Raw genomic sequence first — 57,671 nt, 5'->3', positions numbered from 1 at the left:
AAATCGATGATCGCCGTACAGTTGTTAAAAAAGTAGATATTATTCCATTGGAAGTAATTATCCGTAATAAAGCCGCTGGCAGCTTTTCAAAACGTCTAGGAATCGCTGAAGGAACAGAATTAAAATGCTCCACATTGGAATTCAGCTATAAAGACGATGATTTAGGAGATCCTCTAATCAACTCTTATATGGCTAAAGCGATTGGAGCGGCCACTCAAGAGGAAATCGATGCGATTACAAAATACGCATTCACGGTGAATGAAGTATTGAAAGAATTCTTTGCCGGTATCGGAATCGAATTGATTGATTTTAAACTTGAATTCGGGAAAACTTCAGATGGTACAATCGTTTTGGCTGACGAAATCAGTCCTGATACATGTCGTTACTGGGATATCAAAACAGGAAAACATCTGGATAAAGATACCTTCCGTCGTGATCTCGGCGATCCAGAAGGAGCTTATCAAGAAGTGTTTAAACGAATGGGATTTGGTGAATAGTGATGAACGAATACTATCAATCTCCCCTCTCTCAACGTTATGCTTCTAAAGAAATGCAAGCCTTGTTTTCCAATGAAAAAAAATTCAAAACTTGGAGAAGGCTATGGATTGCCTTAGCGCAGAGCGAACAAGAATTGGGATTAGATATTACAGATGAACAAATTGAAGAATTGATTGCACATAAAGACGATATCAATTATGAAGTTGCGAAAGAGCGCGAAAAAATTGTTCGTCACGACGTAATGTCACATGTCTATGCTTACGGACAGCAATGCCCAAAAGCCAAAGGAATTATTCATCTGGGTGCTACTTCGTGCTATGTTGGTGATAACACAGATCTGATCATCATGCATGAAGCATTGGAACTGATTCAAAAGAAAATCGTCAACGTTTTGTCTAAACTGAAAGATTTCGCATTATCCTATAAAGATCTGCCTTGTTTGGCTTTTACACATTTTCAACCCGCTCAGCCTACTACTGTAGGCAAAAGGGCCAGTCTATGGGCGCAAGATCTTTACATGGATTATTTAGAAATAGAACATTTGTTAGAAAACAAAAAACTTCTAGGATGCAAAGGCACAACCGGAACGCAAGCAAGTTTTATGGAACTGTTTGAAGGCGATACTGACAAAGTTAAAGCACTCGATCAAAAGATTTGTGAAAGAATGGGATATCACTCATACTTCCCTGTTTCTGGTCAAACATATACAAGAAAATACGATACGATGGTATTACAAACCTTAGTAGGTGTTGCGCAAAGTGCTCATAAATTCTCAAATGATATCCGCTTGCTTCAACATATGAAAGAAATTGAGGAGCCGTTCGAAAAAGGACAAATCGGTTCAAGTGCCATGGCCTATAAACGCAATCCTATGCGCTCTGAGCGTATCGCTGCACTTAGTAATTATGTAATTTGTGATGCATTAAACCCCGCCATTACAGCCAGTACACAATGGTTTGAAAGAACATTAGATGATTCTGCCAACAAACGAATCAGTGTTGCAGAAGCTTTCTTGGCAATCGATGGTATTTTGGATTTATATTTAAATATCACAGATGGACTCGTTGTTTACCCAAAGGTTATTGAAGCAAATCTTCAAAAAGAATTACCTTTTATGGCGACCGAAAATATTATGATGGATGCTGTAAAAGCCGGTAAAGACCGACAAGAACTTCATGAACTGATCCGTCAACATTCCATGGCTGCTGGAAAGGTGGTTAAGGAAGAAGGCAAACCAAATGATTTGATCGACCGTATCGCTAATGATTCAAATTTTGGTATGTCCAAAGAACAAATTTTAAGTATAATGGATCCAATTCAATTCGTCGGTCGATCCATTCAGCAGACCGTTGAATTTTTCCAAGATTATATAGATCCAGTTTTATCTAAAGAAAAAGACGCATTAGGTTTACACGCAGAAATTAACGTGTAAAGACCTAAGCGTCTTTATTTTATTTTTGGAATACTGTATGTACGCAAGCGACGCACCGCTTTACGATAGGAGGGCATCCACTTTTCTACTTCTTGATAAAATTCTTTTTGATGATTTTGAAATCGAACGTGACAAAGCTCATGTATCAAGATGGCATCAATACACTCTTTATCTGTGAAGATCAAATTCATATTCAAACGAATACAATTGGTTTTCGGATGATAACTTCCCCATTTTGTTTTATAAAAACCAAATTTGAGTTTAATACCAGATATTTGCATCTGACTTGATAATTCCTGAAAACGAGAATATAGATATTTTTTTGTCCGTTCGATCAAAAAAGCCTGAAATATCTTTTGATCGTTTGGAATCCAGATCTGATGATCTTCGATATCTATTAAATTTTCAGTAAATGAAATTTGAAATGGATTTCCCAGGATAGTGATCGTGTCTCCATCTTTCAAAAAGATGTTTTTATCTAAAAGCTTTTTTTGTATCCATTCCGCATGTTTATCTATAAATCCGTTTATTTGTTTATCAGAGGCCCAGAAAGGTGCTGTAACAACAATTTTTCCTTCCTTGACTCTTAGATACATCCGCTTGTTATTTTTGCGAATTATTATTATTTGTGGCATTCTAGGTGTAAATCATCACACAAACTACAAGCAGTATCCGAAATCAGTGATTCGATGATTTCTTTTTGGTTATCGTTATATTCGGCGTACTGATTGATATCGCGGATTAAATCCAACATTGGTAATGTACAGTAAATTTTTGTTTCGTTTTCTCTTATAAAAGAATCCAGATCACTTTTTTCATAAAAGTCGATCTTTTCCTGACAATTCGGGCATTCCAAATATGCCATATTCTCAATAACACCATACACTGCAATACTCATTTGATGACACATATGGATTGCCTTTGAAACAATCATCGAAACCATCGGCTGAGGCGTTGATACCATAACGACACCGCTTACAGGCAATGACTGCATAATCGTTAGTGCGACATCACCTGTTCCTGGAGGCATGTCAATCAATAAAACATCTAAATCTCCCCAGATCACATCCGTATAAAATTGTTTAACGACACCTGCAATGATCGGTCCTCTCCAAATCACCGGATCGCTCTCATTTTTCATCATGAAGTTTAAAGACATGATCTTAATATGATCCGCTGTTTCAATAGGGATAATAAAGTTTTCTTTTGTAGCATATGCCTGCTCATGTTCAGCAGCAAATAAACGCGGAATACTTGGTCCGGTAATATCGGCATCCATGATTCCGACCTTCAATCCTTTTTTCGCCAAAGACTTAGCTAACATAACAGTGATGGTTGATTTCCCTACACCGCCTTTTCCAGACATAACGGCAACGATTTTTTTAATATGATTATTTGGATTGTTTTCAATCTGGCAAGAAGATTGATCCTTCCCGCAAGATCCTTGATTAGGACATCCTTCACATGACATAGTATTATTCCTCCTTAGATTCCCCTAGAAAATTAAAATACTGATCATAGGCTTTTGTCAATCTTTCATTTTGAATATGCGTGTAGATCTGGGTTGTCTGAATATCAGCGTGTCCCAACAATTCTTGTACTACACGAAGATCAGCGTCTCCTTCCAAGAGATGTGTGGCAAAGCTATGACGTAAACTGTGCGCCGAAATACGCGGATCTAAATGACACTCTTCTACTTTTCTTTTAATCAAAAGATGAACATATTGTCTGGTCAAACGTCTGCCATATCGATTAATGAAAAAATAAGGAGTGTTTTTACGGATCCATTGCGAACGTACAATATTCTGATAGAGTTTCATTTGTTCGATACAGCTCGACGCTATTGGGACAATCCGTTCTTTATCTCCTTTTCCCTGCACTTTCAAGATCCGTTCTTGAAGACGAATTTGAACTGTTTTTAAATCACACAATTCACTGACCCGAAGTCCACAAGTGTATAATACTTCTAAAATCGTTTTTTCATAAATGGATTGATCACTTTGATCAAAAGAATCAAACAATTTCTGAATCTCCATCTGCGTACAATATGTAGGCAAATGGTTCTTCTTTTTTACACCACGAACACTAAAAGCCGGATTCTTGATGTGCGGATGATTAGCAGAAGTAAATTCATGAAAGCCATGGATACTGGAAAGCATGCGATTGGCACTGCTTGGGGCATGACTATCTAAATAAAACATCAGAAAATCTTCAATATCTCCTAATGTAATCGATTCCATTTCCTGAATTCCTTTAGCTTGAAGAAAATCAATATACACTTTTAGATCCCTTTGATAACTTTTGAAAGTATTATTCGCACGATTTTCCACTACTTTGATTTCTAATAAGTAATCATTTAAAGCTTCTAACAATTTCATATTTACATTCTATCATCGAATAAATATCGGTTGAAGTACTTTACAGTCACAATTAGACTCTTTAATGGCCTCGATCAAAACCGATTTGACAATGTTTTGATCGTATGCAAATTGTATTGTTTTCATCTGCATATGATATTGATAAAGAGTCTGAGCAATTTCATTGAGGCGATTCGGGCGGTGAACAAAATAGAACCTCCCATTTGATTTAAGCAAGCGCGAAACACATTGGATAAGCTGTTGTAAAGTAAGATTTATTTCAATTCGTCCTAATTGTCGCAAATCGATCTTCGTTTGCTCGTGAGTACTTTGTACAGGAAAAAAAGGAGGATTCGAAATAATTACATCAAATGGTTGATCATGAAAATCCATAATGGAAGAATGAATGATCTGAACTGGATGTTTAAAAGAGGAAGCGTTTTTTCGTGCCACCTCACATGGTTCTTTCAATATTTCAACACCCACCAATTCGGATACCTCTTCACGATCACATATACTTAGCAAAGCACCATTGTTACATCCGATATCTAAAACTCTTTCGTTCGGTTTGATTTTCATGAAATTAGCTAACAATTTAGAATCGGTATTAAAATGAAAGTGCTCGGGATGTTGATAGATTTTATTTTCTGGGTCTATAAAATAATCTAACTGTAATTTACTCATCAGAATTCTCTTTCTTTAACAAATCACTGGCTTTAAAAAAAACTTTATCCTGAAGTTGTCTATTCAATGTATCTAGTATTCTTTCTGTATCAGGAACGACTTCTTCAAAGATCGTCGGTTGTTGGTTAACTTTTTCGTGGTTTTTAATAGAACCCATGTGGATTCCGATATGACGATATCCAACAGGTTCAAAATAAGTTTCCACTAAATTCTGAATGGCTTGATTCATAATCGGAAAGCTATTCGTATATGTTCCTAAATTGATAGAACGAACAATATTGTGGAATTCAGTATCACGCAACGATAAGGAGATCATCTTGCCCATTTGCCCTTCATGAATCATTTTTTGGCTGAGTTCTTTTGTTAATAAACGCGTTTGATTTAGGACCTCATCCATTGTATAAAAGTCGCGCTCGAAAGTTCTAGATAAAGATATGCTCTTACGGCTGGAAGAGACATCTAAATGATCCGAGCTTTTTCCGTGCACTTTCATCCACAAAGCATAACCGTTTTTACCAAGAGTTCGCAAAATGAATTCTTTGTTTTTATCATCAGCAAAATCGGCAATCGTTACGATTCCATTTTCTTTCAAGAATGGTATTGTTTTCTTTCCCAATCCGACGATAGACTCTATTGGCAAAGGATACAGTTTTGTCGAAATTTCTGATTTTCTCAAAACGGTGATTCCTTTTGGTTTTCGCATATCAGAAGCCATTTTAGCTAAAAATTTAGTGGGTGCTACCCCAATCGATACATTCAAACCTAGCTGATTATAGAGCTCGTCCTGGAGCTGGAAAGCCAAATCTAAAGGACGTTTAAAGCGCTTGATGATTTCCGTTACATCCATAAACCCTTCATCAATGCTACAAGGCTCAACTAAAGGCGTATATTTCTTCAGAAGATCAAAAAACTGAGAACTTACTGACCGATAATATGCATAATCTCCTTGTACAATTATAAGATCTGGACATTTTTTTATCGCTTCATATACCGGCATAGCAGAATGTACACCATATTCGCGAGCAATGTAATTTGCGGTCGATAAAACACCTCGTTTAGATAGTGAACCTACGGCCACGGGTTTGTTTTTCAATGAAGGATCTTTTAATTCTTCGCAAGAAGCAAAAAACGCATTGAGATCTACATGAAACAAAACTCTAGCCATAAAAAGTTCCTTCAGTGCGCTTTTTTAAATCTTGAGCAGCTTGGCGAGAAGCTTCAGTCAGCGTACCGCTAGACATAACAGCAAGTTCATCAATGCATTGAGCAGAGTCAAGCAAAACAACTTTTGTTGTTGTTTCATTTTCATTTGACGTTTTGATCACAGTGAAATGATCTTGAGCCCAGGCTGCAACACTTGCAAGATGCGTAATGCAGAGCACTTGATAGTTTTTAGACAAAATACGCATTTTTTCTCCCATTTTCAATGCAACCTTTCCACTCACTCCCGTATCTATTTCATCAAATATCAAGGTTTCAGTATATTTTTTTGTCTGAAATACAACTTTTAAAGCTAACATTAAACGAGATAATTCTCCACCTGATGCAGATTGTTTTAAGGGTGAAAAAGGTTGTCCAGGATTCATTGAAACTACAAATTCAATTTGATCGATGCCGTTAGCGGAATAAGGTTTTGGAGTGCAGTTCACTTTAAAGCGAGCGTGTTCTAGCATCAGATCCTTAAAATGATCTTCTAAAGCCAAAGACAGGGCATGAAAATGGTCTTTTCTTTGTTGAGATAGCAAATTTGCAAGTTTTAAATAATGTTGTTCTTTCGCGTCCAAATCTTTTTTAAGCTTCTCCAACAAATCTTCTCGATGCAAGATCGCATCGATTTGATTCATTAATTCTTCTTTTCGCTGCCACATCGCATTTAAAGACCCGCCATATTTACGAATTGCTTTTTTGAGCTTGAACTTTTTTTCTTGAAGTTCATCCAACTGATCTACTCCTTGCAAAAGATCTTCTTTTCGTTTTTCAATCTCATCTTTAAACTCATTCAAAGTATAGTAAATATCCTGGATCCATGATGCCTTTTCTTGAAGAACAGTGTCTTCATTCAAGTTTTTACTTAAAGAATAAAGATTGTCCAAAACTCCGTTTTCTTGATTTAACAATCTTAAACTCTCATACAATGAATCAATCGACCTTTGCGCATGCGATGCCTCCTCGATTCTTTGTTCCATTGAATCATATTCCTCTGGCGTCATATAGAGCGAGTCGATTTCATTGCATTGTTCTGTTAAAAGATCTAACTGATCAATATTTAAATCTTCCCCTTCAATTTTATGATATAAAGAGTTTGCACCTTCATAGGCATTAAAAGCGTCTTTGACCTGATTTCGTAATTCTAAAGCATTTGAGTATTGATCTAACAGATCCATTTGAACACGAGGATCCATTAAGGAATAGGTATCCATTTGAGAATGGACATCAATCAATTGTGAACAGAGTTTCTTCACAAAGCTTAAAGTTGTAGTCTGTTGATTGATTCTCACTGAACTTTTTTGATTCGATTGGATAATTCTTTGGATGATGAGCTCATCTTCGATAAAAAAACCATTCTCCTCTAATTCTTTTAAAATGGAACCATCAGGAAGGCTTAATACCATCTGAAGTATACAACGATCTTTGCCTTTCCGAACGATATTTCCCTGGATACGTCCACCCATTAAATACCCTATGGCATCGATCAACAAACTCTTTCCAGCCCCGGTTTCTCCTGTAATGACAGACATTCCTTTTGAAAAATCGATCATGGCTGAATCAAATAAGATATAATCTTTGACAAATAATTGTTCAATCACGAAAGATCCCTCCTTTTGTCTGCATATAACATATATTCCTGATTGCCGTTTCGTCCTTTAATGGGGCTTTCCATAATATGGATTTTTTCATAATATTGAAACATAAAGTGTTGCATATCGTCTAATATCGATCTTTGAACTCGCGTATTCTTCAATACTCCTTTAGCATTCAAATATTGTGGACCACATTCAAATTGCGGCTTGATCAAGATAGCACAATGGCGAATTTTCATTTTTTCTAAAACCGGTTTTAATATCGTCTTACAAGAAATGAAACTGACATCCATACATAAAAAGTCAATGGGATCATCAAACCAATCTGGTTCGATATAACGACCATTTTTCCCTTCCATTTTGATTACACGATCATCTTCTTCCAAAAGAGGAGCCAACTGGAAATGCCCCACATCTAAGCTATATACTTTTAAGGCATTCCATTCTAAACAAATTTGTGTAAAACCACCAGTACTTGCCCCTATATCTAGAACAACTTGGTGGTCTAGACATACATCATTTTCTTCTAAGCAAGCTTTTAGTTTATATGCCCCTCTAGAAACATACATGTCTCTTTGATCTATTTCGATTTGATCTTTAGGATCGACCAAAGAACTAGGTTTAAGCATTACTCTTCCATTTACCTTTACTTTTCCTGCTTTGATCAGATCTTGAGCTTTTGTTCTTGTCGAGACTTGATTTGCGGCTAAGACATCCAACCTAATCTTGTCCATAACGCTCAATTTCCCTGAATAAACTTTCTAAATCGATATGTTCCTTTTTTCGAAGAGAGCGAATCGATCCATGCTGAACATAGTGATCATCAATTCCTAAAATATGGATATGATTTTCTATTTCGTTTTGATACTCTAAGACAGCACTTGATAAACCGCCAATTTTGACATCTGTTTCATAGACATAAATGGGAAGATCAAGATTAAAAAGTTCCTTGCACATTTCTTGATCGATCGGTTTAAAGAAACGAGCATTTACAACGATCATAGATAAATTGTTTTCGTGTATCGTATGTATGATGCGATCAACATCCGGACCATAACTGATGATGATTGCCTTGGGATCAGAACCAATATCGAAGCGTTCCCAAGATCCAATCGAAATCAAATGAAAGTCTATTTTGTCAGTAACCGCTGTCTGACCGCGAGGATATCGAATACAGAATGGATGTTTGGTAGCAAACGCAGTGTATAAGAGATCATAAGCTTCTTGAGCATCCTTTGGTTGAGATAAGATCAAATTCGGAATGGATCGTAAAAAAGAAATGTCAAAAACACCTTGATGCGTTTCTCCATCATCCCCTACTAAACCGGCTCGATCGATCCCTATAACGACAGGAAGATCCATTCTTCCTAAATCATGATTCATCTGATCATAGGCACGTTGAAGAAAAGATGAATATATACTGACAAATGGACGAAGACCACCTAACGACATAGCACCTGCCATCGTTATCGCATGTTCTTCCGCAATGCCGCAATCAAAAAAACGATCCGGAAAAAGTTTGGCGAATTTTAAGAGTTTGCTCCCCTGTGCCATAGCAGGCGTGATCGCAACCACATCTTTGTTCTTTTTGGCCAGTTCAATCAGACCATCGCTGATGATATTTGACCAGGTTTTTTCATTGATCGGCAATTTCATCAAAGGTTGTCCTGTTTGGATATTGAAGGGCGAAACACCATGCCACTGACCAATCTTATCTTGTTCAGCATATCGATACCCTTTTCCTTTTTTTGTCCGTACATGGACAACAATAGGACCATCATGCTCTTTTGCAGCTTCAAAGACCTTGATCAAAGCTGGTATATTGTGGCCATCCACAGGCCCTAAGTAGTCTAAATTAAACTCTTGAAACAAAGGAGCATCGATCAATCCGGATTTGATACGATCACGAATCGAGGAAAAAACTTTTAAAGTTTCATCCCCCATTTTATTATGAGGCAGTGTTACTTTTATATCATTTTTCATAGAACGATACAAATGACTCGATCGGATCGAAGTGATTCTTTTTTCGACGCCGCCACGATTTTTTGAAATCGACATAGCGTTGTCATTAAAAATAATGATCATCTTGCGTTTTTGAGCACCTATATCATTTAGGGCTTCCAAACTCATGCCTCCAGCCAAAGCGCCATCTCCAATTACAGCAATAACTTCATAGTTTTGATGTTGTACATCTCTTGCGATCGCATAACCTAAAGCGGCACTTAATGAAGTAGAAGAATGACCAGCTTCCCAACAATCATGAGGACTTTCCGATCGTTTCTGATATCCAGATAAACCATTCAGTTTTCGCAATGTCGCAAATTTTGTCGAACGTCCTGTTAGGATCTTATGAACATACGATTGGTGCCCGACATCAAAAATCATTTTATCTTTAGGTGAAGAAAAAACATAGTGCATAGCTATAGTTATCTCTACGATACCAAGATTGCTGGAAAGATGACCGCCGGTTTTTGAGATATTTTGAATCAAAAAATGACGGATATCTTGAGCGAGCACATCGAGCTGTTTCATCGAAAGATTTTTGATCTGCGAAGGATCTTTGATATCGTATATCTGCATATAAACATCTCCTATCAATATTTACGTTGAATCAAATAGTTTAAGATTTGCTGGAAGCAATCGTGGTCTCCGGGAATCTGATTTAACTGATCTTTGATCTTTTGTTCAAGGTCTAAGACAATTTTTGAAGCCTTTTGGAGTCCCAAAAGAGAGATGGCAGTTGCTTTGTCATTTTTTTCATCACTCGTTGATTTTCCTAAAACTTCACTAGTTTGTGTTTTATCTAAAATATCATCCTGGATTTGAAATTGGATTCCCAATAAAATTCCAATTTGGGTCCAAGCTTCTATATGTTCTTCTTGCTGACTGAGAACGCAGGCACAACGCATGGGTAAACTCAACAGCATTCCTGTTTTATAGATTTCTATTCTTTTTAACTCATCAAAAGAGGTCAGCGGATGATTTTCAGTCTGCATATCCAGATCTTGTCCTAATATCATTCCATTGATTCCGGCACATTCACTCAAAGATTTAACTAATTTAACTTTTTGAAGGTCAGAAGCATCCGATTCAAGAACAATTTCAAATGCTTTTGTCAACAAAGCATCTCCTGCTAAAACAGCAATTGCCTCCGAAAATGCTTTATGGCAAGTAGGATGACCACGGCGAAGGTCATCATCATCCATACAAGGAAGATCATCATGAATCAAAGAATATGTATGAATCATCTCAATAGCTCCTGCACATGAAAATCCGCTATGTGGATCTACTCCTGCATCTTGTAACAAAGCAAACAAAATCATAGGACGAACTCTTTTGCCGCCATTCATCAAGGAATAATTCATAGCTTCTCTTGTTTTACTTGGTATATCCTTTTGAAGAGTGCTTTGCAGATATTCTTCAAACTCATTTTTCAGGGTCTTCATGAGTCTCCTCCTGAACTTCCATTAATTGATTGACTTTTGTTTCAAAGGCTTCCAATTGCCTTGAGCATTGTTTTGATAACATTAATCCTTCTTCAAATAAATCCATTGCGGTCTCCAACTCTAAATCTTGATCGTTGAGTTGATTAACGATCGCATCAAGGCGTTTCATTGCTTCTTGAAATTTTAATTGTTTTTCAGCCATGTTTTTTCCTCCTTCGATATAACAAGTGCATCAAACGATCCTTTTTCAACAATGACCTTGATAGGATCATTGATTTCGAGTTCTTTGATATCGTGTATTGGTTTTTCACCTTTTAAGGCAACGCTATAACCCCGTTCTAATATTTTTAAAGGACTGCATGCATCCAATAAAAGCATAGTTTGCGCAAATTGCTGTTTTCTACGTTCTTGTACCATCAGGATCGTTTGCGTTAATTGATTGTTTTTTTGAGATATATCTATTGCTCTCAGATGAAAAAAACGTCTGATTTGTTGGAAGAGTTCATGATCGATCTTCAACAATTGTACTTTGTTTTGTTGAAGACGATAACGACTATGTTCCAAAGTCTCTTGCGCATAGTCAAGCCGCATCTTCTTCTCATATACCCAAGACAAAGGATCTTTTAAATAAGGATGATTTTGAATATATTTCAACTGTGACATCTGATGATGTAAAATCGTATGGATCCGACTCTCGATTTGCTTTTGACTAGCTCGAATCTTCTGAGAAATCTCGATCTGATCTGGCGTGACCCATTGCGCTGCCGCTGTTGGAGTAACAGCACGATGATCACAAACCAAGTCACATAAAGTAGTATCAACCTCGTGCCCCACTCCGCTTACGGTATATGTCTTACAGTTATATAGAGTTTGAACAAGTTCTTCATCGTTGAAACAAAACAAATCTTCAAAACTTCCGCCGCCGCGAATGATCAATAAAGCATCGTATTGTTTTTGGTCCGCTTTTTGAATCGCATTGATCAAACTTTTTGGCGCCAGATTACCTTGAACATAACTAGGGTATAGATCGATCTTCAGCATCGGCCAACGTCGCTGAATCGTTTTTAAAGCATCTTGTAATGCTGCTCCCTCTTTGGCGGTAATGATTGCAATATGATCAAACCACTCGGGTTTTGTTTTTTTATGATCTTCGGAAAAATAACCTGCTTCCTTAAGTTTTTTATATCGTTTCTGATATTCAAGATACAAAGCGCCTAGACCATCTTGTCGAATATTGCGAACATAGAGTTGTAATGAACCGCGAGGTTCATAAACATTAACGGAAGCTTGTACTTGAACTGACATGCCTTCTTCTAAGGAAAAATCTAAATGACGAACATATGAAGAAAACATGACACAGTTCATCTCGCCTTTTTCATCTTTCAATGAAAAGTAATAATGACCTGATCTATGTTTTGTTAAATTACTGATTTCACCCTGGATCCAGACACGCGAAAAATCAAATGTCTCGGTAAGAATCACTTTGATTCTCTGAAGTACACTAGATACCGCAACGATCCGTTCTTGACTCATAGCCGATCTAATACTCCGTTGATCAGTTTATAACTAGAATCATCACAATACTCTTTGGCAAGAGTGATGGCTTCATTGATAACAACAGCACGGGCAGTTTTAACTTGTTTTAATTCTTGGTAGGAAATTAAAAGGATAGATTGTTCAAGGAGACTTAAACGGTCAAAAGTCCAATCCTCACGCAGACTCTGATTGATTTGCATGATATAAGCATCTTTATTATCTATGAGTTCAATTGTCAATGCATATAGAAACTCATCCACTTCATTTTGTCCCTGAGTTAAATCATAAACCGCCCGTCGAATATCCTTTCCTAAAAGTAAATTTTGATATATGCTCTTCATTGCGATAACGCGTTGTTCGTGTCGATTCATTTTGGTTCCTGTCCTTTCTTATAGGGTACTCGTGCACTGGGGACCACTTCACTGGCCCCAAGTCCATGAATGTCCTGATCATCAAAAAATATATTTGCGCCAAAGCTCTTCAAAACTTCAGTTTTTCCCGCTCCTTGTAAGAAAAATACTTCATCTACATCGATATTCCATTTACGCAGAGTCTTAAGAACTCTTTTTCCTGTATTCTTATCACGCGAAGTAACAATCGCCGTCCGAATCAAATGCAGATTCTTTGTATTTTGTTGTAAATTACTTAAACAAAACAAGAATTTAGCTAAAGGCCCCTTTTTAAGTGCCACATCTTCATTGAGTAATTCATTTTCAACAAAAGCATCCAACCCTTTTTGTTTAAAAATACGTTCGCTTTCTGGAGAAAACAATACCGCATCAGCATCAAAAGCGATTCGAATCTGATCGGCCGGCTGTTCATAAATACGATCTGTATTATAAACCAAACCGGCAGCAAATCCGCTGTTGATGGCTTGATTGACATCATCTTCGTTACAAGATAAAAACAAATCGACTCCAAAAGCATCGAGATACCTAGAAATAGTTTCTCCTCCACTCATCGCCATACGGTTGATATCCAATCCATAATGATCCAGCGAATGAATGATCCGCAATGACGTTTCTGCAGAGTTTCTAGACATCACGATAACTTCAACGAGCTTTTTATTCGTAATCGTGTTAATAGAAAGAAGATTTTGAACAAGAGTAAAGCCAGTTCCTGGCTGCAAGATCTCGTCTTCGTGAGACAGCTGATAATCGCGATAAGCTTCCAAACCATCTTGTTCAAAAACAGCATTTGCATCTTCTAAATTAAATAAAGCACGACTGGATATTCCCACAACTAAATAATCATCAAATGAAACAGGCATATTGTTCTCCTTAAAAAAAAGGAATCCTAAGATTCCCTAAAAGATAAATCCAACCACTTGAATCTCAATTGATTCAGGTTTGAATCCGGTCATATAAGAAATACTTTCAAAGATCTTGTGTTGAAGATTAGCGCAAACATCTGAAACATTTGCTTTATAATTGATTTGAACGGGAACAACCATTGTCAGTTGGTTATCCTGAATCTGGGCTGATAATGTATTTGAATTGCGAAGTCGAGTATTTTCAACAAGCTTAACATTTTCATCCTCTTCAATTACATTTAATGCGATGGATGAAAATACACTTTTGTTGAGTTTAACCGTTCCCAACTGATCTTGATTTTCTAAAGTAATATATTCCTGTGCCATATTTGTCACCCTCGTTTCTTTCTTTATTATAACAAAAAGAGACTATTCCATAAAGACATTTTTGTTCCAAAGCTTTGCTGTTGTCGTAATCAGGTCTGAATGTTCATTTAACTGTTCTTTGGTTGTTAAAATATCTCGTTGCAGCTGTGACTTTAATGCTGAGACACCACTAAATCGCATTTCATCACGAATACGATCTACAAAATATAATCGAATCTTTTGATCGTAGAGATCTTTGTTGAAATCAATCAAATGGGCTTCAATAGTAAGCGCATCGTTATTGAATGTTGGATTCTTTCCAATATTGATCATTGAAGGATATAAGATGGATTTCCATTCAGCCAATCCGCTGTAAACTCCTTCTTTAGGAATTAAATACTCGTGGTTCAATCTAAGATTAGCTGTTGGAAAGCTAAGCAAAGAAGATCCGCGATGATATCCATGTTGGACAATACCTTCTAGACTGTAACAAGCACCAAGCATTTGTGCAGCATGCAACACCCACCCTTGTAAAAGACTATTCTCAATCCTCGTACTCGATATCTTGCCATTCTTATCTTGAATTTTATCGATCACTTTGACTGAGAAGAAGTTTTGATTGTGTAGCGTGTCAACATTTCCTTGATTTTTATATGCATAAGCAAAATCAAAGCCACAGATCAAATGTTTTATATGAAGATGGTGTAAAAGCAAATGAAAATCATATACAGATAAAGCCGCAAAATCTTCAGTAAAATGTAATATGATCACTCGATCCAATCCCATTGCTTCTGCAATCTTCATTTTATCTTCTAGAGGCAAGATATGATAAATTTTACGATCCGGATGAAAAATGGTCCATGGATCTGGATCAAAAGTGATCAAAGAACTAGGCAGAGATTCTTTTTTAGCTTGTTCTAAGGTTTCAAGGATCAAAGCTTGATGCCCTTTATGCAGACCGTCAAAAAATCCGATGCATGCAATGGAATCCGATAAAGGCGGTAAATGAGTATGATCGATTCTCAAGATCTCCATATTACCATAACCCCCTTTTACTGCGATACAAACCACAGCAGTCTTTTTGATAGATTGCAATCGGATCCTGATCGTGAGTCAGTAAAACAAGTTCTGAATCCGAATCCAAGGATAACGGTTTTCCGTGATAGACATCTTTGGGATCCTTTATTTCTATTGAGGGCAAATGATCTAACAACGATAAAATAGAATAGAAATGAGGATTTGCTTGGATTTGTTCCAGTGTTTGTGCCTGTTTCAAATCAAAACGACCAACAGCTGTCCTTACAAGACTTTTCATACATCCTAGATTATTTGTTTTTCTTGCAAATTCATCACATATTGAACGGACATAAGTTCCAGAAGAACAATGAACTTCAAAAACAAGTTGATCTGTATCCAACGCTTGAATCGAATAGATTTTTATCGTTTGATAGACGGGATCAATTTCTTGTCCGGCTCTTTGATAGTCCATTAATTTTTTTCCATTGATTTTTTTTGCAGATGTCATCGGAACTAATTGTCTATGATCTCCCAGAAAAGATTCTAAAACATTCGAAAAATCAAAATTCAATTGGATCGGCTTTTGCTCCAAGACTTGTCCATGTATATCCATCGTATCTGTAGAAAACCCCAAGGCAATTTCTGCCTGATACTTTTTATCCGTATCGTTTAAAAACTGTAAGATCTTGCAAGCTTTACCTACCAATACGATGAGAACGCCAGTTGCCATAGGATCCAACGTTCCCGTGTGCCCTACTTTTTTTGTATGTAATATTTTTCGAATTTGATTTACGACATCATGACTGGTCATCCCGGCCGGTTTATTGACGATCAAAACTCCATCCATGTCATCACCAGAATCATTTTACTTTTTTTTGAAATCCTTGGCAACTGCTATATAATACCAACAGAAAGCAAAGGAGGCTTTATGAAAATTCAACCAATTCTCAGGGCCATTCGTAATGCAGATCAGGATTTTTCCATGATCGAAGATGGCGACCGGATCGCCGTGGCTCTTAGCGGCGGCAAAGACAGCATGCTTCTGTTTTTGGCTTTATCGATTTATCAAAAGTTTTCAAAACATCCGTTTGAATTATGCGCGATCCATGTCGATGTGGGTTTTGAAGATAAAATAAACCAAACAATGATCGATTTTGCGAAACAATATAACCTGGAGCTATATATCGAAAAAACAAAAATATTTGAAATCTTGAAACAACATCGCACATCCAAGGGAAGATTGCCTTGTTCTCTTTGTTCCACACTTAAAAAGGGGGTTCTCTTTGAAAGAGCAAAAGAGTTATCCTGCAATAAAATCGCGTTGGGACATCATCAGGACGATGCGATCGAAACCTTGTTTATGAACATGATCCACGGTTCTAAAATCGCTACGTTTCAACCTGTTCAATACATGTCACGGATGAACATGTCAATGATTCGTCCTCTGATTTATTGTAAAGAATCGCAAATTATTCATGCTTGCCAAATCAATGAAATCCCAAGTGCGAAAAAGATTTGTCCAAATGACGGCATTACGATGAGACAAGAAATGAAAGAAATGTTAGAAAACATCTATCAATCTTATCCACAAGCCAGAGACAATTTTTTAACCGCTTTATCCAACGAACAACAAATTTCTCTTTGGCATAAAAAAAAGCACAAAACAACATAAAAGTTTTGTGCTTTATTTCTGCATAGAATCACAATAATAAGTCGCTTCCATATCCGCTGTGCTCAAAGCAAAAGCTAAAGGAAAATGTTCAAAAGTATATCCCACGTTTCGGCTCGGATCCTCATTGGAAAATCCCATATGATAACGAATCGCAAATGCTTCTTCCCGTGATAATTTCATAAAAGGGGTAATCATATATACACTTTTTTCACCATGACCATAAGGCATGGAGTCTTCAAATTCATAATAAGGTACTTGAACCCATGTGCCATTCACTTTTTTATTTCTCTGTTCTTGGTGATACACGTTTATTTTACAAACATCATGCAGAAGACTAACCAAAGCAATGGTTTCTTGTGAATAATTCATCTGATATTGTTCTTTGACACGATCTCGGCTCAAGTAATCCTGTAAACAGTAATAAACATTAAGACTATGCTCTACCAAGCCGCCCGCATAGTTTCCGTGAAAACGAGTGCTGGCAGGGGCAATGAAAAAATCAGACTTTGAGGAACATAAAAAATCTAAGAATTCAACAGAACCCTCTCTTTTAATATGTTCAGTATAGATTTTAATAAATTCGTCTTTTTTACTCATAACATTCCTCGTCATTTTCATCAAAAAAGATAAACCGTATGCATCGAATCGCAATAAAGAAAAACAAGACCCATGAGGTCATCTGCAGAAGGGCTAAAACAAAAAAATAAGGATCAATGAACATACAGAATAGAATTTCTTTCATAAATAAATACCTTCTTTCAAATATAGTATAGAAAAGGTCTTGACATCATTTATGTCAGTATTCAAATTCTTGATTGTTAATCCCCTTATTGTTTAAAAAAACCCAAGGAACAGAGATCTTTCCCTGTGTGTACAGGTGGGTGACCTGTGTTAAGTCTTAGGATCCCCACGCGTAGCAGGTCTTCAACACAAAATAACAACATCCGGTCTCCCTTATCTCAAAGTGTAGGAAAAATGTAATGTCCTTGGGTATTTTCATCATAACTAAGTTTTATAAGGAATACAAGACTTGACATTTAGATAACGCTATGCCTATAAAAAAGGACTGTTTCAACAGTCCCTATTTAGAATCGGAAATCACTATATGAAGTTCATCCAACTGAGATTGGTCCACAGGTGTCGGAGCTTTTGACATTGGACACTTTGCGTTAGCATTTTTAGGAAAAGCGATAACATCGCGAATAGAATCGCTTTCACTTAATATCATTGCAATTCGGTCCAATCCAAAAGCTAAACCGCCGTGCGGTGGTGTTCCATACTGAAAAGCATCGATAAAGAACCCGAATTTATCTTTGATTTGTTGTTCACTAAAGCCTAGGAGTTCAAAAATCTTCTCCTGGAGATGATTGTCATAAATACGAAGGCTTCCGCCACCAAGTTCATAACCATTCAACACGATATCATATGCATTTGCACGGACACTTTCAACATCTGTATCCAGCAAAGGGATATCTTCTTGCATTGGCTGAGTAAAAGGATGATGACTCGCCTGATATCTTCCCAGCTCTTCGGAGTATTCGAACATAGGAAATTCAGTAACCCAAAGAAACGAAAACTCATCCTTATGTTTGAGATGAAGTTGACTGCCAATTTCATTTCTCAATGCGCCTAGCACTGTACATGTTTTTAACCACTGATCACTGACAATAAAGAGACAATCATTTTCTTTCAATCGCAAACGCTCATAGAGCGCTTTAACTTCTGAATCCTTTAGAAATTTACGGGCCGATCCGGTTAAATCTGAATCTAATGCTTTCAATACAACTAAACCCTTAGCTCCATTCTTTTTGGCTAAAGCAGTAAAAGCATCGATCTGCTTGCGAGAAATATGGGCAAAATCCGGAACCACAATTCCTTTGATACTTCCTTTTGAATCGATGACGGAACGGAATACTTGAAACTCTGTGTTTTCAAACACATCCGTCAATTCTTGAAGTTCGATATCAAAGCGATTATCTGGTTTGTCACTGCCATAACGATTCATGGCTTCGCGATAAGTTAATCTTAAAAACGGCGCCTGAACATCGATTCCCTTTACTTCTTTCATCAGCTTGACCAGCATTTCTTCCATCATAGAGATGATTTCATCTTCACTTAAAAAACTTGTTTCAATATCGACTTGTGTAAAATCCGTTTGGCGATCAGCTCTTAGGTCTTCATCTCTAAAACAGCGGGCAAATTGATAATAGCGTTCAAACCCGCTGATCATTAATAGTTGTTTATAAAGCTGAGGCGATTGAGGCAACGCGTAAAAACTGCCTGGATGTACACGAGAAGGAACCAGATAATCGCGAGCTCCTTCCGGGGTACTCTTTCCTAACATCGGTGTTTCGATCTCAATGAAACCATGCTGATCCAGGTACTCACGCATGCTTCGGGTAATTTGATGGCGCATGATCAATTTTTTCTGCATTACCGGTCTGCGCAAATCTAAATAGCGATACTCCAAGCGAGTATCTTCCAATGCATCTGTTTCATCCGCGATGATCAAAGGTGTAGTTTTAGCTGTGTTTACGATTTCAAAAGAAGATACCTCGATCTCTATATCTCCTGTTGGAAGTTCAGGGTTTTTATCTTTTCGTTCAACAACTTTGCCATGAACATGAAGTAAATATTCATTTCTGACTGGTTTGATTTGATCACTGAATTGTTCGCTGAACAAGAGCTGACAGATGCCGCTTCGATCCCGCAAATCTATAAAATTCAACTGACCAAAATTTCTCTTCTTAGAAACCCAGCCAATTAAAGAAACTTCTAACCCTACATGTTCGAGACGTAACTCTCCATTATAATGTGTTCTTTTCATAACTGTCCTCCTGATGGTGATGTTCAGATTCCATATGATCATCTAAATATATAATTAAATCATTTCTCAGAATCGAAGTTTGCTCTTTAGTATGAAGATTTTTAACTGTAATCATATTCTGAGATCTTTCATTCTCTCCAATTAATAAGGCGTAATGAGCATGGGCTCGATCTGCCGCTTTAAATTGACCTTTAAAGCCTTTGCCGTTCATATCCATGTCGGCTCGATAGCCATAAGCACGCAGCTCAATTAAAGTTTGGAATGCGTAACTGCGGGCACTTTCATCTAAGCACATCACAAAAACATCTAAATCCGGTTTCTTTTCCAATTCAACGCCTTCTGCTTCTAATGCGATCAGTAAGCGCTCCATACCAAGAGCCCAGCCAATACCGCTCATATCAGCGGGTCCGCCATAATAAGGAATCAAGTTGTCATATCGACCTCCGGCAAGAACCGTCGACTGTGCTCCCATTTCTGTATTTAAAGAAACAATTTCAAATACAGTATGAGTATAATAATCCAATCCTCGTACTAGTCCGGGATCCACTTCATATGGGATCTCAAGTTCATCAAGCAGCGAAAGAACCGTTTTAAAATATTCTTGACTGGAATCATTGAGATAGTCAGAGATCTTCGGCACATTTTGCATACAAGGATGCTCGTGATCCACTTTACAGTCTAAGATCCGTAATGGATTTTGCTCATAACGCCGTTTACAGTCTGCACAGAGTTCATCCAAGTAAGGAGCAAAATATCTTTTTAAAGTTTCTCGATAATTCTTTCTAGACTCCTCATCCCCTAAGGTATTGATACAAACTTTTAAATCCTTCAGTCCAAGAGCTTTTAAGATGGAATATGCCAAGACGATCGTTTCTACATCTGTGTAAGGACTTTTATTTCCTAAGCATTCAACCCCAAATTGGTTAAAAAGACGCAATCTTCCCTTTTGAGGTCGTTCATGTCTTGCCATCGTGCCCATATAGAATAATTTAACGGGCAGATCGGGACTGGAGTACATTTTATTCTCCACAAAAGAACGAACGACTCCGGCCGTTCCTTCCGGACGAATCGTTAAAGAAGTTTTTGAGTTTTCAGGTTGAAATGTATACATTTCCTTATTGACCATATCGCTAGAGTCATTTTCTCTTTTAAATACTTTGGTATGCTCAAAAATTGGTGTGCGAATCTCATCATAGTTATATAAATAACAAAATTCACGTAATGTTCTTTCAATGCTTTGCCAAGCGTAGCTGTCTTCTGGCAATAGATCTTGACAGCCGCGAGGGATTTGATATGCCATATTTTCCTCCTTATTTAAACAAAAAAACGCCCCTATATAAGGACGTTTTCACGCGGTACCACCTTATTTCATGTTCAATGAACATGCACTTATGTTTTAACGCAACAAACGGTCAGATTTTAACTGACTTCTCCAAAGTGTCATTCCTGTTCTCCGCTAGATCTTTTCACCATCCAGATCCTCTCTACAAGCTTATGAACAAGTCCTTCTTCTTCAACGAATTAATTTAAATTATCTACATTATGATAGACATTCTGAACATCGTCTACATCATCTAATAATGTAACGAGTCGTTTGAACAGATCAAGGTCTTCTCCTTCTAAAGAAACCGTTTCATTTGGAACCATTTTATCTTCCAAAACTTCAAATTTAACATCAGGGATCAAAGCTTCAATAGCTTCTTTCGCATCATCTAGCTGAGTCGGTTCGACAGTAATGGTCATATATCCTTCTTCAATCTCGATTTCTTTTAAATCGATCTCTTTTTCAATCAGACAATCCATCATCGCTTCTTCATCATCATATTGAATTACAATGACTCCCAGATGCTCATATCCGAAACTAACAGAGCCGCCAACACCTAATTTCGCATGACTTTTGTTGAAACATGCACGAAGATTTGCGATCGTACGGTTCGGATTATCCGTCAAGCAGTCAATAATGATCGTGCTTCCTCCGCCAGAACCAAAACCTTCATATCGAGCACTCGAATAGTTTTCATCCGCACTGGATTTAGCCTTATCAATCGCTCGTTTTATAACATCAGCCGGAACATTGTTAGCTTTTGCACGTTCGATTGCCTTTTTCAATGTCTGATTCATATCAGGATTTGGATCTCCGTTTTTTGCCGCTACCAAGATTTCTTTTGAATATCGAGAATAGATCTTGGCTTTTTGATTTGCGGTCTTCTGCATTGCAGCAGCACGTACTTCAAAATGTCTTCCCATTTATTTCACCTCAAATTCCTTTCTAGTATAGCTTACAGAATTTTATTTTTCAATCTCTGCATACCGTTCAATAATTTTTTGCACGAGCGGATGCCGGACAACATCTGCATTTTGCATATGAACGATTTCAATTCGATCAATATCTTTTAAGATCTTGGTAGCCTGTACTAAGCCCGAATCTTCTTTGCGAATCAAATCAATTTGAGTAATATCCCCATTTATGATCATTTGTGCTTCGTTACCCATGCGAGTCAAAAACATCTTCATTTGTGATTTTGTCGTATTTTGCGCTTCATCCAAAATAACGATGGCTTTATTCAATGTTCGCCCTCGCATAAAGGCCAGCGGCGCAATTTCGATAACTTGTTTTTCGATCAGCTTTTCGACCATTTCAACACCAAGCATATCATATAATGCGTCATATAACGGCCGTAAGTAAGGATCGACCTTCTCTTTCATATCACCAGGTAAAAAGCCTAAAGATTCTCCGGCTTCAACAGCGGGACGCGTTAAAATAATTTTTTCGATCTTATGTTCTTTTAAAGCATTGACAGCATGGCATACGGCTAAATACGTTTTTCCAGTTCCTGCTACACCCGTAGCAAATACAATATCGTTATGTCGAAAAGCTTCACATAGAATAGCTTGTCCTAAAGTTTTGGGATAAATTACTTTACCAGATTTAGTTTTCGCAACCATTTGAAGATGAGACGGTTTAAAATGTTCTAGTTTTCCTTCTATAGACAACCGGCAAAGATAGGCTATATCTTGTCGAGATAGAACCCTGTGCCGATCGATCAATTGGAAACATGCCTGAATTACCTGTTGAATTTGATAAACCTGTTCAGATTCATATTTCAACATTTGATCCCGTAAAATGAAATCACATTTAAAAAAACGTTTTAATTCGGATAAATTCTCATCTTCGAATCCGATAAACTGTTGAATCGATTCGAAATCCTTGTCAGATAGATCTATAGTATGAAAGGCCATGTGTCCTCCTATAACACAAAAAGAATCTGCAATATGCAGATCCTTATTTTCCTCTACGTGCTTTGCGTGCAGCTTCCGATTTCAACTTTCTGCGTACACCTGGTTTAACGTAAAATTCTCTTTTTCGGGCCTCAGCAAGGGTGCCGTTTCGAGAAACCTGACGCTTGAATCTTCTTAATGCATCATCAAGCTGTTCGTTCTCTTTAAGAACTACCTTTGGCATCAAATAACCTCCCTTCCTGAGTTAATAACCATTCGAATTATAGCAAACCAATTCCCCGATTTCAAGTTTGAAAGACCGATTTGGCCAAGAAAATCGTTAGGAATTGTTATTTTCGCCATATCCAGATGCTTTTAAGCATTCTAAAGCACAAATATTGTCTCCAGTCCAAGGAACTCGACCGCTTTCATGATACATAAAAGGCTCATCCCCTTTTCCAAGAATTAAAACGACATCGCCTTTTGATGCATTATCGATTGCCTGGCGTATAGCTTCATAACGATCCTCTACAAAAAGATTCGGCTTATTCTGAATTCCTTCCTTGATCTGATTCGCAATATCTTTAGGATTTTCATCGCGGGGATCATCTTCTGTTAAGATAATCAAATCGGCATACTTGTCCGCTAATTCCCCAAATACTTTTCGTTTGGCGATATCACGCTTCCCGGCAGAACCAAAGACAGTGATCACGCGCCCTTTATCAGCCGCAACTTGGCGCCCATATCGAAGCATTTGTTCCATGCCATCCGGTGTATGAGCAAAATCGACAACGACATGAAATGGTTGTCCACACTCAATTTGTTCCATTCGTCCATCAATTTGAGGAATCTTTGTACAAGATTGCAGAATAACAGGCAAACTCATTCCGGTTTCATGTAAAGCAGCAATGCAAGCTAAAAGATTATAGACATTGTATCGCGCAACCAGACTTGTCTTCACCGGATATTTTTGCCCCTTATAGACAAGATCAAAAGAGGTCGATTTCGCATTTTCATGAATGTTGATTGCTCGATAATCGCAATTCTGCTCAATACCATAAGAAACAACACGTGCCTTAGAGCATTCTTTCAAATCTTCATATCGATCGTCATCAATATTCAGGATCGAAACCCCGTCTTCTTTGACAAGTTCCTTAAACAAAATAGATTTCGCTTCAAAATAATTTTCTATAGTTCCATGAAAATCAAGATGATCATAGGTTAAATTCGTAAAGATAGCCACATCAAAACGGATGCCATCCACGCGATGCTGCGATAACCCATGACTGCTCACCTCTAAAGCACAAGATTTCATTCCGGCACGAACCATATCGCTCAGCTTTCTTTGAAGAAATAAAGTATCCGGTGTGGTAAGATCTGGAGCGATGCGAACTTTTCCGTACTCGATCGCAATAGTTCCGATATATCCACACGGTTCTTTTAAATCACGAATATACTTAATTATATTGGCACATGAGCTTTTACCGTTGGTTCCAGTGATTCCGTACATCGTCATCTTGTCAGAGGGCTTAGAATAAAACAGACGAGCACATTGGTTCATACATGCGGTGACATCTTCAACCTGTATATAAATGACTCCCGGCAATTTGTCGATGATATCTTTGGAATGTACGATGGCGATAGCTCCCTTTTCAATGGCTTGAGGAATGAAATCATGACCATCGAATGTCATGCCGGGCAAACAGAAATACATATCTCCTTTTTTAACTTTTCGGGAATCCAAACAAAGTCCGGTAATATTGACAGTAGGAGCATTTTTAAAAAGCTTACTTAATCGCATAGACAACCTTCTTTCTGATTTACGATATAAACATTATTCTCAATTCGATCCCATTGACAATGAATTCGCCCCGTTAATGATTTTTCGGAATAAATCTGCACAGGGTGATATTGAGATGAATACCCATGATAAACACCGCTCGGATCCTGTTTTTCTATCAAAACTTCCAAGGGAGAGAATCGCATCATATCTTTATAACGAAGTTGTGAAGACAATTTTAACAATTGAGCCACTCTTTCTTTCACAACGGATCCATGAATTTCGCCCTTCATAGTACTCGCTTTGGTCCCGTTTCTTTTTGAATATGGGAACACATGCATAAATGAAAAAGAGCACCTTTCCATATTTTTTAATGTTGTTTGAAACTCTTCATCGCTTTCTTGTACAAATCCACAGATCACATCTGTCGAAATAGAAATATCTGGGATTTCTTTGCGAATTTGATCCAATCGAGCGATAAACTCTTCAATCGTATAAGGTCTATTCATTCTCTTCAATGTCTTGTTACATCCAGATTGTACAGGAATATGCAGATGATGACAAAGTTGTTTATGATGTTTCATCAAATCTATTAAAGCATCATCTACTTCTGTGATTTCAATACTGGAGATGCGAAAATAAACATTTTCGTCCACTTCTTCTAATAATACTTTTAAAAGATCGCTGAGTGTTTTCCCTTGATCATAATATCGCCCGGTATGAATTCCGGTCAGAACGATTTCACGATGTCCCTTTTGTGCAAGCTCTTTTGCGATCGAAACCACTTGTTCAAATCTTAAAGAACGCTGCGGTCCTCTGGCATAAGGTATAGCACAATATGTACAAAATTGATTACATCCATCCTCGATTTTTAAAAAAGCACGATGCTTGGATTCGAAAACATGGATCGGCATTTCTTCAAATTGAGTAAAATCTGAAATATCTCCAACTAAATCTTTTGCTTGATGTTCTTCAATCAAAGATTGAATCAAAGAGACTAGCTGGTTTTTATATTTTGCTCCAATGATCAGATCTGCTTTTAATTCTTCTCGCTGTTCGCGAGTTGCATTTTGTGCATAACAGCCAACTACAACGATCAAAGCGTTTGGATTTCTTTTTTTTAAAGCGTGTATTTTTTGCCTCGATTTTGACGCCGCAGTATTAGTGACAGTACACGTATTGATGATACAAAGATCGGCTTTTTCATCTGAATTTACAACCTTGAATCCGTGTTCTTGAAGCTGTTGCGCATAATAGTTGGATTCGTACGCGTTGACTTTACAACCTAATGTCGTGATTGAAATCCGCATTTATTTTTCCTCCTTTGACAAGGAATGTTGATAATCAATACAGGATAAAGCATAGAAGGCGGCTGTCTCTGCACGCAAGATTCTGTTTCCTAAGGATACAGGGATAAAATGATCGTCTTGCAGTATATCAATTTCATTGACATCGAACCCGCCTTCTGGGCCAATCACGATCGTTACACTGGCAGGATCTCTTTTTAACAAATGAGAAATATGAAAAGAAGGATCATTTTGTTTTTCATAGCAAACCAAATTACAATCTTGTTGATAATTGTGTAACGTTTCAATATTTTGAATGGCCTCCAACTCCACAAGATCATTCCGGTTGCATTGTTTACATGCATCAAAAATGATCTGTTGCCAACGCTCTGTTTTTTTATCGATTTTTTTTGGATCGATCCGGATAATACTATATGCCGAAGTAAACGGAACTATTTTTGTCACGCCCAATTCACAAGCTTTCTGCAACATCAATTCAAAACGATCCTGTTTGATCAAAGAAGCACAAAGTGTAATGTGTTTCGCGCTGCGAGGAACTTCGATTTCATCAAAAACATATAAATATGGTTTATCAAGAGGGTGTGCTAAAAAGGTCCCTCCTTTTTTGCTGACTACTCGAATCGTTTCTTTTTTTTGAATGCGTAACACATCAAAAAGATGATGTGCCTGTTTAGGGTCTAAAGAAATCGATGCGTGAAGCATACACGGATCATCTACAAATACTTGTTTCATTTAGAACCTCCTTGCATGCTGAGGTTTTTGAGTTTCTTAACTTCAAAAGGTTTTAATCGCCGATATTCACCAGGTTTTAAATCGTCTGCACTAATAAAGCCAAAACGGGTTCTGTGTAAACGGAGAACACGATGACCCAAAGCTTCCATCATTTTTTTGACCTGGTGGTTTTTTCCTTCATAAATTGTCAATTCAAATCGACATCTATGTAATATAGGATCCGTTTCTAACATATGAACACGACAAGGCTGATAATCGGCTTCTTTTGTATGGAGTCCTTTTCGAAGATTGCGGATATCTTGTTCCGAAAGGAGCCCTTGTAAATTGACTAAATACGTTTTAGGTAAATGATACCTTGGATGGATCATCTGATTGGTAAACTGTCCATCATTAGTTAAAAATAATACGCCGCTGGTATCGTAATCCAATCGTCCAACCGGATAAATTCTTTCCTTGACCGGGATATAATCCAGAACTGTCTTTCGATTGAATTGATCTTTACTGGTCGTAACACAACCCTTTGGTTTGTTTATGACATAATAGATCTTCTCTTCTTTTTCAATACGTTTCCCATCGATTTGTATATCATCTTGAGGACGTACCTTGGTTCCTAATATATCGACAGTTTTTCCGTTGACTTTTACTCTTCCCTGTAGAATCAGATCTTCTGCCTTGCGACGAGAACAATAACCGGATTGAGCGATGATTTTTTGTAAACGTTCCATTAAGCATCCTCCTTGAATAATTCATCATCTTGTGCAATCGTTGGAAGATCCGGCAGTTCTGCCAAAGTCTCTAACTGAAAAGCATCCAAGAATGCATCGGTTACACAATATAATAACGGCTTCCCGACTGCGTCCAACCGGTCTTTTGCGTCTATTAAGCCGCGAACCTGCAGTTTTTTTAACATCATCTCACAATTGACGCCTCGAATCTCTTCAATCTCCACTCGTGTGATCGGTTGTTTATAAGCGATGATTGCCAGTGTTTCTAAAGCCGCCTGGGAAAGCGTAGGAGTTTTTATCGATTCAAACAACTTCTGTCCGTAAGGATATACGCTTTCTTTTGTGACAAATTTATAACGGCTTGCATATTCAACCAGTTCAAAACCATGTTCCTGATTTTGATATTCTTGTTTTAATTCATCTAAAAGAGATTTAAGAACAGAATCCGAATCACAGTTGACAGCCTGTTTAATCTGTTGATAAGAAAGCCCTTCTTCTCCACTTAAAAAAATCAAACCTTCTACAATTGGTTTATATTCTGTCATACAGTGTCATCCTTTCTAAGCACGATCTTATCATCGTCCGTCAAAGTAAATGTTAGTTGTTTCTGGTAGATCAAATCTAAAACTGCCAAAAATGTAACGATCAACATATGAAGATCAGTACAATCGTCACAAAGATCATCAAAAAGGAAAGGCTCTTTCATAGTCTGTATTCGAGGCAAGATCATAGAACGCCGATCTTCTAGAGACATTTCTTTGATTGTAACTTTTGTTTCATAAGGTTCCAATAAAATCTTCCGTTGAATCACACGATTCATAGCTTTCATTAATTCATATGGTGATTGAGGCGATAATTGCTCTTGTTGGATCGGGATAGACCATTGCGATGCCAATGAAGCTTGTGGGCGCGTATAATGCAGCTGCCTTTTCTCATAAGAATCCTTGAGATCCATAGTTACTTCTTTAAACTTTTGGTACTCCAAAAGTCGCGAAACTAAACGGTCTCTTTCCACTTCTTCGTAATCATCGTCTACAACGACTTCCTCTCTTGGAAGAAGTTTTCGACTTTTATATTCAATCAAACTGCTTAATTCGATCAAATATTCACTAGCAACTTCTAAATGCATATCCTCCATTTGATGGATATAGTGAATATACTGATCTGCAAGTATGAGCATATCCAAATCAAAAAGGTCCAGTTTGTTTTCTTTGATCAGATGCAGCATCAAATCCAACGGGCCTTCAAACTGATCTATTGTGATTTTAAATTCCATGTTATCACCGCTTAAAAGTATATCAAATTTTAGACAAACAAGAAAGAACGGCAAGGATGCGTAAATAGAAGATTTATGATATGATGATAACAATTTAAGGGGTGATGGAATGAAAAGAGCTATATGGTTTTTAATAATTGCTTTGTTCATGGCTTTGATCGTTCAACCTAATCTTTCTTCCAATCAAGATCCCAATCTTCGCACTCCTACGAATACAACATCACAGGCAAGAACCAATGATAATATCGATATTGGTTTATCCGAGTCAAAGGCGACGATATGTTTAGATGCAGCAAACGGCGGTAATGATACTGGTTATGTAGTCAATGATGAGACTATGGAAAAAGATCTAAATTTGGCTTTGGTTTTAAAAATTGGAGAATATTTGTCACAAGCCGACTATAATGTTGTGTATACCAGATCCGATGACTCTACGATCACGGAAACAAGCGAAGGCGGAAACGAAAATCAACGTGTGCAGATCGCAAAACAAAATCAGGCAGACTACTTAATCAGCATTCAGATGGCAGATGATGTCGATACAACGATAAAGGGATATTCTTTTTTTACACACCCTGATGAGAATCTGATCGATTTGGCCAATACGATCAATGACAAACTCATGGCTATCAACTATTCGCGTTTTGATGGGCTTGATAGTGATCATTATGAAAACTTCTCGATTCTACAAGATGCAGATTTACCATCATTACTGATTCAAATCGGATATCTGACAAACGAACAAGATGTTCAAAATCTTACAGACGAACATTTTCAAGACTTGATTGCCAGAGCTGTTTCGGAAGCTATTTTAATGGAAATTAATTAAGGTTCTCTTTTCGAGAGCCTTTTATTTTGCTATAATGAAAACTAATGAAAGAAGATGAAAGTTCATGGAAGAAAAAACAATTTACAATGGATCGATCTTCTCTTTGAACCAAAAAACAATCCAAATTAAAGGAAAAGATTATCTTCGAGATATCATCCGTCATCCTGGCGGCGTTGGAATCTTAGTTATCGTTGATCGCAAGATACTTTTGGTCCAGCAGATGCGGCCCGCCATAGATCAGATCACACTAGAGATTCCTGCCGGAAAACTGGAATATGGCGAGGATCCTCTTCAAGCTGGCTTACGCGAACTTAATGAAGAAGCCGGATATACTTGTAAGGAACTGAGTCTGATACAATCTTTTTTCTCAACACCTGGTTTTTGCGATGAGAGAATCTGGATTTATGAAGCAATTGATCCGATTCCGGTTAAAAACAGACTGACAATGGATGAAGACGAAGAAATCGAATGTAAATGGATTCCTATTCATGAAGCTTATGAAATGACTAGAAACGGAACTATCCTCGATGCCAAAACCATCATGGCAATCGATCATGCGATATTAAAGGAGAAAAATGTATGAACTTTGTATTGATTTCACCCAATTACCCAGATAATTATTGGCTCTTTTGCAGAGGGTTAAAAAAGTATGGTGCCACAGTGCTTGCTATTGTGGACACGGCTTATGAAAATCTAAACCCGAACCTGATTCAGAACATTGATGAATGTTATGTTGTTAACAACTTCAATAATTATGACGAGATGATTCGTGCTGTGGGATATTTCACATTTAAATATGGAAAGATCGATTGGATCGAGTCCAATAATGAAGCTTGGTTATCCTTAGATGCAAAGTTGCGCGATGATTTTAATGTAAAAACAGGATTTGATTTCAAAACAATCACAGAATATCAAAGTAAAGCCGCTATGAAGAAATATTATGAGGATGCCGGTATTCCAACAGCGCGATATTCTCTTGTGGAAAGTGAAGAAAATGCTCTCGAATTTGCACACAAGATTGGCTATCCGCTTGTTTTAAAGCCAGATCATGGGGTGGGAGCTTCTTTTACATATACGATCAAAAATGATGAAGATCTTAAAAAATATCTCCATGTGGCGCCAAAAGTTCAAATGATATTAGAAGAATATATTGAAGGCGATGTTTTTACTTTGGATGGTATTTGCGATGCTCAAGGAACAATACGATATTTAAATTCGCTAGAATATGTAGGCAACTGTATGGATAGCGTTCAGTATCAGCAATCGATTGGGGCTTATACAGCTTTTACGATCAGTGATGAATATCGCGATATTGCGCAGCGTACCATTCATGCCTTTCATTTAAAGAATCGGTTCTTTCATTGCGAGTTTTTCCGTTTAACCAAAGAAAAGAAAGGTTTGGGAAAAAAAGGAACTGTAATTGGCTTAGAAGTTAATTTCCGTCCTCCGGGAGGTTTTGCACCGGACTTAATGAATTATGCCGGATCCTTAGATGTTTATGATATTTGGGCACAGGTTTTGATCACTCAGCAAGGAGACTATATGAACATTGCCAGAGAATCAGCGGGCTTTGCCGGACGCAGAAATTCTATCTCGTATAAATACCGAGTTAAAGAATTGGAACAGATGTTTAAAGATCAATGGCTAAGTACGATCTACTTGCCGGAAGCATATGCTGCGACTATGGGAGATGTAACAATTTCTGCAAGATTTAAAACGCCTGAAGAAAGAAACGCTTTTTACAAGGCCGCTTTTCAAGAAACATTAGGAAAGGATCAGAACAGTGATCTTAAAGTTTGATAGATTAATGACACAGTTCCATGAACAACGAACGATTCATATGTATCTTCCGGATGACTATCTCTATTCGCAAAAACGATACCCTGTCCTTTACATGTTTGATGGGCACAACTTATTCAATGATGAAGATGCAACCTATGGAAAATCATGGAATTTAGCAAATCAAATTCTTTGGAATCAAAAAGAATTGATTGTCGTCGGCCAGGAATGCAGTCACCATGGCAACGATCGTCTCTACGAATACAGTCCATACCCTTTTGCTGATGAAGAATTGCAGGCAATGGGTGAAGGTTTTGGAGAAGGAACCATGAATTTCTTTATTCATGAGTTAAAACCATATATTGATGTTCATTTCCCTACTCTATCACAAAGAGAGACTACTTGGATCGGCGGATCAAGTTGTGGAGGGGCTATGGCTCTTTATGCGGGAATGAGACATAATGATATTTTTTCCCGATCCCTGGTTTTATCGCCTTATTTGATACCAACTTCAGAATATTTTCTATTAGAAGCAGATCATACGAATTTTGTTGGTCCTTCCTCATTTTATATCTCATGGGGGGCTTTAGAAGGATCAAGCAAACACGCTTTTGTTCAAGAAACAAAAATTGTCACTGAGATCGCGAATCGCCTATTAAAAAAAGGGGCTCATATTCAATTTAATGTAAAACCAGAAGGGGCTCATACAGAAAGTGATTGGGAACAAGAAGCTCCAGTCTTTCTAAATTATTTATTCCAAAATGAATAGAAAACCCATTATCAAACATCTGGGCCCATGGAAAAAGAAAAGGACGATCGTTATCAGTGATATTCACGGAAATTTGAATGCTTATCTTAAACTTTTAGACGAATGCGATTATCAGGAAGGCGAAGACCGATTATTGTTGTTGGGAGACTTGATTGAAAAGGGTCCGCGTAATTTAGAAACTTTAAGGACGATCATCCGGCAATCAAAGCAAGGAGAAGTGCATGCATTGATGGGAAACTGCGATTTTACCATTAAGAACGCTTTTCTTTCTTACCGCCTGGATTTCTTGAAACAAATCTTGATGATTCGCAAGAATTCAATATTGCACGAAATGGTGTCGGCTATCGGAATAGAATTCCACGATACGACAGATATGGAAAAATTCTGTAATATTTTGCGGCAAAACTATTATGAAGAATTAGCATTTTGTAATGATCTACCTCATATCTTAGAATCTGATACTATGATCTTCACGCATGCGGGTATTCAAAGCGAAGAAAACTTCGGAGATGATTTTCGCACTCCAATGACCACTCCTCTTTTTTTAGATTCGGCACCAAAATTTAACAAAACGGTTGTGTGTGGACATATGCCTGTCACTGAATATCAACGACACATCGCACATTTTGATCCATTGTTTTCACCGGAAAAGAATATTTACTGCATTGATGGTGGGAATATAGTCAAAAAAGCAGGTCAATTGAATGCATTGATCTTTCAAGATAATTATGTAGAGATTAAACGCTGCGACCTATTGGAAACCGCAATCGTAAAGGAAGAAGTTCCTTATCACACACAGATTCCATTTTTTATCACGTGGAATCATGGACAGGTTGATTTGTTAAAAAAAGAAAAGCAGGAATCTTATGTTTATTCGCCTTATATCAATCGCTCGTTTTGGGTAGATAATTCTTTTTTACAAATTCGACATGGACAATTATTTGCCACTGATTATACAAATTATCAAATTCCATTGCGGGTTAATGACAAAGTAAAAATCGTACATCAATATCAGGACCGTGTTCAAATCAAAAAAGATGGAGTCCTTGGGTGGTGTTATCAAAGACAATTGAAAAAGCACTCGATTTAGTCTTCGAGTGCTTTTGCTTGTTTTAGATACTCTATTAATGAATCTAAATCTTCTTTAGTGGTTGTCCAGCTGGTCACAAACCGAATCGCAATATTCTGATCTTGTTTTTCCCAAATCTCAAAATCGACAACAGAAGACAAAAACTCATACTCTTTGTCTGTCACGATCGGAAATATTTGATTAGTCTCACTTTTCATTAGGAATGGATACTTTAATTCAGATAATGCGTCTTGTAACTTTTGTGCCATGGAGTTAGCATGCTTAGCAGCACGATAAAAAGAATCATTTTCAAATAAACCTTTAAATTGGATTCCCAATAGCCATCCTTTAGCCATCATAGCTCCATTTTGTTTCATACAGAATCGGAAAAAAGGTTTTAACGATTCATTACATATAACGACTGCTTCCCCCATCAAGGCACCATTCTTAGTTCCGCCAATATAAAAAACATCACACCATTCTGCAAGATCATTGAGTGTATAATCGACGCCAGACATCAACGCAGTTCCTAAACGTGCTCCATCCATATACAGGTATAGATCTAACTCTTTGCAAATCGAAACAATCTCTTCGATTTCTTGTCGAGTATAAACAGTTCCAAATTCTGTTGAGTTTGAAATATATACCATTTTAGGGTAGACCAAATGTTCATAAGTCAACATGTGTTCATCAAACGCTTTTCGAATCAGTTGAGGTGTCAGCTTCCCATTGACATTTGGAACAGTGATAACCTTATGGCCAGTTGATTCAATAGCCCCGGTTTCGTGAGTAGCGATATGGCCTGTATCACAAGAAATAACAGCTTCAAACGGACGTAAAACAGAAGAAATCACAGTTTTATTGGTTAATGTTCCGCCCGAAATAAAATGAATGTCCACATCGTGATCTATCATCTTTGATTCAATCAAAGATTTGGCCTGTAAGCATAAATCGTCTTCGCCATAGCCTACAAAACTATTTAAATTGGTATTGTTTAACAACTCCATGATTTCAGGAATACAGCCTTGTCCATAATCATTTCTAAAAAATAACATTTTGAGCGCTCCTTTTCAAAAAGGAGTACTATACAGTACTCCTAATTATCACTTTTAAGTCCCATAGGTTGATCTTCAAAAATACGAGAATCCATCAATTTCAAATCGGAGGCAATAGCCGGTTTAAATTCCATTTGACCTAAGACATCTTTTTCCAAATCAACACCTGGAGCGATTTCAGTTAATGTTAAGACTCCATCTAAAAGTTCAAAAACAGCTCTTTCAGTAATGTAAAGGACTTTTTGTCCTGTCTGCGCAGCGTATTCAGCCGCAAATGTTATTTGTTCAACTTCATTTTTAAACTTTTTGATTTGGCCTTCTTGCAAGATTTCTAATTGACCATTACCAATCTTTTCCTTAAGTCCTTTAGCAGTGAATGTACCACAATAAACAACAACAGGGGCTGTTTGAGTGATGTTGATAAATCCACCGCAACCTGCGATTTTTGGTCCAAAGCGAGAAACGTTAATATTTCCATGGCGATCGCATTCTGCCAAACCTAAGAATGCCTGATCAAGTCCTCCGCCATCATAGAAATCAAACTGATAAGGTTGGTCAATCATTGCATCTGGGTTTGTACACGCTCCAAATGCAGTACCACTCATTGGGACACCGCCAATTCCACCTGTTTCGACAGTAAGTTTCAACCCAGGAAGACCTTCTTCGTTAGCAACGTTGGCAATACCTTCCGGCATACCGATTCCCAAGTTAATAATAGCGTTTGGATCCAATTCCATAGCTGCCCTGCGGCAAACGACTTTACGAGCATTTAAAGGCATTGGTTCAATGGAATCCACAGGGACACGTACTTCTCCGGAGTAAGAAGGATTGTATTCTTGAGAATAAGTTTGCCAATGATTTTCCGGCTTTCCAATGACAAGTGCATCTACATAAATTCCCGGTATCTTCACATCACGAGCAGAAAGGGTTCCATTCTGAACGATTTCTTTGACTTGTACAATTACTTTCCCTCCAGAATTTTTGGCCGCTTGTGCGATAGATAGAGAATCTAGAGTGCCGGCCTCTTGCGTCATAACAATATTTCCGTCTTCATCAGCATATGTTCCGCGAAGTAAAGCTACATTGACCGGGAAAGATTTATATCGTAACCATTCTTCTCCATCCATTTCAATAAGCTCAACAAGATCCTCAGCTTGTCTTGTTTTCTCATTCATCTTAGCACCTTCTAAACGTGGATCCACAAATGTCTTCAATCCAATCTTTGTGATCACGCCAGGACGATGCCCAGCTATTTCGCGGAATAACAAAGAAATGGTTCCTAACGGCAGATTATATCCCTCAACTTTATTTTCAAAAACAAGTTTTTGGAATGTAGGAATCAAGCCCCAGTGCCCTACAACAATTCGTTTTAATAAACCTTCATGTCCTAAATGATTTGCTCCTAGCTTATCGGTACCATCACCCATACCTGCTGAAAACATGACAGTTAAATCACGAGGATGACCCGTATTTAAAAAACTGTTCTCAACGGCAATACTCAATTCTTGAGGATGCCCCATTCCAATAAATCCGCTGATTCCTACTGTATCACCATCTTTGATCATGGAGACAGCTTCTTCAGCTGATACTATTTTTGCCATGCGAAACCCTCCTATTTATTTTTAAATTCTTTTTCTTTTACCTTATTAACAAAGCATTCCATTCCATAAGTCTGATCTTCTGTAGCAAAACAATCAGAGAAGCGTTTTACCTCGATTTGAATACCGCTGTCGATATCTGTCTGAAGACCATCATTGATAGCTTTTTTTGCATAACTAACTGCAATAGGTGCATTCTTCGCAATGCCGTTTGCCATCTTTAAAACTGTTGGCATCAAATCTTCAGAAGAAACAACCGCATTGACTAAACCAATCGACAATGCTTTATCGGCCTTGATATTACGTGCTGTAAAAATCATTTCTTTTGCGATACCAGCTGGAACAAGTCGAGCTAAACGCTGAGTTCCGCCAAAACCAGGCGTGATCCCTAAACCTACTTCTGGTTGTCCGAATACTGCGTTTTCACTGGCAATACGAATATCACAGCTCATAGCCAGTTCGCAACCGCCGCCCAATGCGAAACCATTAACGGCCGCAATCACTGGACAATGCATCGTTTCGATCATACGGAAGATCTTATTTCCATAAGCACCATACTCAGCAGCTTCTTCAACATTTTTATCTTTCATTTCTGCAATGTCAGCACCGGCAACAAAACTTTTTGATCCTGCACCTGTGATGACCGCACAATACGTATCTGAATCCTTTTCAACTGTCTGAACTGCTTCTTCCAAATCTTTTAAAACAGCTGTGCTTAAAGCGTTCAAGGCTTTTTCGCGATTGATTGTAATAATAGAGATGTGTCCCTGTTTTTCTAAAATAACATTTTCCATGGTTTTTTCCTTTCTTTTTAAAAAGGCGAAACTGGAACGTTCCGCCTCAATTTCATCGATCTACCGATTAATATTTGTAGAAACCTTCTCCTGTTTTACGTCCTAACTTACCGGCACGAACCATTTTTCTCAATAACGTACTTGCACGATATTTAGAATCGCCTGTTTCATGATACAGTACATCCATAATAGCTTCTACGATATCCAAACCAATCAGGTCACCTAATGCCAGAGGGCCCATTGGATGGTTAGCTCCTAATTGCATAGCTGTATCAATATCGCTAGCCGAAGCAATACCTTCCTGAAGAATAAAAGTAGCTTCATTGATCATAGGTACCAAAATACGATTGACTACGAAACCTGGACCTTCATTAACTTCAACAGGAGTTTTTCCGATAGCTTTAGAGATCTCGATCACTTTGTCTTTGACTTCTGCAGGAGTATTTGCACCAGAAATAACTTCAACAAGTTTCATACGATCCGCAGGATTGAAGAAATGCATACCAATAACAGGATGTTTTACACCGTTAGCGATTTCCGTGATGCTTAAGCTGGAAGTATTCGAACCGAAGATGCAGTCATCTTTAACGATTTCATCTAATTTTGCGAACAGTTCTTTTTTTACATTCATAACTTCCAAAACCGCTTCAACGATCAAATCAGCATCTGCTAAATCTTCATAAACACCAGCTTTTAAATTTGCCTTAGCCTGATTTGCAGCTTCTTCAGTGATCTTTCCGCGAGAAACTAATTTATCTTTAGAAGCAAAGATCTTATTGACACCATTTTGTGCCCATTCCAATTTTACATCAACGACAGTTACCTGGTTACCAGCGCTCGCAAATGCATTTGCGATGCCTTGTCCCATAGTACCGGCGCCAACTACACCAACTTTTAATGTCATAGTGAATATCCTCCTTAAGCAGCTTTTGCTTTTTTGATTTCTTCAACTAATAATGGTAATACTTCATTAACGTCTCCAACAAATCCCATGTTGGCAATTGTGAAAATTTCAGCTTGAGGATCACGGTTGATTGCGATGATCATATCCGATTTTTCCATACCGGCAACATGCTGAACAGCTCCTGAAATACCACAAGCGATGTACAGAGAAGGACGGACAGTTTTACCAGTTTGTCCTACTTGTAAACTCTTGTCCATATAGCCGTCTTCAACAACAGCACGAGTAGCACATACTACACCATCTAACTCTTTTGCGCATGCCTGTAAAACATCTAAACATCCTTCAGCACCACGACCAGCACCGACAAGAATATTGGCTTTTGTGATATCTACACCTTCAATGATCTTTTCGACAACTTTTTCAATGGTTACTTGAGGAGTTGTTGTTTCCCATTGTGGCTGGAATGTTACAACTTCGCCTGTACGAGATTCATCAACTGGAGCCATATCAAATACTTTTGGACGAATTGTTGCCATTTGCGGACGAGTATCTGGACATACGATCGTACCAAATAAGTTTCCGCCGAATGTTGGACGAGTGACCAACAATAAAGCTTCTCCGTCTTTTGCTTTGTCAGTATCAATTTCGATCTTTGTTGCATCTGCCGTTAAACCAGCATTGATACGAGCCGCAACACGTGGAGCAAGGTCACGACCTAATACAGTAGCTCCCGTTAAGAAAGAATCTGGTTTGAATTCTTTGATGATCTGTGTCAGGGCATCTGTATAGAATTGTGTTGAGTAATCTTTTAGTAATTCATCATCCACGACAATCACTTTATCAGCCCCGTGAACAATGACTTCTTGTGCCTTATCAGTAATGTTAGAACCTAATAGAACACCTACGACCTGGTATCCCATTTCAGGAATGCTGGCTACAAGTTTTCTTGCTTCTGAAATCAACTCATAACCAACTTCTGCAATGGTTCCGTTTTTTTGTTCTACAAATACATAAATGTCTTTGTATCCTTCAAATTTTGCCATGTTGTTCTCCTTCCTACTTCGTGATCAATTGCTTTTCTTTTAAAGTACGAGCAATCAATTCAGCAGCTTCCTGTGCAGGCATATCATATGTTTTCGTTTCTGCACTAACATCTTTTGTAAATGTTGCATGAACTTTTGTAGGAGAACCTGCAAGACCTACTACAGAAAGGTCGAGATCCAAATCATCAAAAGTCATAATGTGTACTGGTTTATCAAAAGAATCCACAATATCATTACAGTTCATGTAACGAGGATTGTTCATTCCTGATAGAGTAGTCAATACACAAGGCATAGTCGAAGTTAAGATTTGTTCTTCTTCTTCCAAAGATTTCTTAACAGTGATCTTTTCTGGAGTCACGTCAATAATTTCATCCACATAGGTAATCTGTGGAAGGCCTAAACGTTCTGCAGTCTGAGGTCCTACCTGAGCTGTATCACCATCAATGGCTTGACGTCCGGCAATGATCAAGTCAAAACCGATTTTTTTCAAAGCAGCAGCAAGCGTACGACTTGTAGCACAAGTATCAGCACCACCTAAACGACGGTCAGTGATCAAATATGCTTCATCTGCCCCACGAGCAATTGTTTCCTGCAACATTCCTTTTGCTTGAGGCGGACCCATGGATACAACCGAAATCTTAACATCAGGATTTGCATCTTTTAATTGTAAAGCAGCTTCTAACCCAGCTAAATCATCAGGGTTGATGATACTAGGAACGCCATCACGAACCAATGTACCAGTATTCTTATCAACAGTGATTTCTGTAGAATCTGGTACTTGTTTTACTAGAACGACAATTTTCATATTCAACGATTCCTTTCTATCGTAATACCGCACCGGAGATAACCATACGTTGTACTTCAGATGTACCTTCGTAGATTTCAGTGATCTTGGCATCACGGAACATTCTTTCAACAGGCAGATCACGTGTATAACCATAACCACCCATCAACTGAATAGCTTTTGTAGTAACTTCCATAGCAACTTCAGCAGCGAATAATTTTGCTTCGGCAGCTAATACAGTATATGATTCCCCATTTTCTTTTGCCATGGCCGCACGATACACTAACATACGAGCTGCATCTGTCTTACATTGCATATCGGCAAGCTGGAATTGTGTATTCTGGAATTTAGAGATTGGTCGTCCAAACTGTTTACGAGCTTTAACATAAGGAACTACTTCATCAATAGCACCTTGTGCAATACCTAAAGCTTGAGCGGCGATACCGATACGACCACCGTCCAACGTCTGCATGGCAATCTTGAATCCCTGTCCTTCTTTACCTAATAAGTTTTCAACCGGGATCTCGACATTATTGAAAATCAACTCGCTCGTAGCTGAACCACGGATTCCCAATTTCTTTTCATGGAGACCAAAAGTAAATCCTGGCATTCCTTTTTCAACGATAAATGCTGAAATTCCATGAGTTCCTTTTGATTTGTCTGTCATCGCAAAGATGATATAAACATCTGCTTCTCCTGCATTAGTAATGAAGATCTTTGTTCCATTCAAAACATAATGATCTCCTTTTAATACTGCAGTAGTTTGCTGTCCAGCTGCATCTGTACCGGCATTAGGTTCTGTCAAACCGAAAGCAGCCAATTTCTTACCAGTACAAAGATCTGGAAGATATTTTTGTTTCTGTGCTTCAGTTCCGAATTGAGCAATCGGCCAAGTTCCTAATGATGTGTGTGCACTTAATACAACACCTGTCGTTGCACAAGTTTTAGAAAGTTCTTCCACAGCTAGAATGTAGCTTAAATAGTCGGCTCCTGCACCACCGTATTCGCGTGAATAAGGGATACCCAACATTTTCGCTTGACGCATAACTTCTACATTTTCTTTTGGAAAACGTTCGTTTTCGTCAACGTCGGCTGCGTTTTCTTTTACTTCGTTTTGCGCAACTTCTCTGAACAACTTCTGCATCATTTTCTGTTGTTCTGTCAAATTGAAATCCATAGATGAAGTTCTCCTTTCTTTTCCTGAACCATTCGATTTCTGGATATCGTGAGCATGAAAATGTATCAAAAAATTCTCATACAATGTTATTTTACTGAGATTGCCAACTTCCGTCAATAAGTTTGTGCAAAAATTAACAAGTTATTTTTCAAGGATTTTTCACTAGTATTTTGTTCATATTTTATGTAAACAAATGATGAAATTGAACAAAATTTCTTCAGTTGACAAATGTATATTTTATGACTTATTCTAAGCCTGTAAACTCATTGAGTAGAAAGGTTGAAACTATGAGAAAAGCTTATATTGTAGCCGCAAAACGAAGCGCTATCGGGACTTTTATGGGTTCTCTGACAGATGTGGAAGTGGCAGATTTTGGAGCTGCTGTATTAAAAGAGACAATAGCTCAAGCAAAGATCGATCCTAAAGATTTGGATGAAGTACTAATTGGTAATGTTATCGCTGCCGGTCTGGGGCAAAACATCGCCAGACATGTTGCCTTCAATGCCGGTATCCCCGTTGAAGTTTGTGCTCAATCAATCAATATGCTTTGCGGATCCGGTTTAAAAGCTGTTATGGAAGCATGCTTAAGGATCCAGGCAAATTTTGGTGATTTATATGTTGCTGGCGGCGTTGAATCCATGACTCGTGCACCTTTTTTGACTCCATACACGGTCCGTAAAGGTGTTAAAAGCGGAAATATGACGATGATCGATTCCATGTTGTTTGATGGATTGACAGATGCTATGTATGGCATCCATATGGGTGTTACAGCCGATAACATAGCAAAGAAGTATAACATATCACGAGAAGCACAAGATGAATTCGCTTTGGCTTCTCAACAAAAAGCTTTGGCTGCTATTGAATCTGGCCGATTCAAAGATGAGATCGTACCGATCACCTACAAAACGCGAAAAGGTGAAGTGGTTTTTGATACAGATGAACACCCTCGCCAAACCAGCTTAGAAAAACTTGCAAAGCTTCGTCCAGCCTTCTCTAAAGATGGTACAGTTACAGCCGGAAATGCATCCGGAATCAACGATGGTGCCAGTTTTACGATCGTTGCCAGTGAAGATGCCGTTAAAAAATATAATTTAAAACCAATTGCAGAAGTGATCGGATTTGGACAAGGCGGCGTCGATCCTCGTGTTATGGGCCTTGGTCCTACCCCTGCTATCTTGAATGCGTTAAAATATGCAAACAAAAAGATTGAGGACATGGAGCTCATTGAATTAAATGAAGCTTTTGCAGCACAGTCCCTAGGTGTGATCCACGAATTGGAAGAAGCTACCGGAATGGATCGTGAAGCATTCCTGAAGAAAACCAATGTCAACGGTGGTGCCATTGCGTTAGGGCATCCGGTTGGTGCTTCTGGAAACCGAATTCTAGTCACATTGCTTTATGAAATGAAAAAGCGAAATCTTAAAACCGGTCTTGCTTCACTTTGTATTGGAGGAGGACAAGGAGCCGCTGTTATCGTCAATATGTGCGAATAACAAAAGAAGCCATTTCGAATCGGCGAAATGGCTTTTTATATTGTCTTTGCAATCTTCAAAAATGTTAAAAACGACTCGTCTAAAAAATCTCGTAATCCACAATAACTTTGATCATAATATATCATATGGCATCGCTGACAATTTTGATGGCAATAATTTTGATAAGGGCAATCAAAGCAAGCATTGCTTAAAACGGATTCTCGATTCAAAAAAGATTTTGCTGTTTGAGAATTTTGAATTTGATCAATGGATTCTTCTAGGATATTACCGCAATACCATTTATCATAAGCATAAAAATCACAAGGATATACACTTCCATCCGACTCAACGACATTTTGAAAAGTACAGTTTCCAGTCATCCCGCATTGAAAAGGTTTCCTTCCTTGCAACAATAAAATCCAGTTATCAAATAATGAAATGCTGTAATACTGACCATTTTGAAACTCTTTGTACCAGAGACGAAATAAAACTTTATAAAACTGTGCAAACTGCCTCGGATTCAGCGAGTAATCGTTCTTGTCTGTTTCTAATGGCGGCAAACACGGAATCAATTGAACATAACGAAAGTCCTGCTCTTTAATCCATCTGAAATACTGCATAGGATGTTTTGAAAGTGTTGAGGTCAGGACAGTTAAAATATTGAAACGAACTTGATGTTTTTTCAAATTATCCATGTTTTTAAGAATTGTTTGGGAAGTCTTTTTGCCGTTTAACGTATGACGAAAACGATCATGATATTCATGTGGTCCATCTAAAGATATACCAACCAACACATCGTTCTTTTTAAAAAAATCACACCAATCGTCATCAATTAGAAGGCCGTTGGTCTGAAAAGAATAATGGATATTTGCACGTGTGCTAAGAATTTCGACCTCTTTTACAAATGTTTCAAAAAAACTCAAACCAGCTAATGTAGGTTCTCCACCTTGAAAGGCAAACGTCACATCATCAAAGGATGAACTTTGCTTGATCAAAGCACGTATTGTATCGAATGCGAGCTTGTCACGAGGTGTGGATCGCTGTTGATATGAATGAACATCTTTGTAAAAACAATATTTGCACTCCATATTACAAGCCGCAGAAACCGGCTTGATCAAAAACTGTATTGATTTCATAGAATCATTATACAAAAATAAGAGTGCAAATTGCACTCTTATCGATTTAATCCATATCAAACCATTGAATACCGCAAGCAGGAACATTTACATCAAATGAAGTTCCATCTCCCTTATAAATAGTAGATTGCTGCGGTTCATAAGTATTGTTCACAACACAGAAACTATGAGTAGATGGATAGACGTTGACATCTAAATTATAGTTTTCGCTATACCATTTTTTCAGATCTGCTTCTTTATGGGCAGCATAGTAAATGGCACGATACAATAAACGTGTATTTTCAAAGCTGAACGGAAGCCCGTTAATATACACAGAACGACCTTTTCCATATTCGTTGCAGGCAAGATTTACATGCAAATCTTTATCACGGATAACTGTCGTTTCCGGCAAGGCATAAACATTGTTGATGCATTCTCCCCAATCTTCATGTTCAAGCTGCTCCACGATAAAGTGATCATGCGTTTCCCAATTATACTTGTCTGTATGCAAAGTGAAACCTAATTCTTTATCCACCCCTAGCACATCATATAATGTAAAAAACTTTCCATTCTTTGCACAAGCTGTCGGTTCACCTACACCAATGAATCCTCCGCCTTGATCGACATATCGACGCAAGGTGGAAACAATCATTTCGTCAAACTCTTCTCCCCCACTGAAACTTGTATACGCTGAACCTACATTGATCAAGACATCTACATCATTTAATGTATCTGGATTTTTTCTAATATCATCAAAACTGATGAAGCGAACATGGAACGGGAATCCGCTCAACGCTTCCATCACGCCTGTATAGGAGTAGATCTGTTTGTACCAGATTGCGTGATGCACTAAATGTGTTCCCCAGCGTCTCAATTCGCCCCAACTATTCAATACACCGACGGTCATATGTGTGTATGGTTCTTGTTGATTGATATGTGAATACAATTCGCGGAATTCGTCGCAAACTTTTTCAATATAATCAATAAACTCTGGGAATTTTAAGGCAAGCTTTAAATACCCACCATATCCAATACGATCGACCGGACTTCTTAAAATGGCACGCCGTGCTGTAACCCAGTTGATCTTGGCTTCTTGTAGAGGATCTCCACCTTCATAGAATGTATCCGGGAAGAAGTATGGCAAGAATCTTCCTTCTGTGTACTTTACTCCTTGAATATCGGATATCAATCGCAAAGTAGTGCCAGATCCCACTGAACCAACTACTGCATCCAGTCCAATAGAGCTAAAATATTTGCCATATGGTTCTGTTCCAATCCAATGATCGCCCAAGAACATCATGGCCTCTTTCCCGTATTCATGACAGATATCTACAAATTTTTTCGCAAGCTTACAGACTTCACGTTGTTGAAAATCCATAAAATCCATATATTCTTTTGTAGGAACACAGAAAGTTGAGTTGTTGAATCCTTTATTGATGATATATTCCGGGCGGAAAGGATATCCTACCTCCTCTTCAAATTGTTTTAAGATATAAGGAGAAACAGAAGCGCTGTATCCAAACCAGTCAACATATTTTTCGCGCGCTTTTTCATCAAACTGAAGTGTGAATTGATGAAAGAAAGTCGTAAAACGAACTACGTTTACATCCGTTCTTTCTTCGCAGAAACGACGAAACTTATCTAAAACATATTTTTGGGTTTTCGGCTGACGAACATCATAAGTCATCTGATGTTCTTCGCCTTCCCATTCGTTGGTCAGGCTGTTATACATGTGAACCGGATCCCAAATCACAAAAGCCAAGAAACTCACAGTATAAGCATGATAAGGAATTGCGTTATGAATCGTTACCTCTCGCGTTTCTTCATCATAATCCCAGTCTTTGATCACTGTGTCTGTTGTACGATCAATCACTTCCCACCAACGATGGATATCATCAATCGTATTTGGTTTTAATTGCTCTGTATAGAAATGTTTCATAATACAGATTTTCAATTCTGAAGATTTGGCCGTAGTAAAATCACTCATTAAATACATTTGTTGGATTTCATCAGGATTCGCTTTAGCCCATTTGTTGTCTTTACGAGTAGTATAATATGTTGCATATTGTTTGATATCCATATTACGCAACTCATCTGGCATATCGGTGCCATCACAATCACGAATCGCATCCGCTTTCCAACGATTGATGATATCGATTGTCGCATCGATCACATCAACATCCGTAGGTACTGTAACTCTTCCTTTATCGATCATTTTAATGTCCCCTTTACTTTATCAATCAATTTAATAAAAGCTTTGTTTCCAATTTCGTCAAAAGAGAATATTCCGCAATGACGAAGTCCTTCTACAAATACAGCCGCAATTTCCTGTTGGAGATTTATCATTACTGTATCTTCATTCCATCTGTATTTCGATTGGATCGTATCTAGCCATTCTCTATGAGATTCAATCGATTCTGTATATTTTCCATACAATAAATAATCACGCATATCATTCATTTCTTGTTTTAAGCGAGCCGGCAAGACAGCAAGTCCCATCACCTCGATCAACCCTATATTTTCTTTCTTGATATGATGAACCTCTTCATGCGGATGAAAAATACCCAATGGATGTTCTTCATCGGTACGATTGTTTCGGAAAACAAGGTCTAATTCATATTGACCATTACGATACCTTGCGATGCTGGTAATCGTGTTATGCATTTGGTTTTCTGTACACGCCAGAACACCGACTGTTTGATCGTCATAATCTCTCCATATCTGAAGAATTCGATCAGCTAGATCAACGATGGCATCCGATGATGAAGAAGATAGACGAAGAACACTCAAAGGCCAATATAAACGCGATGCCATAACTCCGTTTCCGAAATCAAAAGTTTCGTAAGTTTTGGCATCTGCCATAGCAAAATTATAATTTCCTCCTTGAAAATGATCGTGCGATAAAATTGATCCGCCTACTATAGGAAGATCCGCATTCGATCCTAAAAAGTAATGAGGAAATTGTTTTACAAAATCAAATAAACGAATAAATGTCTGTCGACAAGTCTTCATCGGTGTATGTGATTTTGATAAAACGATGCAATGCTCGTTATAGTAAACATAAGGTGAATACTGCAAATACCAAGTATCATGATCTAAAGTCACCGGAATGACGCGATGATTGCTTCGGCCATCGCAACCGGCGTTTCCATGATAACCTTCGCATTCTTTACAAAGTACACATTGCGGATAACTCGTTGAAACAGTCGATTTTGCTTTTGCGATATCTCGAGGATCCTTTTCTGGTTTTGAAAGATTGATTGTAATGTCCATCGTACCATATTCAGTATCTGCTTTATACGATATATTTTTATCGATGCGATCTTTACGGATGTAGTTATCCGCAATACTCAGATGATAAAAATATGAAGTTGCCTCTTTAGGATCTAAGTTCCATTTATCGTAGAATGTTTGAATTAAATCCGATGGGCGTTTGACAAAACAATTCATGATCTCGCTATCAAAAGCATCACGATTTCTTAGCGTATCTTCAATGAGTCCTTTTTTTGAGGCATAATCACACAAAGGAGAAAGAAGATCGCTGACAGTACGATAAGGAATGCGATCCTCTGTCAATTCCCAGCTTTCTTCTTTCAATAAGGACAAAACTCGATTTCTCGCATAGATACGATCATAAGAAGTAATCAGTTCCTGTTCAATCGCATAGTCAAGCAATGTCTCTAGAATAGCTCTCATAAAGCTATCCTTAAATAATTCGATTTTCAGTTTCAGGATCGAAGAAGTGGATCTTGCTGAGATCCATTGTTAACTCAATATCTTCATGTCCTTTCACTTCTTGGCGAGATGGAATCTTAGCGTTCAATGGCTCTCCGTTATAAGTACCGTGAAGAATGTATTCATGACCTAAAAGTTCAGCAACATCGATATGATAAATAAAATGTCCAGAAGGATAAGTTTCCGCAACGATTCCTTCAGAATGCATATCTTCCGGACGGATACCTAAGACGACATTCTTACCATTATAAGCTTCCATTTTTTCATGGAACATTTTTGGGATATCGATAACGTGTTCTCCTGAAATAAACTGATGATCTTTGTATGTTCCATGAATGAAGTTAGTAGCTGGTGCTCCCAAAAAGCCTGCCACAAACATATTCGCTGGATTATTATAAATTTCCTTTGGAGTACCGATTTGTTGAATATATCCCGCCTTCATGACCACAATACGATCCGCCATCGTCATAGCTTCGGTCTGATCATGGGTTACATAGATAGAAGTGGCTCCAATTCTTTCATGTAGTTTAATGATCTCGCTGCGCATTTGAACACGAAGCTTAGCATCCAAGTTTGATAATGGTTCATCCATTAAAAATACTTTCGCATTACGAACGATGGCTCGACCTAAAGCAACACGCTGACGCTGTCCGCCGGACAACGCTTTTGGCTTACGGTCCAAATATGGCTCTATTTCCAAAATACGAGCAGCTTCTTTCACCCGCTTATCAATTTCATCTTTTGGAGTCTTACGCAGCTGTAAACCAAAAGCCATATTGTCATATACACTCATATGTGGGTATAGAGCATAGGACTGGAATACCATTGCGATATCACGATCTTTTGGTTCAATATCATTCATCAATTTTCCATCGATATAAAATTCACCAGCTGTAATATCTTCCAAACCGGCAATCATACGAAGCGTTGTAGATTTACCACATCCAGAAGGTCCAACGAAAACAATAAATTCTTTATCTTTGATCTCTAGATTAAAATCAAAAACAGCCTGAACATTATTGTCATATACTTTGTCAATATGTCTTAAAGACAATTCTGCCATTTTCAGTTCCTCCTATTGATATTTTCTGTTATATAAATAGATCAGAATCAAGATTCCAATGACGCCAACAATTTGTATCAGCAAATATTGGATTCCTACAGTTTTCTGACCATAAACGACCAAGCCAACACAGATAAAAAAGGCAACAAATTTTAAGATCGTCTTAAAAATATTACTTTCATACATAAGTGTTTCCTCCTTAGTCTTTTAAGCCACCTAGGCTCATACCTTGTGTCAGTTTTTTCTGAACGATGATATACAAAATCAAGGTTGGAACCATGGCAATAACTAAACCAGCGTACATCGTACCATAATCCGCTGCCGAACGCTGTGCCTGCATCAGGTTACGAAGACCGACAGACAATGTCGCATGTTCAGTATCTAACAACGTGAAAGCAACCATATACTCATTCCAATAAGATAAGAATTGGAACAAGATGACCGTAATGATGCTTGGACGAGCCATAGGAATCATGATCTTGGTCATCGTTTTAAAGAAACCGCATCCATCGATCAAAGCCGCTTCTTCATAAGCTTTCGGTAAGGACTGGAAATATCCAGACAATAGATATACTGTAAATGGTAAACTGGTTGAAGCATAGACAATAGCCAAAACCAATTTATTATCAATCAGGAAGTTGGTCAAACCTAACATGGTGTCTATATTGAATAAATTCATATAGATTGGCAATACAATATAGTTCATATTTATGAACAAACCAGCCATGAACAATAAGTTCAAGAACTTTTTCCCCTTAAATTTAAAACGAGCCAATACGTAAGAACACGGTAAAGCAACGACCAGCAAAATAACGAGTGCCATTGCAACAACAATGACAGTATTTAACAAATAATCACCCATTCTAGCTTTTTCAAAAGCTTTCACATAGTTTCCCCACTGTAAAACTTCTGGCCAAGCCCAAGGGTTGGAAGCGTTTAATTCAAGCTGGGTTTTTAAACTGGCTAAGAACACCCAGGCAATTGGGACAACAATTGTGATCGCGAAAACGATCATTACAAAGTAGATAAAGATTTTGTACCATGCATGAGGTGATAAATTCTTCATTTTTTTCATATCGACACCTCCTAAAACTGCATTGGATCACGTTTCGTGACTCGATTCAAAGCACCTGCCATGGAGAAAGCAAGAATAAATGTCATAACTCCAATGGCCATACCATATCCAAGGTTTCCAGAGAAGGCCTTAGAATACATATAATTCAACATAACTTGCGTTCCAAATTGACCGTTTGTATTTACTTGAACGAACAAGAAACTCAAATTGATCGTTGAAATAACAAAGAAAGTTAATGTTTGACGAATATTATCCCAAATCAACGGCAAGGTGATCATGAAAAATTGTTTAAATTTCCCTGCTCCTTCCAAAGCTGCCGCTTCGTATAAGTTTTCAGGAATAGAAGTCATGCTGGCCATATACATAACCATGTAATAACCAATGGCTTGCCAAACCAACGCACCAATAATGGAGAAAATAATGATTTCAGGATCTCCCATCCACTGACGAGTCAAAGCATCAAGGCCAATGGAAGATAACAACGTATTTAATAAGCCATTGCTTGGGGCATAGATGGCAGAGAAAATTCCCGCAATAATAACGATATTTAAAATATTTGGGATGTAAAAAATGATACGGAATAAGTTTTTACCCTTGAATTCTTCTCGAGTTAATAATGTCGCAAAGAATATTGCCAACACAATCGTAAACATTGTGATAACAACAATGATCAAGATCTGATTTTGAATTGATTCAAGGAAAATGGAGTCATTGAACAAAGTTTTGAAATTTTTTAATCCAATGAACGTCTCATCACCTACAAAGCTTGATTTTTGATACAGAGAATATCGGAATACCTGGATCGTAGGAATTACAATAAACAGAGTAACGAGAATCAGAGCAGGTGCCAGACATGCAGCAACAAAGCGCGATTGTGCTTTCTTTTTTGTCATTTTGTCCTCCTTATCTCTCTAGTTTAAATAAAGCGGTGAAAGAATCACCGCTTTATGTTTTCATATCACTGTTTTTTTATTCTGCAGACAGAGGGTTTTCACGTAATGTCGTCCAGAGTTCTGTCAGTGATTCTTGCCATGTATCAACAGTAACGCCTTCTTTACCACTTGCGATTTCTTCGATAGGACCATAAATCGTTCCTTTGAAGTCAACATCTGGAACAGCTGTTGCATCATAAGCGGCATATGTACCGGATACTGCTTTTACACCTTCCATGTTATAAACATCAAACAGACCTTTTAACTGTTCATCAACTAACAAGCTTGCAGAATCTTTTCTAGGTGAAACGATATTGTGAGATGCGAAAATCTGAGCGGCATCTTCAGAGTATAAGAACTTGATAAACGCTTTGGCGTCATCAGCATTTGCAGCTTCTGCAGGGATCCAAACAGTTTCAGTCATTGTAGTAACTACGCGATCTCCACCTTCTTCAAATGCAGGTAAAGGCATTACACCCCAAGAGAATCCTTCAGGAGTCGTTTCAGCCATTTCGGCAACGATCCAAGATCCGTTTGGCATAAATACGGCTTTACCATCGATCATAGACTGCTGGTTAACAGTAAATCCACCATCAACGTTAGCGTTAGCTACTGTATCTTTTTCAAGATATTCAGGACCAACTAATTTAGCGATCGTTTCAAGAATCAGTTTTCCTTCATCGGAATCCCAAGTTCCTTCACCGTATTTCAATGCGTTCTGGAAGTATTCTTCTCCACCTGCCTGGTATAACATACCTAACAATGTATTATCAAAGTAACCTCTGATTGGATATGTAAACAAATATTTGTTTGCATCTTCAGAATGAACCTGATCACCTAAAGCAAACATTTCATCCCAAGTTGTAGGAAGCTGATCTTCACTTAATTCCGCTTTATTGTAGTATAAACCAGCTGGAGTATACATGATTGGAGCTAAGTAACTCTTTCCATCGCCAAAATATTCAGCTGTTGGTGAAGTAATAGAAGTATCAATTTCATCTGCTACTTCTTCCATTACATCACTGATATCCATTACTTTATTGCTGTTCAGCATAGATTCAGTGTAGTTAGATGCCTGTCCCAAGTTGTAGTAAACAAGGTCTGCATACTTGCCGGAAGCATTGTCTTTTTGCATTTCCTGATCGATTTCTTTGCTCCAGCGGATCTGAACATCAACATCAGGATTTGCTTCTTCAAAAGCAGCAGCTGCTTCTTCTAAGAACTCTGTACCATTTCCACCTTCGAAAGCGTCAAAAGCTAAAATACGCTGTCCATCTTCGTTAGTAGGAACTTCAGCTTCTGCTGTATCAGAGCCCCCTGAGCTACAACCAGTAACAAGTGTAGCCATAGCCAGAGCTACAGCCCCAACTCTATAAAATTTGTTCATATTATCCTCCTCCTCTAAATAATTAGAACTTCATTTGATTTCAGTATAAAGAAATGTAAGCGCTTTTACTACACGATTCTTGTTAGTTTTTTTAGAAATATTGCTTTTTCGTAAAAATCCACAAAATTCTGAAATAATTAACAAATTATGATATACTACAAAAAGTATAATGATTTAGATTAAAAACATCACCGTCAAGGAGGATCTCATGATGAAAAAAAAGCCAAATATCGTTTTACTGATGTGTGATCAGTTTCGCGGAGATTGCCTCTCAATAGCCGGTCATCCAGATGTCCAAACCCCATATTTAGATTCCATTGGAAGCGATGGGACCGTATTTGATCATGCGTATAGCGCTACGCCAAGCTGTATTCCGGCAAGAGCTGCCATTTTTACAGGTCGCAGTCAAATTGGTCATGGTCGTGTTGGCTACGAAGATGGTATCGACTGGAATTATACACATTACTTGGCTGAAGAATTTTCAAAAGCTTCTTATCAAACTGAGTGTATCGGCAAAATGCATGTCCATCCTCCGAGACTTACATGCGGTTTTGGACATGTTCGCTTACACGATGGTTACTTGCATAATTTAAGACAAGATTCCATTCCTCATTGGATGCACCAGGAAGTTTGCGATGATTATTTATTTGATTTAAAAAATGCAGAAGGTTTACAAGCTGATGTGAATGCTTCTGGACTGGAGTGCAATTCTTGGATTACCCATCCATGGACATATGATGAAAAAATCCATCCGACCAACTGGGTCAGTGATGAAAGCTTACGCTTTTTGGATACCAGAGATCGTACAAAACCATTTTTCATGATGTCATCTTTCTTGCGCCCTCATCCTCCTTTAGATCCGCCGCAAACGTATTACGATTTATATAAAGATAGAGATTTGCGATCTCCCGCAAAGGGTGATTGGGATGATCCGTCAAAAACTGTAGAACATCATTTTGAAACAAACTCGATTTATGGTAAAGACGATGATCGTATACAACACGATGTCATGGCAGGATACTATGCTTGCATCACACATGTCGATCACCAAATTGGGCGCATCCTGTTTAAGTTGCAGGAACAAGGTATATTAGAGGATACGATCATACTGTTTGTCAGCGACCACGGAGAAATGTTATTTGATCATAGTTTATGGAGAAAGGTTTTCCCTTATCAAGGAAGCGTTCATATCCCGTTTTTAATGCGAATTGGAAAGAATATCTTGCCAAAACAAAAGAAATTAATACACGAAGTGGTAGAATTGCGCGATATCATGCCAACCTTGCTTGATCTTTGCGATCTTCCAATTCCCGATACTGTGGATGGAAACTCCCTGGTTCCCCTTTTGACGGAAGAGAAAGATTCGCTTCGTGACTATATTCATGGTGAACATAGTTTTCATTCCGGCTTATCAAATCATTATATTGTGACAAGACAATATAAATATATATGGTATAGCCAGACCGGAATTGAACAATTCTTTGATTTAGAAAAGGACCCACAAGAAACACATAATGCGATCACGGATCCTGAATACGAATGCATTATTCAATCCTTACGAAAAACTTTGATCAAAGAATTATCCAACCGACCGGAAGGTTACAGTGATGGAAAGCAATTGATCGTGGGAAAAACACCTGTTAATATGATCAAGTATAGACCATAAAGGGCTTAAATGCCCTTTTTCTTTTGTTCAAAAACCAGAAAAATTAACTTGTGAAAAAATTATTTTGTTCATTGATTTTCCCCACTTCCTATGATAAAGTCAAAGGTGGTAAGAAATACCTTAAACAAATGGAGGAAAAGTCATGAGTAAAAAAATTGTATTAGCCGGTGCTTGCCGTACAGCCATTGGAAAAATGGGTGGTGCTCTAAGCAATACACCAGCTGCTGACTTAGGAGCGATCGTAATCAAAGAAGCTCTAAATCGTGCCGGAGTTAAACCGGAACAAGTTGATGAAGTCTTAATGGGATGCGTTATTCAAGCTGCACAAGGACAAAACGTTGCCCGTCAAGCATCCATCAAAGCTGGGTTGCCAATTGAAGTTCCTGCTGTAACTTTAAATGTTGTTTGTGGATCTGGATTAAACTGCGTCAACCAAGCGGCTGCCATGATCAAAGCTGGTCAAGCCGATATCGTCGTAGCCGGTGGTATGGAAAATATGTCTATGGCACCATTTGCGCTGAATAAGGCTCGTTTTGGATATCGCATGAACAACGGTGTTTTGGTAGATACTATGATCAACGATGCATTGACAGATGCCTTCAATCACTATCATATGATGATCACAGCTGAAAATATCTGTGATCAATGGGAACTCACTCGTGAAGAGTTAGATGCTTTCTCTGCAAATTCTCAACAAAAATGTGAAAAAGCCCAGGCTGAAGGAAAATTTGATGATGAAATCGTTCCGGTTCCTGTAAAAGTTAAGAAAGAAATCGTTGAATTCAAGAAAGACGAAGGACCACGTGCCGGTACGACACCAGAAACTTTGGCAAAACTTCGTTGTTGTTCTGGTAAAGAAGGCGGCCTGGTTACAGCTGGTAATGCATCCGGTATCAACGATGGAGCTGCCGCAATCGTAGTTATGAGCGAAGAAAAAGCAAAAGAACTTGGCGTTACTCCAATGGCTACTTGGGTTGATGGCGCTTTAGCTGGAGTTGATCCTACAATTATGGGTATCGGTCCTGTTGCCGCAACAAAAAAGGTTATGGCCCGCACAGGTTTGAGTGTAGATGACATGGATTTAATTGAAGCAAACGAAGCATTTGCTGCTCAGTCTGTTGCAGTTGCTAAAGAGTTGAATTTTGATATGGATAAAGTCAATGTCAATGGTGGAGCCATTGCCTTAGGACACCCGGTTGGTGCAAGCGGATGCCGTATCTTAGTCACCTTGTTACACGAAATGCAGAAACGTGATGCGAAGAAAGGTTTAGCGACTCTTTGTATCGGTGGCGGTATGGGTTGTGCCACAATCGTTGAACGCGACTAAAAAGTATATTTACTACATAATAAAAAGCTGTATCTTTTTTGATCAAGCCATCAAGAAAGCATTACAGCTTTTTTTTTACTTTCTAATTGAAATGTTAGATGTTTGTATAATGGAAAATATTATAAACGTTGATACAGATAATCAAGACCATTAATCCAATAAACAATTTATCTACTGTTTTCTCATCAATCTTTTTATTGATCTTTCTTCCAAAAATCCCACCTAGAATTCCACAAACAACCATACCTGCCAACAATAGGATCTCTATCGAAGGAATCCCGCTCAAGAGATTGCTAATCAAACTCGCCCCCTGAGAGAACAATATTATATAGAGCGAGTTTTGAGCAGCTTCTTTTGTTTTCATGGTAAAGAAATAATAAAGAACAACTAGATTGATAGGTCCGCCCCCAATACCTAAAAAAGAAGAGAAACATCCCAATATTAATCCAATCAACAAACAAGAAACAATATTCGTGATGTGGAGTGTTCGAATCTTCTCTTTATTAATTGTATAGATCAAAGTTCCTAATGTGATCAATAACAAGATGGCCGCCTGCACCGCTCCAGCTGTATTTGGAGTTTCAAACAAAGAGGCAACAAAGCCGAATAATTCTTTCCCGATCAGCCCGCCGACGGCAGCCCCTATCGCCAAAGGTGTTCCAATCTTCATATTTACAGAAGAATCTTTCGCAATAAAACTTTTACAAACCGAGTAAGTGGTCATAGATAAAACCGTACAACCTGATAAAATATTGATCACGGAAACATCTAAAACGCCAAACGCATCCATGACTGGTTTAATAATGATGCCGCCTCCGATACCGCAGATAGCACCTATAATCGAAGCAAAGAAACTGATCAAGAAAAACAATAGATACATAGTGTCACCACTTTTCCTTTTTCAAATATTTTATAACAAATTCAGTGTATTATTTAAAAATATCTTGTTCTTTTCTTTAGATGAATTGCCATTCGATCATTCATAAACCAAAAATTCGTTTATAATATAAAAAAAGGAGTGCTATATCATGAGAACGTTTATTGCAGTGGACCTAGGTGGAACCAACATCCGTGCCGCTATCGTACAAGAGGATGGAGAAATCTTAGATGTCCAAAAAAAGAAAACCGAAGCGCATTTAGGTAAAGAGCATGTTATGCAGACGATGGAAGATTTGATTGCTTCATTGGATGGTTATCAAGAAGCAGAAGGTATCGGTTTGGGAATACCAGGACCAACAGATACGGTCAATGGAAAAATCATCATTTCAAATAATTTACCAGATTTAATTGGATATCCGATCGCGGATCATATTCAAAACCGTTTCCATAAGCCCACTTTTATGGCAAACGATGTCAAAGTGGCCGGTTTAGCTGAGGCATTGCTTGGAGAAGGTCGAGGTAAGAAAAACGTATACTTTATGACAATTTCAACTGGCGTAGCCGGAGCCATGATACTGGATGGAAAAGTGCTTTCTGGATTCCATGGTCATGGTGGAGAAATTGGAAATGCAATCATAGATCCCACTCGGGCACCAATTGCCGGCTTAAATCCAGGAGCCGCTGAATCTTGGGTTTCTGGTCCTGCCATCGTCCGTGAGGGGAATCAAGCTTGCGGCAAACAATTTGAACATGCTGGTCAATTATTTGAGGCTGCTGCTACTGATCCAAATGCCAAAAAAGTCGTGGAAAGATTCAAAGATGATTTAGCCGTTCTATTGGCTAATGTTTGTTTTGTCTGTGACCCAGAAATGATTTTGATTCAAGGAGGCGTAATGAAATCTAGTGCAGACTTCTTGGACGATGTTCAAGAGAGGATGCGAAATTTATTATTCCCTGGAATGCGAGAAACTGTACTGGCAAGTGCTACCATAGAAGAACCGGGCCTTGTTGGAGCAGCAATGCTTGCTAAATCTCAAATGGATTAAATGAAATGTAAGATGATTTCATTAACAATAATTTAAACCGATCATAATGATCGGTTTTTTTTATTATATTGCGTTATTGAAAATGTTGCGCAACAAATTTATAATATAACTATGCCAAATCAACGGTACATCATCAATGAAAAATCATTTGATAATATCAAAATGAATCTTATTTATATTTCTCAAGCTATCTATGGAGATGACTGGCACAGCAAACAACACATGCATCACTGCACTGAGTTGTTTTATGTTACAAGGGGAAAAGGATTATTTCAAACTGCCAATGAAACATTACATCTAAAAGAAGATGATCTAGTCATCGTCAACCCCAATGTAAGTCATACAGAACTGGGATATGAGAATAATCTGTTTGAATACATCGTATTAGGTTTTGAGGGTACAGAATTTTATGAGAAAGGATTAAAACTCGAAAATGATGTTTTTTGTGCTAATTACCAAGACTATAAACATGAGATTTTGTTTTATTTAAAAACATTACTTTTAGAAGTAAAAAACCAAGAACCTTACTACCAGGAACAATGTCAAAATCTACTAGAGCTATTAATTATCAATATTATCCGCCGTTCAAAGATTGAATTGCATATCTCGCCAAGTAAAAAAGTAAATCGAGAATGTATTTTTGTCGAAAACTATATCAATGAGCACTATAAGGAAAATATTACGTTAGATAATCTAGCCGAAGCCGCTTATGTCAACAAGTATTATCTAGCCCATACATTTAAAAAACAAAAAGGAATATCCCCTATCAACTATCTTTTAGAGAAACGAATCGAGGAAGCCAAAATTCTTCTTCGCACCACTAATCTTTCCGTCAACGAGATCAGTCAGATCGTCGGCTTTTCCAGTCAGTCCTATTTTGCACAGAGTTTCAAACGAACAATGCATAAGACTCCATTAGAATACCGACGCGAGCACATGACGAATCAAGCCTAAACAAAAAGGGTTGTGTCAAAAAATTGACACAACCTCTTTTTGGCGCTTTAAATTCTGTTGGGGTTTTCCTAAATTCAATTTAAATCAAATTGGGGTGATTTCACCCCAATTTGTTTTTAAAGGCTCGATTCTATGTATTTCTCCATAACGATTCTCAGTTTGATTTTTTATATTTTCCTCTTGGTTTTCCTTTTCGTTTGATGACTCTTTGTTTCTTATTTGGCGAATATCTTTGACTATGATTCTGAGAGTACATGATCTTGTTCCGCGCTCTCTCAAAGTTCACAAATCC

General features: G+C 37.9%; 58 protein-coding genes and 1 other annotated feature (1 of these 59 running past the window's edge). Of the genes, 13 read left to right on the top strand and 45 right to left on the bottom strand.

The annotated features are described in order from the left end of the window. Together purC and purB are read left to right on the top strand one after the other, a co-directional pair. On the top strand, positions 1 to 497 hold the 3' portion of the coding sequence (gene purC / locus HNQ43_RS06900) for a phosphoribosylaminoimidazolesuccinocarboxamide synthase (RefSeq protein WP_183376188.1). 217 nt of this gene lie to the left of the window's left edge; only the last 497 of its 714 coding nucleotides appear in the window; the start codon falls outside the window, past its left edge; it ends in the stop codon at positions 495 to 497. 2 nt (positions 498 to 499) lie between these two features. Next, the gene (gene purB / locus HNQ43_RS06895) at positions 500 to 1,930 is read left to right on the top strand and encodes an adenylosuccinate lyase (protein WP_183376186.1); all 1,431 of its coding nucleotides are present in this window, start codon (positions 500 to 502) and stop codon (positions 1,928 to 1,930) included. Positions 1,931 to 1,944: 14 nt separating this feature from the next. Here the strand turns inward: purB and HNQ43_RS06890 are convergent, their stop codons facing one another. The 16 genes from HNQ43_RS06890 to truB are packed head-to-tail and all read right to left on the bottom strand — an operon-like array spanning position 1,945 to position 16,236. Continuing rightward, complete coding sequence (locus tag HNQ43_RS06890; protein WP_183376184.1) at positions 1,945 to 2,526, bottom strand: M48 family metallopeptidase; 582 nt, start codon at positions 2,524 to 2,526, stop codon at positions 1,945 to 1,947. A gap of 26 nt (positions 2,527 to 2,552) precedes the next feature. Beyond that, positions 2,553 to 3,401 carry an Mrp/NBP35 family ATP-binding protein gene (locus HNQ43_RS06885; RefSeq protein WP_183376182.1) on the bottom strand — a complete coding sequence of 283 codons (849 nt, stop codon included), beginning with the start codon at positions 3,399 to 3,401 and terminating at the stop codon, positions 2,553 to 2,555. A 4-nt stretch (positions 3,402 to 3,405) separates the two neighbouring features. Continuing rightward, a complete protein-coding gene (locus HNQ43_RS06880) occupies positions 3,406 to 4,308 on the bottom strand; it encodes a tyrosine-type recombinase/integrase (RefSeq protein WP_183376180.1) in 903 nt (300 codons plus the stop codon). Between the two features lie 12 nt (positions 4,309 to 4,320). Then, on the bottom strand, positions 4,321 to 4,971 hold the full coding sequence (locus HNQ43_RS06875; RefSeq protein ID WP_183376178.1) for a tRNA1(Val) (adenine(37)-N6)-methyltransferase: 651 nt from the start codon (positions 4,969 to 4,971) through the stop codon (positions 4,321 to 4,323). Then, complete coding sequence (gene dinB, locus HNQ43_RS06870) at positions 4,964 to 6,136, bottom strand: DNA polymerase IV (RefSeq protein ID WP_183376176.1); 1,173 nt, start codon at positions 6,134 to 6,136, stop codon at positions 4,964 to 4,966. Before dinB ends, HNQ43_RS06875 begins: the two co-directional genes overlap by 8 nt. Beyond that, a complete protein-coding gene (locus HNQ43_RS06865) occupies positions 6,129 to 7,778 on the bottom strand; it encodes an AAA family ATPase (protein ID WP_183376169.1) in 1,650 nt (549 codons plus the stop codon). The genes dinB and HNQ43_RS06865 overlap by 8 nt, the downstream gene beginning before the upstream one ends. Continuing rightward, positions 7,775 to 8,506, bottom strand: coding sequence for a TlyA family RNA methyltransferase (locus HNQ43_RS06860; protein ID WP_183376167.1), 732 nt, complete (start codon positions 8,504 to 8,506; stop codon positions 7,775 to 7,777). The genes HNQ43_RS06865 and HNQ43_RS06860 overlap by 4 nt, the downstream gene beginning before the upstream one ends. Then, positions 8,493 to 10,352 (bottom strand): 1-deoxy-D-xylulose-5-phosphate synthase, encoded by a 1,860-nt coding sequence (dxs, locus tag HNQ43_RS06855; RefSeq protein ID WP_183376165.1) that lies wholly within the window; start codon positions 10,350 to 10,352, stop codon positions 8,493 to 8,495. Before dxs ends, HNQ43_RS06860 begins: the two co-directional genes overlap by 14 nt. 14 nt (positions 10,353 to 10,366) lie before the next feature. Then, on the bottom strand, positions 10,367 to 11,218 hold the full coding sequence (locus HNQ43_RS06850) for a polyprenyl synthetase family protein (protein ID WP_183376163.1): 852 nt from the start codon (positions 11,216 to 11,218) through the stop codon (positions 10,367 to 10,369). After that, entirely contained in the window at positions 11,199 to 11,420 is a 222-nt protein-coding gene (gene xseB / locus HNQ43_RS06845; RefSeq protein WP_183376161.1) for an exodeoxyribonuclease VII small subunit, read from the bottom strand. Before xseB ends, HNQ43_RS06850 begins: the two co-directional genes overlap by 20 nt. Next, positions 11,402 to 12,751, bottom strand: coding sequence for an exodeoxyribonuclease VII large subunit (gene xseA, locus HNQ43_RS06840; RefSeq protein WP_183376159.1), 1,350 nt, complete (start codon positions 12,749 to 12,751; stop codon positions 11,402 to 11,404). The genes xseB and xseA overlap by 19 nt, the downstream gene beginning before the upstream one ends. After that, a complete protein-coding gene (nusB, locus tag HNQ43_RS06835; RefSeq protein WP_183376157.1) occupies positions 12,748 to 13,125 on the bottom strand; it encodes a transcription antitermination factor NusB in 378 nt (125 codons plus the stop codon). The genes xseA and nusB overlap by 4 nt, the downstream gene beginning before the upstream one ends. Continuing rightward, complete coding sequence (locus tag HNQ43_RS06830; protein WP_183376155.1) at positions 13,122 to 14,024, bottom strand: 5'-nucleotidase; 903 nt, start codon at positions 14,022 to 14,024, stop codon at positions 13,122 to 13,124. The genes nusB and HNQ43_RS06830 overlap by 4 nt, the downstream gene beginning before the upstream one ends. A gap of 36 nt (positions 14,025 to 14,060) precedes the next feature. Continuing rightward, positions 14,061 to 14,393, bottom strand: coding sequence for an Asp23/Gls24 family envelope stress response protein (locus tag HNQ43_RS06825; RefSeq protein WP_183376153.1), 333 nt, complete (start codon positions 14,391 to 14,393; stop codon positions 14,061 to 14,063). Positions 14,394 to 14,435: 42 nt separating this feature from the next. Continuing rightward, complete coding sequence (locus HNQ43_RS06820; protein ID WP_183376151.1) at positions 14,436 to 15,407, bottom strand: bifunctional riboflavin kinase/FAD synthetase; 972 nt, start codon at positions 15,405 to 15,407, stop codon at positions 14,436 to 14,438. A 1-nt stretch (position 15,408) separates the two neighbouring features. Beyond that, positions 15,409 to 16,236, bottom strand: a complete 828-nt coding sequence (gene truB / locus HNQ43_RS06815; RefSeq protein WP_183376149.1) for a tRNA pseudouridine(55) synthase TruB — start codon at positions 16,234 to 16,236, stop codon at positions 15,409 to 15,411. 81 nt (positions 16,237 to 16,317) lie between these two features. Here truB and HNQ43_RS06810 point away from each other — a divergent pair, with 81 nt between their 5' ends. Beyond that, the gene (locus HNQ43_RS06810; RefSeq protein ID WP_183376147.1) at positions 16,318 to 17,061 is read left to right on the top strand and encodes a tRNA 2-thiocytidine biosynthesis TtcA family protein; all 744 of its coding nucleotides are present in this window, start codon (positions 16,318 to 16,320) and stop codon (positions 17,059 to 17,061) included. 12 nt (positions 17,062 to 17,073) lie between these two features. Here HNQ43_RS06810 and HNQ43_RS06805 read toward each other — a convergent pair whose 3' ends face one another. The 13 genes from HNQ43_RS06805 to HNQ43_RS06745 form a co-directional block, all read right to left on the bottom strand. After that, on the bottom strand, positions 17,074 to 17,658 hold the full coding sequence (locus tag HNQ43_RS06805) for an HD domain-containing protein (RefSeq protein WP_183376145.1): 585 nt from the start codon (positions 17,656 to 17,658) through the stop codon (positions 17,074 to 17,076). After that, complete coding sequence (locus HNQ43_RS06800) at positions 17,651 to 17,803, bottom strand: hypothetical protein (protein ID WP_183376143.1); 153 nt, start codon at positions 17,801 to 17,803, stop codon at positions 17,651 to 17,653. Before HNQ43_RS06800 ends, HNQ43_RS06805 begins: the two co-directional genes overlap by 8 nt. Before the next feature lie 339 nt (positions 17,804 to 18,142). Further along, entirely contained in the window at positions 18,143 to 19,888 is a 1,746-nt protein-coding gene (aspS, locus tag HNQ43_RS06795; RefSeq protein WP_183376141.1) for an aspartate--tRNA ligase, read from the bottom strand. Next, on the bottom strand, positions 19,869 to 21,188 hold the full coding sequence (gene hisS / locus HNQ43_RS06790; protein ID WP_183376139.1) for a histidine--tRNA ligase: 1,320 nt from the start codon (positions 21,186 to 21,188) through the stop codon (positions 19,869 to 19,871). The genes aspS and hisS overlap by 20 nt, the downstream gene beginning before the upstream one ends. A 35-nt stretch (positions 21,189 to 21,223) precedes the next feature. Further along, positions 21,224 to 21,414 (bottom strand) — a binding site (T-box leader). Further along, positions 21,410 to 22,135: a YebC/PmpR family DNA-binding transcriptional regulator gene (locus HNQ43_RS06785; RefSeq protein ID WP_183376137.1), complete on the bottom strand. Its 726-nt coding sequence runs from the start codon at positions 22,133 to 22,135 to the stop codon at positions 21,410 to 21,412. (Overlaps the previous feature by 5 nt.) A gap of 42 nt (positions 22,136 to 22,177) precedes the next feature. After that, positions 22,178 to 23,128, bottom strand: a complete 951-nt coding sequence (locus HNQ43_RS06780; RefSeq protein ID WP_183376134.1) for a PhoH family protein — start codon at positions 23,126 to 23,128, stop codon at positions 22,178 to 22,180. 43 nt (positions 23,129 to 23,171) lie between these two features. Continuing rightward, the gene (gene rpsU, locus HNQ43_RS06775) at positions 23,172 to 23,351 is read right to left on the bottom strand and encodes a 30S ribosomal protein S21 (RefSeq protein ID WP_016318853.1); all 180 of its coding nucleotides are present in this window, start codon (positions 23,349 to 23,351) and stop codon (positions 23,172 to 23,174) included. Between the two features lie 96 nt (positions 23,352 to 23,447). Further along, positions 23,448 to 24,908, bottom strand: a complete 1,461-nt coding sequence (locus HNQ43_RS06770; protein ID WP_183376132.1) for a UDP-N-acetylmuramoyl-L-alanyl-D-glutamate--2,6-diaminopimelate ligase — start codon at positions 24,906 to 24,908, stop codon at positions 23,448 to 23,450. Then, complete coding sequence (gene mtaB, locus HNQ43_RS06765; protein WP_183376130.1) at positions 24,899 to 26,197, bottom strand: tRNA (N(6)-L-threonylcarbamoyladenosine(37)-C(2))-methylthiotransferase MtaB; 1,299 nt, start codon at positions 26,195 to 26,197, stop codon at positions 24,899 to 24,901. Before mtaB ends, HNQ43_RS06770 begins: the two co-directional genes overlap by 10 nt. After that, the gene (locus HNQ43_RS06760; protein ID WP_183376127.1) at positions 26,198 to 26,926 is read right to left on the bottom strand and encodes an RsmE family RNA methyltransferase; all 729 of its coding nucleotides are present in this window, start codon (positions 26,924 to 26,926) and stop codon (positions 26,198 to 26,200) included. Then, a complete protein-coding gene (locus HNQ43_RS06755) occupies positions 26,923 to 27,651 on the bottom strand; it encodes a pseudouridine synthase (protein WP_183376125.1) in 729 nt (242 codons plus the stop codon). The genes HNQ43_RS06760 and HNQ43_RS06755 overlap by 4 nt, the downstream gene beginning before the upstream one ends. Then, positions 27,651 to 28,196: an SMC-Scp complex subunit ScpB gene (gene scpB, locus HNQ43_RS06750; RefSeq protein ID WP_183376122.1), complete on the bottom strand. Its 546-nt coding sequence runs from the start codon at positions 28,194 to 28,196 to the stop codon at positions 27,651 to 27,653. Before scpB ends, HNQ43_RS06755 begins: the two co-directional genes overlap by 1 nt. Then, entirely contained in the window at positions 28,193 to 28,927 is a 735-nt protein-coding gene (locus tag HNQ43_RS06745) for a segregation and condensation protein A (RefSeq protein ID WP_183376119.1), read from the bottom strand. The genes scpB and HNQ43_RS06745 overlap by 4 nt, the downstream gene beginning before the upstream one ends. 109 nt (positions 28,928 to 29,036) lie before the next feature. Between HNQ43_RS06745 and HNQ43_RS06740 the strand changes: the two genes are divergently transcribed. The 5 genes from HNQ43_RS06740 to HNQ43_RS06720 all read left to right on the top strand — a co-directional run bounded on the left by HNQ43_RS06740 (position 29,037) and on the right by HNQ43_RS06720 (position 33,394). Then, positions 29,037 to 29,756, top strand: coding sequence for an N-acetylmuramoyl-L-alanine amidase family protein (locus HNQ43_RS06740; protein ID WP_183376116.1), 720 nt, complete (start codon positions 29,037 to 29,039; stop codon positions 29,754 to 29,756). Positions 29,757 to 29,820: 64 nt separating this feature from the next. After that, complete coding sequence (locus HNQ43_RS06735) at positions 29,821 to 30,339, top strand: NUDIX hydrolase (protein ID WP_183376113.1); 519 nt, start codon at positions 29,821 to 29,823, stop codon at positions 30,337 to 30,339. Next, positions 30,336 to 31,556: an ATP-grasp domain-containing protein gene (locus HNQ43_RS06730; protein WP_183376110.1), complete on the top strand. Its 1,221-nt coding sequence runs from the start codon at positions 30,336 to 30,338 to the stop codon at positions 31,554 to 31,556. Before HNQ43_RS06735 ends, HNQ43_RS06730 begins: the two co-directional genes overlap by 4 nt. After that, on the top strand, positions 31,540 to 32,304 hold the full coding sequence (locus tag HNQ43_RS06725; RefSeq protein ID WP_338082822.1) for an alpha/beta hydrolase: 765 nt from the start codon (positions 31,540 to 31,542) through the stop codon (positions 32,302 to 32,304). Before HNQ43_RS06730 ends, HNQ43_RS06725 begins: the two co-directional genes overlap by 17 nt. After that, entirely contained in the window at positions 32,297 to 33,394 is a 1,098-nt protein-coding gene (locus HNQ43_RS06720; RefSeq protein ID WP_183376108.1) for a metallophosphoesterase, read from the top strand. The genes HNQ43_RS06725 and HNQ43_RS06720 overlap by 8 nt, the downstream gene beginning before the upstream one ends. On the opposite strand, the gene HNQ43_RS06715 is transcribed toward HNQ43_RS06720, so the two are convergent. The 7 genes from HNQ43_RS06715 to HNQ43_RS06685 form a co-directional block, all read right to left on the bottom strand. Then, on the bottom strand, positions 33,391 to 34,428 hold the full coding sequence (locus HNQ43_RS06715; protein ID WP_183376105.1) for a threonine aldolase family protein: 1,038 nt from the start codon (positions 34,426 to 34,428) through the stop codon (positions 33,391 to 33,393). The two genes, HNQ43_RS06720 and HNQ43_RS06715, sit on opposite strands and share 4 nt — an antisense overlap. Positions 34,429 to 34,469: 41 nt before the next feature. Beyond that, positions 34,470 to 36,029: an acyl CoA:acetate/3-ketoacid CoA transferase gene (locus tag HNQ43_RS06710; protein WP_183376103.1), complete on the bottom strand. Its 1,560-nt coding sequence runs from the start codon at positions 36,027 to 36,029 to the stop codon at positions 34,470 to 34,472. Positions 36,030 to 36,040: 11 nt separating this feature from the next. Next, on the bottom strand, positions 36,041 to 36,820 hold the full coding sequence (locus HNQ43_RS06705) for an enoyl-CoA hydratase-related protein (RefSeq protein ID WP_183376100.1): 780 nt from the start codon (positions 36,818 to 36,820) through the stop codon (positions 36,041 to 36,043). Positions 36,821 to 36,887: 67 nt separating this feature from the next. Next, complete coding sequence (locus tag HNQ43_RS06700; RefSeq protein WP_183376097.1) at positions 36,888 to 37,724, bottom strand: 3-hydroxyacyl-CoA dehydrogenase family protein; 837 nt, start codon at positions 37,722 to 37,724, stop codon at positions 36,888 to 36,890. Between the two features lie 14 nt (positions 37,725 to 37,738). After that, positions 37,739 to 38,767 carry an electron transfer flavoprotein subunit alpha/FixB family protein gene (locus HNQ43_RS06695; RefSeq protein WP_183376093.1) on the bottom strand — a complete coding sequence of 343 codons (1,029 nt, stop codon included), beginning with the start codon at positions 38,765 to 38,767 and terminating at the stop codon, positions 37,739 to 37,741. Positions 38,768 to 38,780: 13 nt separating this feature from the next. Continuing rightward, the gene (locus HNQ43_RS06690) at positions 38,781 to 39,572 is read right to left on the bottom strand and encodes an electron transfer flavoprotein subunit beta/FixA family protein (RefSeq protein ID WP_183376091.1); all 792 of its coding nucleotides are present in this window, start codon (positions 39,570 to 39,572) and stop codon (positions 38,781 to 38,783) included. A 16-nt stretch (positions 39,573 to 39,588) separates the two neighbouring features. Beyond that, positions 39,589 to 40,728, bottom strand: a complete 1,140-nt coding sequence (locus tag HNQ43_RS06685; protein ID WP_183376088.1) for an acyl-CoA dehydrogenase — start codon at positions 40,726 to 40,728, stop codon at positions 39,589 to 39,591. A gap of 287 nt (positions 40,729 to 41,015) precedes the next feature. Here HNQ43_RS06685 and HNQ43_RS06680 point away from each other — a divergent pair, with 287 nt between their 5' ends. Further along, positions 41,016 to 42,221: an acetyl-CoA C-acetyltransferase gene (locus HNQ43_RS06680; RefSeq protein ID WP_183376085.1), complete on the top strand. Its 1,206-nt coding sequence runs from the start codon at positions 41,016 to 41,018 to the stop codon at positions 42,219 to 42,221. A 35-nt stretch (positions 42,222 to 42,256) separates the two neighbouring features. On the opposite strand, the gene HNQ43_RS06675 is transcribed toward HNQ43_RS06680, so the two are convergent. The 8 genes from HNQ43_RS06675 to HNQ43_RS06640 form a co-directional block, all read right to left on the bottom strand. After that, positions 42,257 to 43,336: a radical SAM/SPASM domain-containing protein gene (locus tag HNQ43_RS06675; RefSeq protein WP_183376082.1), complete on the bottom strand. Its 1,080-nt coding sequence runs from the start codon at positions 43,334 to 43,336 to the stop codon at positions 42,257 to 42,259. A gap of 46 nt (positions 43,337 to 43,382) precedes the next feature. Next, the gene (gene gnpA / locus HNQ43_RS06670; protein ID WP_183376080.1) at positions 43,383 to 45,530 is read right to left on the bottom strand and encodes a 1,3-beta-galactosyl-N-acetylhexosamine phosphorylase; all 2,148 of its coding nucleotides are present in this window, start codon (positions 45,528 to 45,530) and stop codon (positions 43,383 to 43,385) included. Then, on the bottom strand, positions 45,527 to 47,011 hold the full coding sequence (locus HNQ43_RS06665; protein WP_183376078.1) for a UDP-glucose--hexose-1-phosphate uridylyltransferase: 1,485 nt from the start codon (positions 47,009 to 47,011) through the stop codon (positions 45,527 to 45,529). The genes gnpA and HNQ43_RS06665 overlap by 4 nt, the downstream gene beginning before the upstream one ends. Positions 47,012 to 47,021: 10 nt before the next feature. After that, positions 47,022 to 48,113 carry an ABC transporter ATP-binding protein gene (locus HNQ43_RS06660; RefSeq protein ID WP_183376075.1) on the bottom strand — a complete coding sequence of 364 codons (1,092 nt, stop codon included), beginning with the start codon at positions 48,111 to 48,113 and terminating at the stop codon, positions 47,022 to 47,024. Positions 48,114 to 48,125: 12 nt separating this feature from the next. Beyond that, positions 48,126 to 48,299 carry a DUF6903 family protein gene (locus HNQ43_RS06655; RefSeq protein ID WP_183376073.1) on the bottom strand — a complete coding sequence of 58 codons (174 nt, stop codon included), beginning with the start codon at positions 48,297 to 48,299 and terminating at the stop codon, positions 48,126 to 48,128. Positions 48,300 to 48,312: 13 nt separating this feature from the next. Next, positions 48,313 to 49,188 (bottom strand): carbohydrate ABC transporter permease, encoded by an 876-nt coding sequence (locus tag HNQ43_RS06650; RefSeq protein WP_183376070.1) that lies wholly within the window; start codon positions 49,186 to 49,188, stop codon positions 48,313 to 48,315. 11 nt (positions 49,189 to 49,199) lie between these two features. Beyond that, the gene (locus tag HNQ43_RS06645; protein WP_183376067.1) at positions 49,200 to 50,081 is read right to left on the bottom strand and encodes a carbohydrate ABC transporter permease; all 882 of its coding nucleotides are present in this window, start codon (positions 50,079 to 50,081) and stop codon (positions 49,200 to 49,202) included. A 76-nt stretch (positions 50,082 to 50,157) separates the two neighbouring features. Then, positions 50,158 to 51,507 (bottom strand): carbohydrate ABC transporter substrate-binding protein, encoded by a 1,350-nt coding sequence (locus HNQ43_RS06640; RefSeq protein WP_183376066.1) that lies wholly within the window; start codon positions 51,505 to 51,507, stop codon positions 50,158 to 50,160. A 208-nt stretch (positions 51,508 to 51,715) separates the two neighbouring features. Between HNQ43_RS06640 and HNQ43_RS06635 the strand changes: the two genes are divergently transcribed. Together HNQ43_RS06635 and HNQ43_RS06630 are read left to right on the top strand one after the other, a co-directional pair. Further along, entirely contained in the window at positions 51,716 to 53,173 is a 1,458-nt protein-coding gene (locus HNQ43_RS06635; protein ID WP_244957051.1) for an arylsulfatase, read from the top strand. Positions 53,174 to 53,315: 142 nt separating this feature from the next. Next, the gene (locus HNQ43_RS06630; protein WP_183376065.1) at positions 53,316 to 54,500 is read left to right on the top strand and encodes an acetyl-CoA C-acetyltransferase; all 1,185 of its coding nucleotides are present in this window, start codon (positions 53,316 to 53,318) and stop codon (positions 54,498 to 54,500) included. Between the two features lie 94 nt (positions 54,501 to 54,594). Here HNQ43_RS06630 and HNQ43_RS06625 read toward each other — a convergent pair whose 3' ends face one another. Next, positions 54,595 to 55,380, bottom strand: coding sequence for a sulfite exporter TauE/SafE family protein (locus tag HNQ43_RS06625; protein ID WP_183376063.1), 786 nt, complete (start codon positions 55,378 to 55,380; stop codon positions 54,595 to 54,597). A gap of 148 nt (positions 55,381 to 55,528) precedes the next feature. Between HNQ43_RS06625 and HNQ43_RS06620 the strand changes: the two genes are divergently transcribed. Both HNQ43_RS06620 and HNQ43_RS06615 read left to right on the top strand, forming a co-directional pair. Continuing rightward, positions 55,529 to 56,425, top strand: coding sequence for an ROK family protein (locus HNQ43_RS06620; RefSeq protein ID WP_183376061.1), 897 nt, complete (start codon positions 55,529 to 55,531; stop codon positions 56,423 to 56,425). 111 nt (positions 56,426 to 56,536) lie between these two features. Further along, the gene (locus HNQ43_RS06615) at positions 56,537 to 57,379 is read left to right on the top strand and encodes an AraC family transcriptional regulator (protein ID WP_183376059.1); all 843 of its coding nucleotides are present in this window, start codon (positions 56,537 to 56,539) and stop codon (positions 57,377 to 57,379) included. The last annotated feature ends 292 nt before the right edge of the window (positions 57,380 to 57,671 follow it).

The organism is Faecalicoccus acidiformans, assembly GCF_014202635.1.
In the GTDB taxonomy this organism is placed as follows: domain Bacteria; phylum Bacillota_I; class Bacilli_A; order Erysipelotrichales; family Erysipelotrichaceae; genus Faecalicoccus; species Faecalicoccus acidiformans.
The sequence above is the reverse complement of the archived record's forward strand: the minus strand, read 5'-3'. Positions and strand labels throughout refer to the sequence as shown.

Bases quoted from the DNA above. Each gene is read 5' to 3' on its own strand.
- purB (WP_183376186.1), top strand. From the start codon at position 500: ATGAACGAATACTATCAATCTCCCCTCTCTCAACGTTATGCTTCTAAA.
- HNQ43_RS06890 (WP_183376184.1), bottom strand. From the start codon at position 2,526: ATGTATCTAAGAGTCAAGGAAGGAAAAATTGTTGTTACAGCACCTTTC.
- HNQ43_RS06885 (WP_183376182.1), bottom strand. From the start codon at position 3,401: ATGTCATGTGAAGGATGTCCTAATCAAGGATCTTGCGGGAAGGATCAA.
- HNQ43_RS06880 (WP_183376180.1), bottom strand. From the start codon at position 4,308: ATGAAATTGTTAGAAGCTTTAAATGATTACTTATTAGAAATCAAAGTA.
- HNQ43_RS06875 (WP_183376178.1), bottom strand. From the start codon at position 4,971: ATGAGTAAATTACAGTTAGATTATTTTATAGACCCAGAAAATAAAATC.
- dinB (WP_183376176.1), bottom strand. From the start codon at position 6,136: ATGGCTAGAGTTTTGTTTCATGTAGATCTCAATGCGTTTTTTGCTTCT.
- HNQ43_RS06860 (WP_183376167.1), bottom strand. From the start codon at position 8,506: ATGGACAAGATTAGGTTGGATGTCTTAGCCGCAAATCAAGTCTCGACA.
- dxs (WP_183376165.1), bottom strand. From the start codon at position 10,352: ATGCAGATATACGATATCAAAGATCCTTCGCAGATCAAAAATCTTTCG.
- HNQ43_RS06850 (WP_183376163.1), bottom strand. From the start codon at position 11,218: ATGAAGACCCTGAAAAATGAGTTTGAAGAATATCTGCAAAGCACTCTT.
- xseB (WP_183376161.1), bottom strand. From the start codon at position 11,420: ATGGCTGAAAAACAATTAAAATTTCAAGAAGCAATGAAACGCCTTGAT.
- xseA (WP_183376159.1), bottom strand. From the start codon at position 12,751: ATGAGTCAAGAACGGATCGTTGCGGTATCTAGTGTACTTCAGAGAATC.
- nusB (WP_183376157.1), bottom strand. From the start codon at position 13,125: ATGAATCGACACGAACAACGCGTTATCGCAATGAAGAGCATATATCAA.
- HNQ43_RS06830 (WP_183376155.1), bottom strand. From the start codon at position 14,024: ATGCCTGTTTCATTTGATGATTATTTAGTTGTGGGAATATCCAGTCGT.
- HNQ43_RS06825 (WP_183376153.1), bottom strand. From the start codon at position 14,393: ATGGCACAGGAATATATTACTTTAGAAAATCAAGATCAGTTGGGAACG.
- HNQ43_RS06820 (WP_183376151.1), bottom strand. From the start codon at position 15,407: ATGGAGATCTTGAGAATCGATCATACTCATTTACCGCCTTTATCGGAT.
- truB (WP_183376149.1), bottom strand. From the start codon at position 16,236: ATGGATGGAGTTTTGATCGTCAATAAACCGGCCGGGATGACCAGTCAT.
- HNQ43_RS06810 (WP_183376147.1), top strand. From the start codon at position 16,318: ATGAAAATTCAACCAATTCTCAGGGCCATTCGTAATGCAGATCAGGAT.
- HNQ43_RS06805 (WP_183376145.1), bottom strand. From the start codon at position 17,658: ATGAGTAAAAAAGACGAATTTATTAAAATCTATACTGAACATATTAAA.
- HNQ43_RS06800 (WP_183376143.1), bottom strand. From the start codon at position 17,803: ATGAAAGAAATTCTATTCTGTATGTTCATTGATCCTTATTTTTTTGTT.
- aspS (WP_183376141.1), bottom strand. From the start codon at position 19,888: ATGAAAAGAACACATTATAATGGAGAGTTACGTCTCGAACATGTAGGG.
- hisS (WP_183376139.1), bottom strand. From the start codon at position 21,188: ATGGCATATCAAATCCCTCGCGGCTGTCAAGATCTATTGCCAGAAGAC.
- HNQ43_RS06785 (WP_183376137.1), bottom strand. From the start codon at position 22,135: ATGGGAAGACATTTTGAAGTACGTGCTGCTGCAATGCAGAAGACCGCA.
- HNQ43_RS06780 (WP_183376134.1), bottom strand. From the start codon at position 23,128: ATGGCCTTTCATACTATAGATCTATCTGACAAGGATTTCGAATCGATT.
- rpsU (WP_016318853.1), bottom strand. From the start codon at position 23,351: ATGCCAAAGGTAGTTCTTAAAGAGAACGAACAGCTTGATGATGCATTA.
- HNQ43_RS06770 (WP_183376132.1), bottom strand. From the start codon at position 24,908: ATGCGATTAAGTAAGCTTTTTAAAAATGCTCCTACTGTCAATATTACC.
- mtaB (WP_183376130.1), bottom strand. From the start codon at position 26,197: ATGCGGATTTCAATCACGACATTAGGTTGTAAAGTCAACGCGTACGAA.
- HNQ43_RS06760 (WP_183376127.1), bottom strand. From the start codon at position 26,926: ATGAAACAAGTATTTGTAGATGATCCGTGTATGCTTCACGCATCGATT.
- HNQ43_RS06755 (WP_183376125.1), bottom strand. From the start codon at position 27,651: ATGGAACGTTTACAAAAAATCATCGCTCAATCCGGTTATTGTTCTCGT.
- scpB (WP_183376122.1), bottom strand. From the start codon at position 28,196: ATGACAGAATATAAACCAATTGTAGAAGGTTTGATTTTTTTAAGTGGA.
- HNQ43_RS06745 (WP_183376119.1), bottom strand. From the start codon at position 28,927: ATGGAATTTAAAATCACAATAGATCAGTTTGAAGGCCCGTTGGATTTG.
- HNQ43_RS06740 (WP_183376116.1), top strand. From the start codon at position 29,037: ATGAAAAGAGCTATATGGTTTTTAATAATTGCTTTGTTCATGGCTTTG.
- HNQ43_RS06735 (WP_183376113.1), top strand. From the start codon at position 29,821: ATGGAAGAAAAAACAATTTACAATGGATCGATCTTCTCTTTGAACCAA.
- HNQ43_RS06730 (WP_183376110.1), top strand. From the start codon at position 30,336: ATGAACTTTGTATTGATTTCACCCAATTACCCAGATAATTATTGGCTC.
- HNQ43_RS06720 (WP_183376108.1), top strand. From the start codon at position 32,297: ATGAATAGAAAACCCATTATCAAACATCTGGGCCCATGGAAAAAGAAA.
- HNQ43_RS06715 (WP_183376105.1), bottom strand. From the start codon at position 34,428: ATGTTATTTTTTAGAAATGATTATGGACAAGGCTGTATTCCTGAAATC.
- HNQ43_RS06710 (WP_183376103.1), bottom strand. From the start codon at position 36,029: ATGGCAAAAATAGTATCAGCTGAAGAAGCTGTCTCCATGATCAAAGAT.
- HNQ43_RS06705 (WP_183376100.1), bottom strand. From the start codon at position 36,820: ATGGAAAATGTTATTTTAGAAAAACAGGGACACATCTCTATTATTACA.
- HNQ43_RS06700 (WP_183376097.1), bottom strand. From the start codon at position 37,724: ATGACATTAAAAGTTGGTGTAGTTGGCGCCGGTACTATGGGACAAGGC.
- HNQ43_RS06695 (WP_183376093.1), bottom strand. From the start codon at position 38,767: ATGGCAAAATTTGAAGGATACAAAGACATTTATGTATTTGTAGAACAA.
- HNQ43_RS06690 (WP_183376091.1), bottom strand. From the start codon at position 39,572: ATGAAAATTGTCGTTCTAGTAAAACAAGTACCAGATTCTACAGAAATC.
- HNQ43_RS06685 (WP_183376088.1), bottom strand. From the start codon at position 40,728: ATGGATTTCAATTTGACAGAACAACAGAAAATGATGCAGAAGTTGTTC.
- HNQ43_RS06680 (WP_183376085.1), top strand. From the start codon at position 41,016: ATGAGAAAAGCTTATATTGTAGCCGCAAAACGAAGCGCTATCGGGACT.
- HNQ43_RS06675 (WP_183376082.1), bottom strand. From the start codon at position 43,336: ATGAAATCAATACAGTTTTTGATCAAGCCGGTTTCTGCGGCTTGTAAT.
- gnpA (WP_183376080.1), bottom strand. From the start codon at position 45,530: ATGATCGATAAAGGAAGAGTTACAGTACCTACGGATGTTGATGTGATC.
- HNQ43_RS06665 (WP_183376078.1), bottom strand. From the start codon at position 47,011: ATGAGAGCTATTCTAGAGACATTGCTTGACTATGCGATTGAACAGGAA.
- HNQ43_RS06660 (WP_183376075.1), bottom strand. From the start codon at position 48,113: ATGGCAGAATTGTCTTTAAGACATATTGACAAAGTATATGACAATAAT.
- HNQ43_RS06655 (WP_183376073.1), bottom strand. From the start codon at position 48,299: ATGTATGAAAGTAATATTTTTAAGACGATCTTAAAATTTGTTGCCTTT.
- HNQ43_RS06650 (WP_183376070.1), bottom strand. From the start codon at position 49,188: ATGAAAAAAATGAAGAATTTATCACCTCATGCATGGTACAAAATCTTT.
- HNQ43_RS06645 (WP_183376067.1), bottom strand. From the start codon at position 50,081: ATGACAAAAAAGAAAGCACAATCGCGCTTTGTTGCTGCATGTCTGGCA.
- HNQ43_RS06640 (WP_183376066.1), bottom strand. From the start codon at position 51,507: ATGAACAAATTTTATAGAGTTGGGGCTGTAGCTCTGGCTATGGCTACA.
- HNQ43_RS06635 (WP_244957051.1), top strand. From the start codon at position 51,716: ATGATGAAAAAAAAGCCAAATATCGTTTTACTGATGTGTGATCAGTTT.
- HNQ43_RS06630 (WP_183376065.1), top strand. From the start codon at position 53,316: ATGAGTAAAAAAATTGTATTAGCCGGTGCTTGCCGTACAGCCATTGGA.
- HNQ43_RS06625 (WP_183376063.1), bottom strand. From the start codon at position 55,380: ATGTATCTATTGTTTTTCTTGATCAGTTTCTTTGCTTCGATTATAGGT.
- HNQ43_RS06620 (WP_183376061.1), top strand. From the start codon at position 55,529: ATGAGAACGTTTATTGCAGTGGACCTAGGTGGAACCAACATCCGTGCC.
- HNQ43_RS06615 (WP_183376059.1), top strand. From the start codon at position 56,537: ATGCCAAATCAACGGTACATCATCAATGAAAAATCATTTGATAATATC.